The 57,671-nt window shown below is 36.8% G+C and carries 47 protein-coding genes, 5 tRNA genes and 1 pseudogene (1 of these 53 running past the window's edge); 12 read left to right on the plus strand and 41 right to left on the minus strand.

Translation table 11 applies throughout. The features are described from left to right. Window positions 1-1,287: pseudogene (locus tag IEV69_RS05300) on the minus strand (hypothetical protein); the annotation flags it as partial. 309 nt (window positions 1,288-1,596) lie between these two features. Here IEV69_RS05300 and IEV69_RS05305 point away from each other — a divergent pair. Continuing rightward, a complete protein-coding gene (locus tag IEV69_RS05305; protein WP_188440247.1) occupies window positions 1,597-3,186 on the plus strand; it encodes a peptide chain release factor 3 in 1,590 nt (529 codons plus the stop codon). Window positions 3,187-3,234: 48 nt separating this feature from the next. Here IEV69_RS05305 and IEV69_RS05310 read toward each other — a convergent pair whose 3' ends face one another. The 22 genes from IEV69_RS05310 to IEV69_RS13870 form a co-directional block, all read right to left on the minus strand. Beyond that, window positions 3,235-3,552, minus strand: a complete 318-nt coding sequence (locus tag IEV69_RS05310) for a DUF3467 domain-containing protein (protein ID WP_188440250.1) — start codon at window positions 3,550-3,552, stop codon at window positions 3,235-3,237. A 53-nt stretch (window positions 3,553-3,605) separates the two neighbouring features. Beyond that, window positions 3,606-7,907 (minus strand): DNA-directed RNA polymerase subunit beta', encoded by a 4,302-nt coding sequence (gene rpoC, locus IEV69_RS05315; protein ID WP_188440252.1) that lies wholly within the window; start codon window positions 7,905-7,907, stop codon window positions 3,606-3,608. Window positions 7,908-7,997: 90 nt separating this feature from the next. Beyond that, window positions 7,998-11,810, minus strand: a complete 3,813-nt coding sequence (gene rpoB, locus IEV69_RS05320; RefSeq protein ID WP_188440254.1) for a DNA-directed RNA polymerase subunit beta — start codon at window positions 11,808-11,810, stop codon at window positions 7,998-8,000. Between the two features lie 147 nt (window positions 11,811-11,957). Continuing rightward, window positions 11,958-12,332, minus strand: a complete 375-nt coding sequence (gene rplL / locus IEV69_RS05325) for a 50S ribosomal protein L7/L12 (protein ID WP_188440256.1) — start codon at window positions 12,330-12,332, stop codon at window positions 11,958-11,960. A 63-nt stretch (window positions 12,333-12,395) separates the two neighbouring features. After that, window positions 12,396-12,917 carry a 50S ribosomal protein L10 gene (gene rplJ / locus IEV69_RS05330; RefSeq protein ID WP_188440258.1) on the minus strand — a complete coding sequence of 174 codons (522 nt, stop codon included), beginning with the start codon at window positions 12,915-12,917 and terminating at the stop codon, window positions 12,396-12,398. Window positions 12,918-12,933: 16 nt separating this feature from the next. Continuing rightward, a complete protein-coding gene (gene rplA / locus IEV69_RS05335) occupies window positions 12,934-13,629 on the minus strand; it encodes a 50S ribosomal protein L1 (RefSeq protein WP_188440260.1) in 696 nt (231 codons plus the stop codon). A gap of 20 nt (window positions 13,630-13,649) precedes the next feature. After that, window positions 13,650-14,087, minus strand: coding sequence for a 50S ribosomal protein L11 (gene rplK / locus IEV69_RS05340; RefSeq protein ID WP_188440262.1), 438 nt, complete (start codon window positions 14,085-14,087; stop codon window positions 13,650-13,652). A gap of 76 nt (window positions 14,088-14,163) precedes the next feature. Continuing rightward, a complete protein-coding gene (nusG, locus tag IEV69_RS05345) occupies window positions 14,164-14,718 on the minus strand; it encodes a transcription termination/antitermination protein NusG (RefSeq protein ID WP_188440264.1) in 555 nt (184 codons plus the stop codon). 10 nt (window positions 14,719-14,728) lie between these two features. Then, the gene (gene secE / locus IEV69_RS05350; protein ID WP_188440266.1) at window positions 14,729-14,917 is read right to left on the minus strand and encodes a preprotein translocase subunit SecE; all 189 of its coding nucleotides are present in this window, start codon (window positions 14,915-14,917) and stop codon (window positions 14,729-14,731) included. 28 nt (window positions 14,918-14,945) lie between these two features. Further along, window positions 14,946-15,018: transfer RNA gene (locus IEV69_RS05355), tRNA-Trp, on the minus strand. A gap of 114 nt (window positions 15,019-15,132) precedes the next feature. After that, on the minus strand, window positions 15,133-16,320 hold the full coding sequence (gene tuf / locus IEV69_RS05360) for an elongation factor Tu (protein WP_188440268.1): 1,188 nt from the start codon (window positions 16,318-16,320) through the stop codon (window positions 15,133-15,135). Between the two features lie 56 nt (window positions 16,321-16,376). Next, window positions 16,377-16,448, minus strand: a tRNA-Thr gene (locus IEV69_RS05365). Between the two features lie 82 nt (window positions 16,449-16,530). Further along, a tRNA-Gly gene (locus IEV69_RS05370) sits at window positions 16,531-16,603 on the minus strand. An 85-nt stretch (window positions 16,604-16,688) separates the two neighbouring features. Further along, a tRNA-Tyr gene (locus IEV69_RS05375) sits at window positions 16,689-16,770 on the minus strand. 58 nt (window positions 16,771-16,828) lie between these two features. Continuing rightward, window positions 16,829-16,902: transfer RNA gene (locus IEV69_RS05380), tRNA-Thr, on the minus strand. 102 nt (window positions 16,903-17,004) lie between these two features. After that, window positions 17,005-17,307 carry a ribosome hibernation-promoting factor, HPF/YfiA family gene (gene hpf, locus IEV69_RS05385; protein WP_188440270.1) on the minus strand — a complete coding sequence of 101 codons (303 nt, stop codon included), beginning with the start codon at window positions 17,305-17,307 and terminating at the stop codon, window positions 17,005-17,007. A 67-nt stretch (window positions 17,308-17,374) separates the two neighbouring features. Continuing rightward, window positions 17,375-18,268 (minus strand): tyrosine-type recombinase/integrase, encoded by an 894-nt coding sequence (locus IEV69_RS05390; RefSeq protein WP_188440272.1) that lies wholly within the window; start codon window positions 18,266-18,268, stop codon window positions 17,375-17,377. Window positions 18,269-18,379: 111 nt separating this feature from the next. After that, window positions 18,380-18,574 carry a 30S ribosomal protein S21 gene (gene rpsU / locus IEV69_RS05395; protein ID WP_188440274.1) on the minus strand — a complete coding sequence of 65 codons (195 nt, stop codon included), beginning with the start codon at window positions 18,572-18,574 and terminating at the stop codon, window positions 18,380-18,382. A 192-nt stretch (window positions 18,575-18,766) separates the two neighbouring features. After that, on the minus strand, window positions 18,767-19,936 hold the full coding sequence (locus IEV69_RS05400) for an acyl-CoA dehydrogenase family protein (RefSeq protein ID WP_188440276.1): 1,170 nt from the start codon (window positions 19,934-19,936) through the stop codon (window positions 18,767-18,769). A 43-nt stretch (window positions 19,937-19,979) separates the two neighbouring features. Continuing rightward, window positions 19,980-20,852 carry a ComEA family DNA-binding protein gene (locus IEV69_RS05405; protein ID WP_188440278.1) on the minus strand — a complete coding sequence of 291 codons (873 nt, stop codon included), beginning with the start codon at window positions 20,850-20,852 and terminating at the stop codon, window positions 19,980-19,982. 13 nt (window positions 20,853-20,865) lie between these two features. Beyond that, window positions 20,866-22,929, minus strand: coding sequence for an amino acid carrier protein (locus IEV69_RS05410; RefSeq protein ID WP_188440280.1), 2,064 nt, complete (start codon window positions 22,927-22,929; stop codon window positions 20,866-20,868). A gap of 120 nt (window positions 22,930-23,049) precedes the next feature. After that, the gene (locus IEV69_RS13870) at window positions 23,050-23,280 is read right to left on the minus strand and encodes a PspC domain-containing protein (RefSeq protein WP_229741343.1); all 231 of its coding nucleotides are present in this window, start codon (window positions 23,278-23,280) and stop codon (window positions 23,050-23,052) included. 92 nt (window positions 23,281-23,372) lie between these two features. On the opposite strand from IEV69_RS13870, the gene IEV69_RS05415 reads away from it, so the two are divergent. Further along, window positions 23,373-24,644 (plus strand): leucine-rich repeat domain-containing protein, encoded by a 1,272-nt coding sequence (locus IEV69_RS05415; RefSeq protein ID WP_188440282.1) that lies wholly within the window; start codon window positions 23,373-23,375, stop codon window positions 24,642-24,644. Between the two features lie 7 nt (window positions 24,645-24,651). Here the strand turns inward: IEV69_RS05415 and IEV69_RS05420 are convergent, their stop codons facing one another. Continuing rightward, the gene (locus IEV69_RS05420; protein WP_188440284.1) at window positions 24,652-25,923 is read right to left on the minus strand and encodes a DUF2851 family protein; all 1,272 of its coding nucleotides are present in this window, start codon (window positions 25,921-25,923) and stop codon (window positions 24,652-24,654) included. A 65-nt stretch (window positions 25,924-25,988) separates the two neighbouring features. Next, window positions 25,989-26,969 (minus strand): PLP-dependent cysteine synthase family protein, encoded by a 981-nt coding sequence (locus IEV69_RS05425; RefSeq protein WP_188440286.1) that lies wholly within the window; start codon window positions 26,967-26,969, stop codon window positions 25,989-25,991. A 125-nt stretch (window positions 26,970-27,094) separates the two neighbouring features. Between IEV69_RS05425 and IEV69_RS05430 the strand changes: the two genes are divergently transcribed. The 3 genes from IEV69_RS05430 to IEV69_RS05440 all read left to right on the plus strand — a co-directional run bounded on the left by IEV69_RS05430 (window position 27,095) and on the right by IEV69_RS05440 (window position 28,381). Next, window positions 27,095-27,448, plus strand: a complete 354-nt coding sequence (locus IEV69_RS05430) for a DoxX family protein (RefSeq protein WP_188440288.1) — start codon at window positions 27,095-27,097, stop codon at window positions 27,446-27,448. Between the two features lie 107 nt (window positions 27,449-27,555). Next, on the plus strand, window positions 27,556-27,996 hold the full coding sequence (locus IEV69_RS05435) for an alpha-ketoglutarate-dependent dioxygenase AlkB family protein (protein ID WP_308420133.1): 441 nt from the start codon (window positions 27,556-27,558) through the stop codon (window positions 27,994-27,996). A 106-nt stretch (window positions 27,997-28,102) separates the two neighbouring features. Then, window positions 28,103-28,381: a TIGR03643 family protein gene (locus tag IEV69_RS05440; protein WP_373283657.1), complete on the plus strand. Its 279-nt coding sequence runs from the start codon at window positions 28,103-28,105 to the stop codon at window positions 28,379-28,381. On the opposite strand, the gene IEV69_RS05445 is transcribed toward IEV69_RS05440, so the two are convergent. From IEV69_RS05445 to IEV69_RS05465, 5 genes are all read right to left on the minus strand, one after another. Further along, window positions 28,378-29,157, minus strand: a complete 780-nt coding sequence (locus IEV69_RS05445) for a S1/P1 nuclease (RefSeq protein WP_188440290.1) — start codon at window positions 29,155-29,157, stop codon at window positions 28,378-28,380. The two genes, IEV69_RS05440 and IEV69_RS05445, sit on opposite strands and share 4 nt — an antisense overlap. 50 nt (window positions 29,158-29,207) lie before the next feature. Continuing rightward, window positions 29,208-29,603: a rhodanese-like domain-containing protein gene (locus tag IEV69_RS05450; RefSeq protein ID WP_188440292.1), complete on the minus strand. Its 396-nt coding sequence runs from the start codon at window positions 29,601-29,603 to the stop codon at window positions 29,208-29,210. Window positions 29,604-29,614: 11 nt separating this feature from the next. After that, on the minus strand, window positions 29,615-29,923 hold the full coding sequence (locus IEV69_RS05455) for a rhodanese-like domain-containing protein (protein ID WP_188440294.1): 309 nt from the start codon (window positions 29,921-29,923) through the stop codon (window positions 29,615-29,617). A 106-nt stretch (window positions 29,924-30,029) separates the two neighbouring features. Then, complete coding sequence (locus IEV69_RS05460) at window positions 30,030-30,638, minus strand: thioredoxin family protein (RefSeq protein ID WP_188440296.1); 609 nt, start codon at window positions 30,636-30,638, stop codon at window positions 30,030-30,032. Window positions 30,639-30,640: 2 nt separating this feature from the next. After that, window positions 30,641-31,162, minus strand: coding sequence for a TlpA disulfide reductase family protein (locus IEV69_RS05465; protein WP_188440298.1), 522 nt, complete (start codon window positions 31,160-31,162; stop codon window positions 30,641-30,643). A 149-nt stretch (window positions 31,163-31,311) separates the two neighbouring features. On the opposite strand from IEV69_RS05465, the gene IEV69_RS05470 reads away from it, so the two are divergent. From IEV69_RS05470 to IEV69_RS05480, 3 genes are all read left to right on the plus strand, one after another. After that, complete coding sequence (locus IEV69_RS05470) at window positions 31,312-31,761, plus strand: MarR family winged helix-turn-helix transcriptional regulator (RefSeq protein ID WP_188440300.1); 450 nt, start codon at window positions 31,312-31,314, stop codon at window positions 31,759-31,761. A 47-nt stretch (window positions 31,762-31,808) separates the two neighbouring features. Then, complete coding sequence (locus tag IEV69_RS05475; protein ID WP_188440302.1) at window positions 31,809-32,378, plus strand: YceI family protein; 570 nt, start codon at window positions 31,809-31,811, stop codon at window positions 32,376-32,378. A 116-nt stretch (window positions 32,379-32,494) separates the two neighbouring features. Further along, window positions 32,495-32,623, plus strand: coding sequence for a 30S ribosomal protein THX (locus IEV69_RS05480; protein ID WP_188440304.1), 129 nt, complete (start codon window positions 32,495-32,497; stop codon window positions 32,621-32,623). 54 nt (window positions 32,624-32,677) lie between these two features. Here IEV69_RS05480 and trxB read toward each other — a convergent pair whose 3' ends face one another. The 6 genes from trxB to yaaA form a co-directional block, all read right to left on the minus strand. Then, window positions 32,678-33,640 (minus strand): thioredoxin-disulfide reductase, encoded by a 963-nt coding sequence (gene trxB / locus IEV69_RS05485; RefSeq protein ID WP_188440306.1) that lies wholly within the window; start codon window positions 33,638-33,640, stop codon window positions 32,678-32,680. A gap of 164 nt (window positions 33,641-33,804) precedes the next feature. Further along, the gene (locus IEV69_RS05490) at window positions 33,805-38,097 is read right to left on the minus strand and encodes an HYR domain-containing protein (protein ID WP_188440308.1); all 4,293 of its coding nucleotides are present in this window, start codon (window positions 38,095-38,097) and stop codon (window positions 33,805-33,807) included. A 178-nt stretch (window positions 38,098-38,275) separates the two neighbouring features. Continuing rightward, window positions 38,276-40,894, minus strand: coding sequence for an HYR domain-containing protein (locus IEV69_RS05495; protein WP_188440310.1), 2,619 nt, complete (start codon window positions 40,892-40,894; stop codon window positions 38,276-38,278). 246 nt (window positions 40,895-41,140) lie between these two features. Then, window positions 41,141-44,029, minus strand: a complete 2,889-nt coding sequence (locus tag IEV69_RS05505) for a proprotein convertase P-domain-containing protein (RefSeq protein ID WP_188440314.1) — start codon at window positions 44,027-44,029, stop codon at window positions 41,141-41,143. Window positions 44,030-44,224: 195 nt separating this feature from the next. Further along, window positions 44,225-45,952, minus strand: coding sequence for a T9SS type A sorting domain-containing protein (locus IEV69_RS05510; protein WP_188440316.1), 1,728 nt, complete (start codon window positions 45,950-45,952; stop codon window positions 44,225-44,227). Window positions 45,953-46,122: 170 nt separating this feature from the next. Next, window positions 46,123-46,884: a peroxide stress protein YaaA gene (gene yaaA, locus IEV69_RS05515; RefSeq protein ID WP_188440318.1), complete on the minus strand. Its 762-nt coding sequence runs from the start codon at window positions 46,882-46,884 to the stop codon at window positions 46,123-46,125. Between the two features lie 184 nt (window positions 46,885-47,068). On the opposite strand from yaaA, the gene IEV69_RS05520 reads away from it, so the two are divergent. Further along, entirely contained in the window at window positions 47,069-48,841 is a 1,773-nt protein-coding gene (locus tag IEV69_RS05520) for a T9SS type A sorting domain-containing protein (protein WP_188440320.1), read from the plus strand. A gap of 56 nt (window positions 48,842-48,897) precedes the next feature. Here the strand turns inward: IEV69_RS05520 and IEV69_RS05525 are convergent, their stop codons facing one another. Together IEV69_RS05525 and IEV69_RS05530 are read right to left on the minus strand one after the other, a co-directional pair. Continuing rightward, window positions 48,898-49,935 carry an RluA family pseudouridine synthase gene (locus tag IEV69_RS05525; RefSeq protein WP_188440322.1) on the minus strand — a complete coding sequence of 346 codons (1,038 nt, stop codon included), beginning with the start codon at window positions 49,933-49,935 and terminating at the stop codon, window positions 48,898-48,900. Beyond that, window positions 49,925-50,545 carry a PASTA domain-containing protein gene (locus tag IEV69_RS05530; protein WP_188440324.1) on the minus strand — a complete coding sequence of 207 codons (621 nt, stop codon included), beginning with the start codon at window positions 50,543-50,545 and terminating at the stop codon, window positions 49,925-49,927. The genes IEV69_RS05525 and IEV69_RS05530 overlap by 11 nt, the downstream gene beginning before the upstream one ends. Before the next feature lie 146 nt (window positions 50,546-50,691). Between IEV69_RS05530 and IEV69_RS05535 the strand changes: the two genes are divergently transcribed. From IEV69_RS05535 to IEV69_RS05545, 3 genes are read left to right on the plus strand one after another with little or no spacing between them, the layout of a single operon-like run. Continuing rightward, window positions 50,692-51,675 carry a D-alanine--D-alanine ligase gene (locus IEV69_RS05535; RefSeq protein WP_188440326.1) on the plus strand — a complete coding sequence of 328 codons (984 nt, stop codon included), beginning with the start codon at window positions 50,692-50,694 and terminating at the stop codon, window positions 51,673-51,675. Window positions 51,676-51,707: 32 nt separating this feature from the next. Then, window positions 51,708-52,160, plus strand: a complete 453-nt coding sequence (gene coaD / locus IEV69_RS05540) for a pantetheine-phosphate adenylyltransferase (protein ID WP_188440329.1) — start codon at window positions 51,708-51,710, stop codon at window positions 52,158-52,160. Between the two features lie 21 nt (window positions 52,161-52,181). Continuing rightward, the gene (locus tag IEV69_RS05545) at window positions 52,182-53,132 is read left to right on the plus strand and encodes a calcium/sodium antiporter (protein WP_229741345.1); all 951 of its coding nucleotides are present in this window, start codon (window positions 52,182-52,184) and stop codon (window positions 53,130-53,132) included. A gap of 1 nt (window position 53,133) precedes the next feature. Here IEV69_RS05545 and IEV69_RS05550 read toward each other — a convergent pair whose 3' ends face one another. The 3 genes from IEV69_RS05550 to IEV69_RS05560 form a co-directional block, all read right to left on the minus strand. Next, window positions 53,134-55,305: a tetratricopeptide repeat-containing sensor histidine kinase gene (locus IEV69_RS05550; protein ID WP_188440333.1), complete on the minus strand. Its 2,172-nt coding sequence runs from the start codon at window positions 55,303-55,305 to the stop codon at window positions 53,134-53,136. A 79-nt stretch (window positions 55,306-55,384) separates the two neighbouring features. After that, the gene (locus IEV69_RS05555) at window positions 55,385-57,448 is read right to left on the minus strand and encodes a TonB-dependent receptor (protein ID WP_229741347.1); all 2,064 of its coding nucleotides are present in this window, start codon (window positions 57,446-57,448) and stop codon (window positions 55,385-55,387) included. 125 nt (window positions 57,449-57,573) lie between these two features. After that, on the minus strand, window positions 57,574-57,671 hold the 3' portion of the coding sequence (locus IEV69_RS05560) for a T9SS type A sorting domain-containing protein (RefSeq protein WP_188440337.1). It continues 754 nt past the right edge of the window; the window shows 98 of its 852 coding nt (coding positions 755-852); the start codon falls outside the window, past its right edge — the gene reads right to left on this strand; its stop codon occupies window positions 57,574-57,576.

Raw genomic sequence — 57,671 nt, forward strand, 5'->3', positions numbered from 1 at the left:
CTCTACTCCAGGCTGATAGTCTGTTCCATTGATGCTGTATTCATAACCTGATCCCAGTGGAGAGGTGATGGTAATCGTTCCCGTGGGTATTGCACACGTGGGTTGGGTAACATCAACAGTTGGTTCATCAGGGATTGCAATAATGGTGAAAGTAGTTGTCACTTCATTTTCACAATCCAAAAACTCATAAGTATAAGTAATGGTATATGTCCCGGGAGCACTATTTTGTACATTAATAGTACCTGTTGTTGGGTCAATATCTAAACCGGCAGGTGAAGCAGAATATACACCATTTATCAATCCTGTTTGAGTAACTTCAACCGGTAATGAATCTTCACAAACAGAACTGGGGTCATAACTTATAGAAGCCGCTCCAAAATCTGATTGAATTTGAATCGGTTCTACAAAATCATTTAAGGCTGCTGTTAATGAATTTGAATTTTTAGTTTTAACTAATAGTGTTTGAAAACTGGCTCCTAAGCAAGGGTTTGGGAGACTCTCAAGAATTGAAGTTATATTAACAGCCCCTTCAACAAATTGTAATGAATTATAAGAGTTTGTACCAAAAGAACCAAATTGAACAGGAGTTTGGTTTTCATTGGTTCTTGCAAAAATATTATTTATATCTGTTGGTTGAAGCACATAATCATAATTTCCTCCACCTACATCCTGCCATAAATAAAAATAAACAGTAGCTGTAGAACCACCATTTCCATATTCAACTGTCAATAAAATATCATTTTCTGTTCTGCCACCATCTGGACCGTTTGAATCAAAACCAAAATTATTGTTTGTTGTTAATGTATTTTGATAAAACTCAAAATCTATATAACTGGTTCCATTTGTAGTTCTTCTATCACTCCCAACAAAAACCCATTCATTATTATTTGCATCCAACCCAATATGATACATAGCATTATGAATATCTCCTTTACTTGTTGCAGGGGAGTTTGACCAAGTCCAATCCTGAGGAGCATCATTTGCCTTTGAACCTCCGGTAAATACATTATCAGTATTGGTATTATACAAATCCCTTATAAGACCTGTGGTTAAAGGGTTAACTGGACTTCCGTTTGAATTAATAACTGCACCGCCGGTTCCATTTAAACCCACAACCCAGTCACCTGTTCCTAATGGTTGATTTGATTGTAAATCACCATCAATACTAAATCCTCCATTTGGTTCTAATACTGGAACATTTTGTGCACTTATAAAATTAAGAGAAAATATAAATAAAGCACAAATCGAATAAAGTTTAAAATTGTTGAAAAAAGTTAAGTTTTTCATGATATATCTAATGTGGTTTTGCTTTTGGTCAAATAATTGAAATCAAATATAAGTAGGAAAATACTTATTCATTATGAGAATTTTAACTATTAGATAAAATGATATAATGTATCGGTGAATAACATAAAATCGAAAAGTTTGACGTGTTATTTTGTAGGAATAATTACTTTAATTATACGTACATACACTTATATCAATGACTTTTAATCTTAAAAAAATGTGAGAATTTTGATTCTGATATTTTTAAAATTAAATGATTTGAAAACCCTAAAAACTAAACCTATCTTTGCAAAAACTTATTAAGAATAAATGACTTTAATAAAAGAGATTGGCAGGCGAAGAACTTTTGGAATCATTTCACACCCTGATGCGGGTAAAACAACATTGACCGAAAAACTACTTCTATTTGGAGGTGCAATTCAGGAAGCCGGAGCTGTAAAATCAAACAAAATAAAAAAAGGTGCCACAAGTGATTTTATGGAAATTGAACGTCAACGTGGGATTTCTGTAGCAACTTCTGTGTTGGCCTTTGAATACCAAAACATAAAAATCAACATTCTCGACACCCCCGGCCATAAAGATTTTGCTGAAGACACCTTCAGAACACTTACAGCGGTTGATAGTGTAATAGTAGTCATTGACGTTGCAAAAGGTGTGGAAGAGCAAACTGAAAAGCTTGTAGAGGTTTGCCGTATGCGAAAGATCCCCATGATTGTCTTTATCAATAAACTAGACAGAGAAGGAAAAGACGCCTTTGAATTAATGGATGAAATTGAACAAAAATTAGGACTCACCGTTACACCACTAAGCTTCCCCATTGGAATGGGTTACGATTTTAAAGGCATCTATAATATCTGGGAAAAAAATGTAAACCTCTTTACAGGTGACCCAAAAAAAGATATTGAAGATACTATTGAAATCTCTAACCTGAACAGTTCTGAGCTTGACCAATTAATAGGCGAAAAGTCCGCAAATATTTTGAGAGAAGAACTAGAACTCATACAAGGTGTCTACCCTGAATTTGATAAGGAATCATACCTTGAAGGAAATCTGCAGCCGGTATTTTTTGGATCAGCCTTAAATAATTTCGGTGTAAGAGAGCTGCTGGACTGTTTTATTGAGATTGCTCCCACTCCAAGACCTAAAGAAAGTGACACCAGATTAGTCAAACCCAATGAAAAAGAGTTTAGTGGTTTTGTGTTCAAAATTCATGCTAATATGGATCCCAAACACAGAGACAGATTGGCTTTCATTAAAATAGTTTCAGGAGTATTTGAACGAAATAAGCCTTACCTCCACGTGAGGAATAATAAAAAAATGAAGTTTTCAAGTCCCAATGCTTTTTTCGCTGAAAGGAAAGAAATTATTGACACCTCCTATCCCGGGGATATTGTAGGTTTACACGATACGGGGAACTTTAAAATTGGCGACACCCTAACTGAAGGCGAGCTAATGAATTACAAAGGAGTTCCTAGTTTCTCACCTGAGTACTTCAGATATATAAATAATGCAGACCCTATGAAGTCTAAACAACTAGAAAAAGGCATCGATCAATTGATGGATGAAGGGGTTGCACAGTTGTTTACTTTAGAAATGAACGGAAGAAAAGTGATTGGGACAGTTGGTGCACTACAATTTGAAGTAATTCAATACAGACTTGAACACGAATATGGAGCAAAATGTAGCTATGAAAACCTAAATGTCTATAAAGCTTGCTGGGTTGAATCTGAAGACAATAAAAGTGAGGAATTTAAAGAATTCTTACGGGTTAAAAATAAATTTTTGGCAAAAGATAAAAGAGGACAGTTGGTGTTTTTTGCAGACTCACAATTTACTCTTCAAATGACACAACAAAAATTTCCTAAAGTAAAACTCCATTTTGTCAGTGAGTTTAATTAATGGACTTAAAAACAAAAGCCCTCACAATTTTGCAAGGGCTTTATTTTTTTAGGCTTCACCAGTAGGTCCAAAATTCAATGGAATTTGTGGCTGTTCAAAGTCCTTTATCTCACCGTGAGTCTTTTCAAAGCGTTTGATATTATCATTTAAAGCCTTTAAAAATCTTTTAGCATGCTGTGGAGTCAAAATAATTCTCGACTTCACTTTGCTCTTTGGAGCTCCGGGCATAATCGTTACAAAATCAACTACAAATTCAGATTGTGAGTGATTTATAATTGCCAGGTTACTGTAAATTCCCTGAGCTATACTTTCGTCAAGTTCAATGTTTATTTGATTTTGTTTCTTTTTATCTTGATTATCTGCCATAATTGTAATTGGTATTAATGTGAAAAAAGATTCCCGCTTTCGCGGGAATTCTTTTAATTAAAATTTACTTCTTGTTTTTCTTCAGTCATTTCTCTGAGCTCTTCTTTAGAACCTACCAAGATATGATCGTAATTTCTAAGTCCTGTACCTGCAGGTATTTTATGACCTACAATTACGTTCTCTTTCAAACCTTCAAGCTCATCAATTTTACCGCTAACAGCTGCTTCGTTCAACACTTTAGTAGTTTCCTGGAAGGATGCTGCAGAAATAAATGATTTTGTTTGAAGTGAAGCTCTTGTAATACCTTGTAAAATTGGTGTCGCGGTAGCAGCTACTGCATCACGAGCTACAACAAGGTTTTTGTCTGAGCGCTTCAAGTTTGAGTTTTCATCTCTTAAATCTCTTGCAGAAATAATTTGACCAGCTTTCATAGATTCACTATCACCCGGTTCTTCAACTACTTTCATGCCAAATATTTTATCATTTTCAAAGATGAAATCGTTTTTGTGTGCCAATTGATCTTCTAAGAAAATCGTGTCGCCCGGATCATTAATTCTTACTTTTCTCATCATTTGTCTTACAACAACTTCAAAGTGTTTATCATTAATCTTTACACCTTGTAAACGATACACTTCCTGGACTTCATTTACCAAATACTGTTGTACAGCAGAAGGTCCTTTGATTCGTAAAATATCTTCTGGTGTCACAGAACCATCTGAAAGAGGCATCCCTGCTTTTACATAATCATTTTCTTGAACAAGAATCTGATTTGTTAACTTAACAAGATACTTTTTAACTTCACCAAGTTTAGACTCGATAATGATTTCTCTGTTACCTCTTTTAATTTTACCAAATGATACTACACCGTCAATTTCACTAACAACAGCAGGATTTGAAGGGTTACGAGCTTCAAACAACTCAGTTAGTCTTGGAAGACCCCCTGTAATATCACCTGCTTTTGCAGATCGGCGTGGTATTTTTACTAAAACCTTACCGGTTTTAATTTTTTCTCCATCGTCAACCATAATGTGAGCTCCAACCGGAAGATTATATGATCGAATGGTATTGCCTTTGTTATCCTGAATCAATAGCGTTGGAATCAGTTTTTTATTTCTGGATTCAGAAATAACTTTTTCCTGGAATCCTGTTTGCTCATCAATTTCTACTTGATAAGAAACTCCTTGCTCGATATCTTCGTATGCAATTTTTCCTTTAAATTCAGAAATAATCACTCCGTTGTATGGATCCCATTTACAAATCACATCACCTTTAGATACTTTATCTCCACTCTTGATAGAAATATGTGAACCGTAAGGTATGTTGTTTGTGCTTAAAGTGATTCCAGTTTTTTCATCAACAAGCTTCAATTCTGAAGTTCTTGAAATTACAATATCAACAGCTTCTCCTTCTGAGTTCTCACCTTTTACGGTAATTAATTCATCAATTTCGGCGATTCCGTTGAATTTGGCTATCAATTTATTTTCTTCAGAAACACCACCGGCAACACCCCCAACGTGGAATGTTCTCAAGGTAAGCTGTGTACCGGGTTCACCAATTGATTGTGCTGCAATTACACCAACAGCTTCCCCTTTTTGAACCATTTTACCGGTTGCAAGGTTCCTACCGTAACATAATGTACAAATTCCTTTGTCTGCTTCACAAGTAAGAGGTGATCTTACTTCAACTGCTTCAATTGGAGATTCGTTGATTTTATCGGCAATCTGTTCTCCAATATGATCTCCAGATTTAACATAAACTTCTCTAGAAATTGGATCAATGATATCATTTAGTGCAATACGACCTACGATTCGTTCAGCAAGGGATTCCACAACTTCATCATTTTTCTTAAGTGGAGAAACCTCAACACCTCTCAGTGTTCCACAATCATGATTTTGAATAATCACATCCTGTGATACGTCTACCAATCTTCTGGTTAAGTATCCAGCATCAGCAGTTTTTAATGCGGTATCTGCAAGTCCTTTACGTGCACCGTGTGTAGAAATAAAGTATTCTAAAATTGAAAGTCCTTCTTTAAAGTTTGAAAGAATTGGGTTTTCAATGATTTCACCTCCACCAGCGGTTGATTTTTTAGGTTTTGCCATCAAACCTCTCATACCGGTTAACTGACGAATTTGTTCTTTAGAGCCACGTGCACCAGAGTCAAGCATCATATATACAGAGTTAAACCCTTGCTTGTCTTCTCTAATTCGTTTCATCGACAGTTCAGTTAAAGCAGCGTTGGTGGATGTCCAAATATCAATAACCTGGTTATAACGCTCATTGTTTGTAATAAGACCCATGTTATAGTTTGCCATAATTCCATCAACCTGATCATTGGCATCTTGAATCATTTGATACTTTTCAGGTGGTATAATAATATCTCCTAAACTGAAAGAAAGTCCTCCTCTAAACGCATAATCAAAGCCCATATCTTTTATGCTGTCAAGAAACGCTGAAGTTGTAGGCACATCAGTAATTTTTAAAATTTTACCAATAATGTCTCTTAGTGATTTCTTTGTAAGTACCTCATTAAAGAATCCAGCTTTTTCGGGCACTGCTTTGTTAAACAACACTCTACCAACTGTAGTTTCAATGATTTGGTTGACTAATTCTCCCTTTTCATTAAAGTCTTTGGTTCTAATTTTAATTCCTGCATTGAGTTCCACTATCTTTTCATTGTAAGCAATAATTACTTCTTCATCTGAATAGAAAGTCAATCCTTCACCTTTCACTTTGTAATCATCAGTAGATTTTCTGTGTTTGGTCATATAGTATAGACCTAAAACCATATCTTGTGATGGAACTGTAATAGGTGAACCATTTGCAGGGTTCAAAATATTGTGTGAAGCAAGCATTAACAATTGAGCTTCCAAAATTGCTTCTGGACCCAATGGTAAATGTACCGCCATCTGGTCACCATCAAAATCGGCATTGAATGCTGTACACGCTAATGGGTGTAGCTGAATTGCTTTCCCTTCAATAAGTTTTGGCTGGAATGCTTGAATACCCAAACGGTGAAGTGTGGGAGCACGGTTGAGAAGAACCGGGTGTCCTTTTAATACATTTTCAAGGATGTCCCAAACTACAGGCTCTTTTTTGTCAATTATTTTCTTAGCAGATTTAACTGTTTTTACAATTCCTCTTTCAATTAGTTTTCTTATTACAAAAGGTTTGTAAAGCTCAGCTGCCATATTTTTTGGCAATCCACATTCATACATTTTTAATTCAGGTCCAACAACAATTACTGAACGGGCTGAATAGTCAACACGTTTACCCAGTAAGTTTTGACGGAAACGACCTTGTTTTCCTTTCAGAGAGTCTGAAAGCGATTTCAATGGTCTGTTTGCATCAGTTTTTACTGCAGATGACTTTCTTGTGTTGTCAAATAGTGAATCAACAGATTCCTGAAGCATACGTTTTTCATTACGCAAAATTACTTCCGGAGCTTTGATTTCTACCAATCTTTTCAGACGGTTATTTCTAATAATAACTCTTCTGTAAAGGTCGTTTAGATCTGATGTCGCAAAACGGCCACCGTCAAGCGGCACCAATGGTCTTAATTCAGGTGGAATAACCGGGATTACTTTCATAATCATCCACTCTGCTTTATTCTCGCGGTTGATATTTGATTCTCTTAGAGCTTCAACTACCTGTAGACGCTTTAGGGCCTCGGTTTTTCTTTGTTTGGAAGTTTCATGATTTGCTTTGTGTCTTAATTCATATGACAAGGCATTCAAATCTATGCGCTTTAATAGTTCAATAAGACATTCAGCTCCCATTTTAGCGATAAACTTGTTTGGGTCTGAATCTTCAAGGTAAAGGTTTTCCTGTGGAAGGGTATCTAAAATATTTAAATATTCTTCTTCTGTAAGGAAGTCCATTTTTTGAAGTGGTTCTCCTTCTTCATTTTTTGCAATACCTGCTTGGATTACTACATAGCGTTCATAGTAAATAATCATGTCTAACTTCTTGGAAGGTAATCCAAGGAGGTATCCAATTTTATTTGGTAATGAACGAAAATACCAAATATGCGCAACCGGAACAACTAAATTGATATGCCCCACTCTGTCGCGACGCACTTTCTTTTCAGTTACTTCAACACCACAACGGTCACATACAATACCTTTGTAGCGGATTCTTTTGTATTTTCCACAAGCACATTCATAATCTTTTACAGGACCAAAGATACGCTCACAAAACAAACCGTCACGTTCTGGTTTGTGTGTACGATAGTTAATGGTTTCCGGTTTTAAAACCTCACCCCTTGATTCTGCCAAGATAGCCTCAGGAGAAGCCAGTCCAATAGAAATTTTATTAAACTTCTGTGCTGTGTTATTATCTTTATTTCTTGCCATAATGCTGAAAAAAATATTCTTTAATTTTTATAATGTAGCTCTAAGAGCTTTTCAACCAAACATAAACTCCCCAAAAAATGGGGATTTATGTTATTCTTCCAATCTAATGTCTAATCCAAGTCCTTTAAGTTCGTGCATCAATACATTAAATGATTCCGGCAAACCGGGTTCTGGCATAGTCTCTCCTTTAACAATGGCCTCATAGGTTTTAGCTCTACCAACAACATCATCAGACTTTACGGTTAGTATTTCTCTCAATGTTGCTGAAGCGCCATAAGCTTCAAGAGCCCAAACCTCCATCTCACCAAAACGTTGACCACCAAACTGTGCTTTACCACCCAATGGTTGTTGTGTTATTAATGAGTATGGACCTATAGAACGAGCGTGCATTTTATCGTCAATCAAGTGACCCAGTTTAAGCATATAAATAACACCTACGGTTGCAGGTTGATCAAATCGATCTCCGGTTCCACCGTCATATAAATGTGTATGACCAAATCTTGGTATTCCTGCTTCGTCGGTTAGTTCATTAATTTGATCTAGTGTTGCACCGTCAAAAATTGGTGTAGCAAATTTTCTGCCTAGTTTTTGACCGGCCCAGCCTAATACTGTTTCATATATCTGACCAATGTTCATACGTGAAGGTACACCCAGAGGGTTCAATACAATATCAACCGGTGTTCCATCTTCAAGGAAAGGCATATCTTCTTCTCTTACGATTCTGGCAACAATACCTTTGTTACCATGACGTCCGGCCATTTTATCACCAACTTTAAGTTTACGCTTTTTAGCGATGTAAACTTTTGCCAGTTTTAAAATTCCTGCAGGAAGTTCATCACCTACTGAAATTGTAAATTTCTCACGTCTCAAGTTTCCTTGAAGGTCGTTTTCTTTAATTTTATAATTGTGTAGTAGATCTGCAACCAAACGATTTGTATCATCATCTGTGGTCCAGGTACCTTGTGTTAAATGTGTATAATCATAAACAGCATTTAACATTTTTAGAGTGAATTTCTTTCCTTTTGGGAAAATTTCTTCACCCAAATCATTCATTACCCCCTGTGCAGTTTTACCTCCCACAATTGCAAAAAGCTTTTCAACAAGCACATCTTTCAATTCATCAAATTTTACTTCATATTGAATTTCAAGTTCTGCTATGTCTTCTTTATCTTTTGCTCGTTTGCGTTTGTCTTTTATCGCTCTGGCGAAAAGTTTTTTGTCAATAACAACTCCGTTAAGAGAAGGTGATGCTTTTAAAGAAGCATCTTTTACGTCACCTGCTTTATCACCAAAGATTGCACGAAGTAATTTTTCTTCAGGAGTTGGATCACTTTCACCTTTAGGAGTGATTTTACCTATAAGAATATCTCCGGGCTTTACTTCTGCTCCTATGCGAATCATTCCGTTTTCATCAAGGTCTTTTGTAGCCTCTTCTGAAACGTTAGGAATGTCATTTGTCAATTCTTCATTACCCAATTTGGTATCTCTCACTTCCAGTGAGTATTCATCGATGTGAATAGATGTAAACACATCATTTCTTACTACTTTTTCTGAAATTACAATCGCATCCTCAAAATTATACCCTTTCCAAGGCATAAAGGCTACTTTCATATTTCTACCTAAAGCTAATTCACCATTTTCGGTGGCATAACCTTGACAAAGAACCTGACCTTTTACAACGCGATCACCTTTTTTAACAATAGGCTTCAGGTTGATATTGGTCCCTTGGTTTGTCTTTCTGAATTTTACCAGATTATATGAGGTAATATCACTGTCAAAACGAACCAAGTTTTCTTCTTCTGTTCGGTCGTATTTGATTCTAATTTCATTAGCATCAACATATTCTACTGATCCATCTCCTTCTGCGTTGATTAAAACTCTTGAGTCACTGGCAACTTGTCTTTCAAGTCCGGTTCCAACAATTGGAGCTTCCGGAGTTAATAGTGGCACTGCCTGGCGCATCATGTTTGATCCCATTAATGCACGGTTAGCATCATCGTGCTCAAGGAAAGGAATAAGTGATGCAGAAATAGAAGAAATCTGATTGGGTGCTACGTCAATGTAGTTTACCACATTAGGGTCTACTACAGGGAAGTCACCTTCCATTCTTGCAATAACTTTATCTTTAGTGATATTTCCATCATCATCAATAGGAATGTTTGCCTGAGCAATCAACTGGCCTTCCTCTTCTTCTGCCGAAAGGTAAATGGGTTTAGATTTAAAATCAATTTTACCGTTGTCTACTTTTCTATATGGAGTTTCAAGAAATCCTAAGTTATTTACTTTAGAGAACACACTCATGGAAGATATCAAACCAATGTTTGGACCTTCAGGTGTTTCAATAGGACAGAGTCTTCCATAGTGCGTATAGTGAACGTCACGCACCTCAAACCCGGCTCTTTCTCTGGATAATCCACCAGGTCCTAATGCTGAGAATCTACGTTTGTGAGTGATTTCAGCAATGGGGTTGGTTTGGTCCATAAACTGAGACAACTGGTTTGTTCCAAAAAAAGAATTAATTACAGAAGACAAGGTCTTAGCATTAATCAAGTCTATTGGAGTAAACACTTCGTTATCTCTAACGTTCATACGCTCTCTGATTGTTCTGGCCATACGAGCCAGCCCAACACCAAACTGTTGTGAAAGTTGTTCGCCAACTGTTCTCACCCGTCTGTTAGACAAGTGATCAATATCATCAATTTCCGCTTTTGAATTAATCAATTCAATAAGATATTTGATGATGGTAATGATATCTTCTTTAGTTAAAACTTGTTTATCCATCGCAATGTCTAAACCAAGTTTTTTGTTCATTCGGTAACGACCAACTTCCCCTAAATTGTAACGCTGATCACTAAAAAACAATTTATGGATAATTCCACGTGCTGTTTCTTCATCGGGTGGCTCAGCATTACGAAGTTGACGGTATATATGTTCAACAGCCTCTTTTTCAGAGTTTGTTGGATCTTTTTGTAATGTATTGTGGATAATAGCATAGTCAGCAGACTGATTATCCTCTTTATGAAGTAAAATAGTTTTACTTCCTGAATCTAATATTTCTTCAATATGATCTTTTTCAAGAACAGTATCACGGTCAATTACGATTTCATTTCTTTCAATTGAAACAACTTCACCGGTATCTTCGTCCACAAAATCCTCGTGCCATGTTTTTAAAACACGTGCGGCAAGTTTTCTTCCTAAGTATTTCTTCAGTCCGGTTTTTGAAGCTTTGACTTCTTCTGCAAGGTCAAATATTTCAAGTATATCTTTATCTCTTTCAAAACCAATGGCTCTGAAGAGCGTTGTGACAGGTAATTTTTTCTTTCTATCGATATAAGCATACATTACGCTATTGATATCGGTAGCAAATTCAATCCAGGATCCTTTGAAAGGAATCACTCTGGCTGAATATAATTTTGTTCCATTTGCATGAAAAGATTGCCCAAAAAATACACCGGGAGATCTATGCAATTGTGAAACTACTACACGTTCTGCTCCATTGATACAAAATGTACCACTGGGAGTCATGTATGGGATGGTACCCAAATACACATCTTGAACAATCGTTTCGAAGTCTTCATGTTCAGGATCTGTACAATATAATTTGAGTCTCGCTTTTAGAGGTACACTGTATGTAAGGCCTCTTTCAATACATTCCTGGATTGAGTATCGCGGCGGATCTACAAAGTAGTCTAAAAATTCTAATACAAATTGGTTTCGGGTATCAGTGATTGGAAAGTTTTCCATGAAGGTTTTGTATAGTCCTTCATTTCCTCTTTCGTCTGATTTAGTTTCCAACTGGAAAAAATCCTGGAAGGATTTTATTTGAATGTCCAGAAAATCGGGATAATCTGGCTTATTCTTCACAGAGGAAAAATTCAATCTTTCAGTTTGCGTTGCTGACATTAATGGAATGAATTTTAATTAAAATAAAATGAAACTGGCGTAAAATTTAAAAACGAAACTATTTTTTACGCAAAATGGTTTAGGTCTTTTAGCTTATCGCTAAAGACCTAAACCTTAGGTAATTACCCCGAGGTTTCGGGGGAGTATTTATTTAAGCTCAACTTCAGCTCCAGCTTCTTCTAATGAAGCTTTCAAGCTGTCTGCTTCGTCTTTAGAAACTGCTTCTTTGATTGTGTTTGGTGCACCATCAACCATTTCTTTTGCTTCTTTAAGACCAAGACCTGTAAGTTCTTTAACAAGTTTTACAACTGCTAATTTTGAAGCACCGGCTGCCTTAAGGACTACATCAAATTCAGTCTTTTCTTCAGCGGCTTCTGCATCAGCACCTCCACCAGCAGCAACAGCTACAGCTGCAGCAGCAGGCTCAATGCCATACTCGTCTTTTAAAATAGTAGCTAACTCATTAACTTCTTTTACAGTTAAGTTAACTAATTGTTCTGCGAAATCTTTTAAATCTGCCATTTTCTATCGTTTTAATAATTTAATTTTAATATTTAATAAATTGAATATTCTTTGTTTGATTTACTATCCTTCTCTTTCAGATAGTGTTTTAATAATTCCTGCAAGTTTTCCACCACCTGATTTAAGTGCTGAAACAACATTTTTAGCCGGAGATTGAAGTAGCCCGATAACTTCACCAATCATCTCATCACGAGACTTGATATTTACTAAGTCATCCAATAAATTGTCACCAATGTAAACAGCTTCTTCTATAAAAGCACCTTTTAAAACGGGCTTTTCAGATTTTTTACGAAACTCTTTTATTACTTTGGCTGGAGCATTTCCGGTTTCAGAAAACATTAAAGAGGTGTTCCCTTTTAAAATGGTTTTCAAATCACCAAATTCTCTTTCTGAACTCTCCATTGCTTTTGCAAGCAGGGTGTTTTTAACAACCGTTAGTTTAATTCCGGCTTTAAAGCATGCACGTCTTAAGTTTGTTGTTGAAAGTGCATCAAGGCCTGAAATATCAGTTAAATAGATATTTGAATTATCTGCTAACTGGGTAGTTAAAACTTCTATCGCTTTTGCTTTTTCTTCTCTTGTCATAATTTAAAGTGTTTTACTACTCAGTAAATCGTTTAGCATCGATTTGAACTCCGGGACTCATGGTGCTTGACATAAAAATGCTTTTTATGTAAATACCTTTAGTCACAGAGGGCTTTAACTTTACTAATGTTGTTAATAATTCTTTTGCGTTTCCAGAAATTTTTTCTACATCAAATGAAGATTTTCCAATTGAAGCGTGAACAATACCGTATTTATCAACTTTAAAGTCAATTTTACCGGATTTGATATCTGAAACAGCTTTAGCGATATCCATAGTAACGGTACCTGTTTTAGGGTTTGGCATCAAGCCACGAGGACCTAACACACGTCCTAAAGGACCTAATTTACCCATAACACTGGGCATGGTTACTATTACATCAACATCTGTCCATCCTCCTTTAATTTTATCGAGGTACTCATCCAAGCCAACAAAATCAGCACCAGCTTCTTTTGCTTCAGCTTCTTTATCTGGTGTTACCAATGCAAGTACTTTCACATCTTTACCGGTTCCGTGAGGAAGGGTAACTACCCCTCTAACCATTTGATTTGCTTTTCGTGGGTCTACATTTAAACGCACAGCTAAATCTACAGAGGCATCAAAGTTTACATTCGTAATCTCTTTTACTAAAGCAGATGCTTCAGCAAGAGTGTATGACTTTGATGCATCTACTTTTGCTTGAGCGTCTTTTTGCTTTTTTGTTATTTTTGCCATTATTTTAAATACTTATCAGGTTAAAAAGGTGCGTTTCCTTTTACTTTAACACCCATTGATCTTGCCGTTCCGGCAACCATTTTCATAGCTGATTCAATGGTAAAAGCATTAAGGTCTTGCATTTTGTCTTCTGCAATTGTTTTAATTTGATCCCAAGATATGGTTGCTACTTTTCTGATATGTGGTTCACCAGATCCTTTTTTGATCTTGGCGGCCTCCATAACCTGAACAGCAGCTGGTGGGGTTTTTACAACAAAGTCAAAAGACTTGTCTTTATAAACAGTAATTGCCACCGGCAATACTTTTCCCTGCTTATCTTGTGTTCGAGCATTAAATTGTTTGCAGAACTCCATAATGTTTACACCGGCAGCACCCAATGCGGGTCCAACAGGTGGAGAAGGGTTTGCAGCACCTCCTCTAACTTGAAGTTTTACAACTTTACTGATTTCTTTTGCCATTTCTTAAATTTTAATTGTGGTAATCACTTTAGTGGAAGCATAAGTTCATACCTAATATATATAGCGTAACAGTTTTTTAAACTTTTTCTACTTGCATATAACTTAACTCAAGCGGTGTTTTTCTTCCAAATATTTTCACCATCACCTCAAGTTTTCTTTTTTCTTCATTTACTTTTTCAACAGTTCCGTTAAAACCGTTAAATGGTCCATCAATTACTTTTACAGTTTCACCAATTGTAAATGGAATGTTGATATTTTCATCATTCACTGTAAGTTCGTCGACTTTTCCAAGCATTCTATTAACTTCAGATTGTCTTAAAGGAACAGGGTCTCCTCCTTTTGTTTCTCCTAAAAACCCAATAACTCCATTAACAGATTTTATAATATGGGCGATTTCACCGGCAAGATTTGCCTGTACCATAATATATCCCGGAAAATAAACTCTTTCTTTACTAACTTTTTTTCCGTTTCTAATCTGAATAACCTTTTCAGTAGGCACTAATATTTGATCAATAGAATCTTCCAGATTAAGTCTTGTGACTTCACTTTCAATATAAGATTTTATCTTGTTTTCTTGCCCGCTTACAGCACGAACAACATACCATTTTTTAGTGCTCTTTGTCTCTGTCATAATAGCTTGTTTAGGATTTAATCCAAATAAAATATTGAGCAATTATTTCGCTGAAAATCGTATCCACACCCCAAATTGCAAGTGATAGGATAATTGAAAATACAGCAACTAAAACTGTCAATCTTTGAGCTTCAGACCAAGACGTCCAAGTGACGTGGTTTTTTAGTTCGTTGAACGATTCCTGAATATAATTTAGCATTCTTTCTCGTTATTATTAATTTTTATTGCACGGGTTGAGAGACTCGAACTCCCGACACCTGGTTTTGGAGACCAGTGCTCTACCAACTGAGCTAAACCCGTTTAAAAAGTTTGCTCTTCCTAAAACACATTTGGGATTAGCTAAACCCGTTGATAAATACTTAAAGGCACCCGCCGTTAGCGGATACCTTTAAGACTATCATTTTAAACCTTTAATTAGTCTAATATCTCAGTCACCTGACCAGCTCCAACAGTTCTACCACCTTCACGAATTGCGAAACGTAAACCTACGTTCATCGCAATAGGTTGAATCAAATCAACAGTAATAGTAAGGTTGTCTCCGGGCATAACCATCTCCACTCCATCAGGAAGAGAAATATTTCCGGTTACGTCAGTTGTACGAACATAAAACTGTGGACGGTAGTTATTGTGGAAAGGAGTGTGACGACCACCTTCTTCTTTCTTAAGTACATAAACCTCAGCTTTGAATTTTTTGTGTGGAGTTACAGAACCAGGTTTAGTAATAACCATTCCTCTTGAAATTTGAGTTTTCTCAACACCTCTAAGTAGAATACCTACGTTATCACCCGCTTCTCCTCTGTCCAATATCTTACGGAACATCTCAACTCCAGTGATAGTAGAGTTCAGTTTTTGAGCACCCATACCAATAATCTCTACCGGATCACCAGTATTAGCAACTCCTGTTTCTATACGACCAGTTGCAACAGTACCACGACCAGTGATCGAAAATACGTCTTCAATTGGCATCAAAAATGGCTTATCAATATCACGCTCTGGAAGTTCAATCCAGCTATCAACAGCTTCCATCAATTCCAGTACAGTATCCACCCATTTTTGCTCACCGTTAAGTGCTCCCAAAGCAGAACCTTGAATCACAGGTCCATTGTCACCATCATATTCGTAAAATGATAATAAGTCTCTAATCTCCATTTCTACAAGCTCAAGAAGCTCGGCATCATCAACCATATCAACTTTGTTCATGAATACTACAATTCTTGGAATACCCACCTGACGTCCTAAAAGGATGTGCTCACGTGTTTGTGGCATAGGACCATCTGTTGCAGCAACAACCAAAATAGCACCATCCATTTGTGCAGCACCGGTAACCATGTTCTTAACATAATCTGCGTGACCAGGACAGTCAACGTGTGCATAGTGACGGTTAAGAGTTGCATATTCTACGTGTGAGGTATTAATTGTGATACCTCTTTCTTTTTCTTCGGGAGCATTATCGATCTGGTCGAAAGATTTTGCTTCAGAATAACCAGCGTCAGCCAACACCTTAGTGATAGCTGCTGTTAAAGTTGTTTTACCGTGATCAACGTGTCCAATTGTACCTATATTTAAGTGCGGTTTGGAACGATCAAAAGTTTCCTTTGCCATGTTTAATAATTTTTAATCTTAGTTATATATTAGTGTTCAATGTATTTACAACTTTGAGCCAACGACGGGAATTGAACCCGTGACCTCTTCCTTACCAAGGAAACGCTCTACCCCTGAGCTACGTCGGCAGGAATGAGTTCCAAGTTTAAACCTATTTTTCAGATTGCATTTAATAAAATTTGGTTGCAACCTAAAACTTGCGTTTATTTGAGCGGGAGACCGGGTTCGAACCGGCGACATTCAGCTTGGAAGGCTGACGCTCTACCAACTGAGCTACTCCCGCATTTTTGATTCATTTTCAGAATCTATTTTTCATTATATTAAAGAACCAAATGTGCTAATCAAACACAAAGAATTTTGTTCTTTTGTGGGGAGAGCAGGATTCGAACCTGCGAAGACATAGTCAGCAGATTTACAGTCTGCCCTCGTTGGCCGCTTGAGTATCTCCCCTGTGTTTTTAACACTTAAAAATTATTTCTAATTTTTAATTAAATTTCAGAACTTTAAGAGCCGATGGAGGGACTCGAACCCACGACCTGCTGATTACAAATCAGCTGCTCTAGCCAGCTGAGCTACATCGGCTTTTACACCACTTTTTTAGTCATAAAAAAGTCCGCTATTTCTAACGGACTGCAAATGTATATAAATTTTGTTTTTAAAAAAATTATTTTTAGAAAATTTCTGCTAAATATGTGCTCTTTGTTTTTCTTTTCTTTTTTTCAATTGACGTTGTAGTGTTTGAACACATTCATCCACACCTACTTCAAACTTAACACAATCTTTTTTTACCATTAAATCTCCCTTTGGAATGCTTAGTAAAATTTCTACTGTTTTTTTTGCAGGCTCACTATTGTTTTCGATTTTTAAAAATACATCTGCAAAAATTATTTTATCATAAAACTGTTCTAATTTATTTAATTTTTTCTCTATAAAGTTTACTAATTTGATGTCTGCATCAAAACCGGGGGTCTGAACATTTACTTTCATCTGGATTAAATTTTATTTGTTAGTAACTAGGTGCTTTGTAATACCTCTATTATGTAGCATTTTATTTTTACTTATTATTTGTACGGGGATGTGAATTTGCATATACTTTTTTTAATTCCGCTATACTATTATTTGTGTATACCTGAGTTGAAGCCAGACTGGCATGACCCAATAATTCTTTGATTGAATTTAAATCGGCTCCCTCATTGAGTAAATGTGTAGCGAATGAATGTCTTAAAATATGTGGGCTTTTTTTCTCTTTTGTTGATACAGTACTAAAGTAATTATTTATTATTCTGTAAACAAGAGATTGATTTACTTTAACTCCATTTTTGGATATAAATAAAAAAGGTGATTGGTTTGCTTTTTCAGCTTTACTCCTGATATCTATATAGTCTCTTAATGACATTACAGTTGAATTGAGAAGTGGCACAATGCGCTCTTTGTTTCTCTTTCCAATAATCTTAACTGTTTGTTTTGTTAAATCTAAATCTGAAATTTTCAACTCTATCAACTCTGATTTCCGCATACCTGTAGCATAAAACAATTCTACAATGGTTTTATTTCGAATACTTTCAAAATTTTTATCTTGGTCAAGGGCATCCAGCACTTTGCTGATTTCATTTTTAGAAAAAGGAACTTGAATAGTTTTGGCCGTTTTTAATGATGTATGCTTTGCCAAAGGATTTTCAGATATTTGCTTGGTCTTAATAAGAAACTTATAGTATGCTTTTAAAGAAGCTATTTTTCGGTTGATACTTCTGGTGTTTAAACCCTGATCAACCAAAGTTACAATCCAGGAACGTATCATCGCATAATTTACTTCCTTACTATTTCCACATTCCAATTGTTTCTCAATGAATTGTAAAAAAGACTCAAGGTCTTTATGATATGCCAAAACGGTGTGGGGGGAATATTTTTTTTCTAAAGAAAGGTAATCTATAAAAGCTGATACAGACATACTTGTAACATTGAATTGTAAATTTACAAAACTTAAAAGGATTTCAAATGATAAATATCAGCAAAAAAAAATCCCGAGACTTCGGGATTTTTATAGTTTATTCAATATAGTTTAAATTTCTTCTTGATCTCTTAAACTTTGAATGTACTGAGCTTTCTGAATTTGTGCTCTACGTGAAACAGATGGCTTAGTAAACGCTTGTCTGCTTCTTAGCTGACGCATAGTCTGTGTTCTGTCAAACTTTCTCTTGAAACGTTTGAGTGCTCTATCGATATTTTCTCCGTCTTTTATCGGGATTATTAACATAAGTAATTCACCTCCTCTCTTTTAGCTCGGCAAAAATAAATAAAAATATAATATCATTTTAAAAAGATTTAAAAAAAATCTGGCAGTTGTTTTTATTTATTAATTTAAGTAGCTAGCTGGCTTATACTCTTTCTTATCTATTATCATTTTAGCGATAAATAGGGAATTTTCGCTAAAATGATAATTAAAAATTTATTCTGCGGCTGGCTTATACTCTTTCTTATCTATTATCATTTTAGCGATAATTTCCCTTAAAATTTCAGAAGTACCTCCGCCAATTGGCCCCAATCTACTGTCTCTTAACAATCTTGCTAACGGGTATTCTTCCATATAGCCATAGCCTCCTAAAAACTGAAGACATTCGTAAATTACCTCATCAGCAATTTTTGTTGAGAGTAGTTTAGACATGGTTGCTTCTTTCACAACATACTCACCATTGTCTAAACGGGCAGCAACATTATAATTGAAAACTTTACTCATTTCAACCTGGCTGGCAAGATCTGCCACTTTATGTCTTAAAGCCTGAAACTTATCAATCGTTTGTCCAAAAGCCATTCTTTCTGACATATAATCCAATGCATATTCAATTGCAAACTCAGCTCTGGCATGAGCATTGATTCCCATAATGAGACGCTCCAGTGCAAAGTGCTGCATAATGTATCCAAATCCTTTATTTTCTTCACCCATTAAATTTGAAGCGGGAATCTCAACATTATCAAAAGCAATCTCACCTGTATCAGAAGCTCTCCATCCCAGTTTATCAAGCTTAGTTGCGGATATTCCCGCGGTATCTCTGTCGATGATAAAAATGCTCATTCCTTTATTGCCTAGTTCGGGCCTTGTTTTTGCAGCTACTACTAAATAATCTGAAAACACTCCATTAGTGATAAATGTTTTTGAGCCATTGACTATGTATTTATCACCTTTTTTTATCGCTGTTGTTTTCATCCCTGCTACATCGCTTCCGCCGAAAGGCTCTGTGATACACAAACAACCTATTTTTTGACCGCTAATGCTGGGGGCTAAATACTTTTGTTTAATTTCTTCACTTCCCTCTTTGTTCACGTGTGTCATTGCCAAATAAGCATGTGCCCACATAGCGGCAGCAAAACCACCTGAGTTTATGCATTGCATTTCTTCAAGGAAAATCACAGTATAAAATAAATCTAAATCCATCCCGCCATATTTCTCTGGATAGGCTAAACCAAAATATCCCATCTCACCAAATTTCTCCCAAATAAAGCGGTCTATGGTTCCTGTTTGTTCCCATTTTTCAATATGAGGGACTACTTCTTTTTGCAAAAACTCCCTAAAGCTTTTTCTAAATAATTCGTGTTCTTCTGTAAAGTAAGTAATGTTCATGATTCTCTTTTTATTGAACAGCCAATATGGCTTTAGCAATTTTTTATTTTACTGTCAAATATAAGGCAAATCTCTCAAATTTATGTGCCGGGAATGCTTCGATATTTTTTAACTCCTCCAGTTCTTTGATTCCTTCATGAAGATATCGGTAGTCAACAATTTCTTTTGCTAACTGAAAATTAATGAACGGAAGGGTGGCTATATCAGAAGCAGAAGCCTTATTAATATTTATTTTCTTAATCTTTGGTTTCTCCTTTACGGTAAATTCTTCCATAATCCTTTTTACCACAGCATTTTCAAGCCCATAAATATCATAAAGTTGCTCATCTGCCAAAAAACCATTCAATCGAGCCCTGTAGTCTATGATTCGCTTAGACAAAACTTCTCCCACGCCATATATTTTCTTGAGCTGTGCAGTATCGGCTTTGTTTAAATCTATCTTTTGATCAAAGCTTTTTTCCTCTCTTGAGTAGTTGTAATTATTTTTAGGTTTGGGATTGGTCACCCATTCCGGAAATTGAAAATAAGGACTTATAATGTTTAATACCGAATCTGAAACCTGAGTCACCTTTTTAAAATCTGCAACAGAATTGATCCATTTGTCTTCCTCCCTGAATTTATGTAACCGATCTATTTCTTCAGGCGACAATCCCAACGTGTATCCAAAATATTCTGAAATAAAGTTTGGATTAAAATTCCTAATGGGGTAAGTTTTTGGATTGGATTTAATTTCTCTGAGTGAATCAATCTTTTTTTGAATGGCCAACACTTCTTTTGTGTCTGTTTGAAAAACTGCTTCATTTGAAAAATCTAAATTGAAATAAATCAATTGGACAATAATAATTAATGCTATTAAAAACAAAATCTCATTTCGTTGTTTTTTAGAAAACCTGAAATGAGATTTTATTTTTTCCATTGTTAAAAGATTATTACTTGTCAGGAGTTTTAAACAACTCGCCGGCTTTCAATTGTTTCATATAGTCGCGAAGGTCTTGACGCACCTCACCAGACATTAAGTAAAGCCCAATTATATTTGGAAATGCCATAGCTAAAATCATCATATCTGAGAAATCGAGGACAGCACCCAAACTCACTGAAGCTCCAATGACTATAAAAATAAGAAATAATACTTTATAAGCCATTTCTGTTTTTTTACTTTTTCCAAACAAATAGGTCCAAGCTCTCATTCCGTAATAAGACCAGGAAATCATTGTTGAAAAAGCAAACAGAAATATTGCTGCTGTCAACACATACGGAAACCAGGAAATTACAGTTGCAAAAGCATCTGAGGTAAGTTGAGCTCCTGCCATATCAGCAACTTCATGCTTTCCGGTAAATATGAGCACTAAAGCCGTCAATGTACACACCAATACAGTATCAATAAATGGTTCCAACAAAGACACGAAACCTTCAGAAGGCGGGTGATTTGTTTTTGCTGCACTGTGAGCAATTGCTGCTGAACCAATACCGGCTTCGTTTGAAAAAGCGGCTCTTTGAAATCCTAATACTAAAACACCAATAACCCCACCCTTCAATGCTGAAGGACTAAAAGCTCCATCGATGATGGCTGAAAAAGCAGGAATAATATTTTCAATATTAACACCGATTACAACTATACAAGCTATTATATAAATTGATGCCATAAATGGGACAACCTTTGAAGTTACTTTTGCAATACTTCTTATTCCGCCAATAATTACAGCTGCGACTAACACCATTATGAACAAACCAAATACAGCTCCATATTCAGCTAAAAACGGGAATTGACCACTCACAGCTTCAAAAGATTGGTTAGCCTGGAACATATTTCCTCCACCAAATGAAGCTCCCACACATAATACAGCAAAAACTCCTGCAAGGATTTTACCTAAAGTATTTTTGTTTTGTTTTTCCAAACCTTTTCTCAGGTAACTCATCGGTCCCCCAAAAACACGGCCGTCTGCAGCTATGTCACGATATTTAACACCAAGCGTACACTCTACAAATTTTGATGACATACCTAGGAGTCCGGCAAGAATCATCCAAAAAGTAGCTCCAGCACCTCCTAAAGAAATTGCTACCGCAACCCCGGCTATATTTCCTAAACCAACGGTTCCGGAAACAGCAGTCGTCAACGCCTGAAAATGCGTTACCTGTCCTGGTGCATTGGGGTCGTCATATTTTCCCCTGGCTAAATTGATGGCGTGTTTAAATCCTCTGATGTTTATAAAGCCCATTCTTATGGTAAAGAAAATTGCTCCCACCACAAGCCATATAACTATAAAGGGGATGTTTTTTTGTTGTTCATCTCCATTGGGATGAAGAATTGGAACTTTCTCATCATAATAAATCGATGCAAAATTATGAGCTCCAGCTTCAATAACATCAAGTCCTTTACTTGAATCATAAATGGATTTTCCTTCTTCAGTCAAATGTTTCAAGGTTCCGTTTGCTGAGGCAATTACTTCAAGGTCTTCACCATCTTTTTCAATAATTGCAATGGGCTCACCTTCTTTTACTTTTGCTCCATCTTCTTTCAGCCAATCTTTTAGGATAAAAACACCTTCTATTCCCGGCACCCATCTGGGTGCTGGCACCATTTTTTGATCTGCATAAACTACAGGGTCATAAATGCCGGTTGCAGTAAATGGATCCCAGAATAATACACTTCCAATACTTGCTACAATGGGTGCAAAAGTACCATTGAATTTTTCTGTTATTGCCTCAGCGGGAACACTGAATTCTTTACTCACTGAATTTCCGTCTGCATCTGTAACTGTAACAGAATATGAAACTCCTTCAACCAAACCTTCCGCTTTGCTTGAAGTTAAAGGTGTTGATTGATTACTCCATTTGTAACTATAAGGAGGCTGACCTCCCTCGGCAAAAACTTCAACAATACCATCATTAATAAGACTGGATGGGTTTGTAACTTTTTCATTTACAGTTAATTCCTGAGAAAAAACCAGGGATGTAGAAAAAAGCAATATTGCTGCAAAGAGTCTTGAAATCATAAAAAAAGTAGTTGGTTTATAAATCAGTGTGTGAAAACAGCAGGCAAGATGCTAAAAAAAAAACCTATTTCAAATTTTTTTTAGAATTAATACAATCTTAACAAAGTATAAAATATCGTACTACAGATCAAACACCGAAGTACGTTTGGTATAAACTAAGTCTTTTAGTTTGATCCAAAATGCCAGGGTTAGATACAATATAAAACCAAACCCAAGTGTAGCAAAAGAGGAGTATATAAAAAATATTCTTACATTTTTTGCACGCATACCCAATTTATCAGCCACCCTTGAGGAAACAGCAAAACCATACTTCTCAAAAAAGTGACGTATGTTATATATAAATTTAAGCATTTACTAAAATAAAAAATTGAATGCAAATATACTAACTGAATAAATTGATTTAAAAAAAATTACAGTATATTGTCTTATAAAACTTAAAGAAAATGAAGTTTTCATTTACACTTATATTACTTTTATTTTCTATACTAAATTATTCTCAGAACGTATCAATTCCTGATGCTGTTTTTTTAGAAAAATTGATCGCCCAGGGGGTTGACACAAATGAAGATGGAGTTATTCAATTAAATGAAGCCCTTGCTGTCACTCACTTGAATGTGAATTCAATAGGCTCAGAAGTTAAAATTGAAAACATGGAAGGGATACAGCACTTTACAAACCTCGTTGAGTTAAGGTGTGCAAACAATTTAATTACTTCACTTGATGTAACAGCATTGACAAATCTAGAGTTTCTGCATTGCAATAATAATCAAATCACTTCCCTAAATATAACCGGGTTAAGCCAATTAACAATGCTTTGGGCACGATCGAACACCTTAGCTGAAATCGACTTAAGTGGTCTGGATAATATATGGTGGATATGGGTTAGCAACAATAATTTAAATCAAATAGATTTAACCGGCTTAAATTCTCTTGAAGCGTTTGAAATCGCAAATAATCTGCTTTCTATTATTGATTTCAACCCTACCCCAAACTTAAATTATATTAATGTTTCAGGTAATTCTTTAACTGCAATTGATTTCACTCCAACCTTAAACCTAAATTATATTAATGTTTCAAGTAATTTTTTATCTGAAATTGAAGTTAACCATTTAACTGAACTTGAGTCTCTTGATTGTCATAACAATCAAATAGAAGAAATATCAATTTCAAATCTTATAAATCTCCATTCTCTTTACATAGGTGACAATTTAATCGAGGAAATCGATGGAAGTCAAAACCCAGATTTTATTGAAATTCACTGTCAATCTAATCCAAACCTGACCTATATAAACATGAAGAATGGTGCTATTTCAAGCGCAGATCCTGATATGTTGTATTTTGGCTTTTCTTTCTACGATACACCTGAGTTGACCTTTATTTGTATGGATGCCGGAGAGGAATATGCACTCTCAGAAAGTGGTTATAATCCAAATAATGTAACTATTTCAACAACTGATTGCACCATGGCTATCTCAGATGTTAATTTGAACAGTTTAACTATTTATCCTAACCCGGTTGAAAATGATTTTCATATCACTAAACCAGAAGATGTTTCACACTTTGTAGTTCTTGATATTTCAGGGAAAATACTTTTTGAAACCTCTCTATATGAAACAGCTCAAAAGAAAATAAAGAACCTGAAAACAGGAGTTTATTTTTTACTTTTAAATGATGTATCAAACAATTTGAACCATTTTAGATTTATTAAAAAATAAAACTAATTTATCTTTTCAATAAATTATTTCCCACTGCACATTCCACACACTTCTTCTTGTCACAGTAATTAGTCTTTAACTCAATCAACGCTTGTGAATGCATAGCATTCCTGGACACCACTTTTAAATTATTAAATTTTGTAATCATTGAATTTTGTTCGCTTTCGATACTGCTGATTAATTCAAGTAAATAATCAGGAATAGCTTTGCCTTGATATTTAAAATAGCAAAACAGAACCGGCAAAATTGTGTTTATGATGATCAAATCCACAAATGATTTGGTAAGTGCTTTTTTTCGCTTGGGCGAAACGGATTTAAAATGATAATGGGTATCCCAAAACCTGGAAGCACTAACTTTAAAAAGCGCATAAATTGATTTTTTCTTTTTCGCTTCACTAATTTCTGAAAACAACTGGTTGTTTTCATTATAAACTGCTGCCAATTGTGCCAACCGAATTGTTGGAAAATTAACAGGACGCAGCCTAAAAAACTGAACAGGCAGTACATTTTGATTGTTCAGGATATATTTATGCTTTAAAAAGTCGTATTCTTTTTTCAATGACTGCAAATACTTATCATCGCTGATAATTTCAAGTATTCCGGCCTGACCTAAAAAAAGCGCTTCTAATTGTAGTAAGCTTTGTTGACTCTTTTTCAAAACAGAAAAATCAAAAGACTGAGCTATAGAAAGAAATGCTTCACCGTTTTTCTTTAAACCAAAATTTTTGGCTAGCATCAAAAACAAGACAGCTTCCCAGTTATTTTTTGTTTTTTCAAGTAGTTTAAAAATAAATTTTGATTTGTTTTCCAGGCGCTCAAAGTAAAGTCGTTCCAACCAATTTTGAAGTAAAAAATCATCCGTCTCTGCAAAGGAACCTTCACATGCAATCCATGTATTCTTTCCGGAAAACAATTTGTGATAATTCGATAATGTAGCAGTATCAATTTTGCCCTTTAGTTCCAGAGTGGGAATTACTGTTCTGTTATTCCTAAAAACATCCACATCGTGTTGCCAGACTACGTGAAGAATTACATTGTCATAGGCAGCATCCGTTTCGTGGTGATGTGCATACCAATCTGAAGATTTTAAATGAATTTCTACATTACCTACCCAAAGTTGATTGTCAATCCTGATGTGGGCATTAAAAAAATCAGGCCCTGCATCCTGGTTGTGATTGCCTTGTTGAACAATATGAATTTGCTCATCGTTTTGACTCTTCAGCTGGGATTTAGAAAATTTTTGGAACTTCCAGAGGTAATGTAAAAAGTCTTCTTGCATGTTCTGAAAAAAAAAATCCCTTAAATTTAAGGGATTTTTTAGAGATTTGTATTTTTGAATAAAGCTTATTCAATATAACCCATTTTTTTCATCCATTCGTCATTGTACATTTTGCCTACATAACGACTTCCGTGGTCGTGAAAAAGAACAACAACAACATCGTCTTTGGTAAAATGTTCTTTGAGTTGCAGCAAGCCTTTCATAGCTGCTCCGGCACTATTCCCTAAAAAGAAACCTTCTTTTTTAGCCAATAGCTGTGTATAAACAGCGGCATCTTTATCGGTCACTTTCGTAAATCCGTCAATGATACTGAAGTCTACATTTTTTGGCAAAATATCTTCACCTATACCTTCGGTTACGTATGGATAAATTTCTTTCTCGTCAAAAATTCCGGTTTCATGGTATTTTTTGAATACACTTCCATAAGTATCTATTCCCCAAACTTTGATGTTGGGATTTTGTTCTTTTAAGTATTTCCCAACTCCTGAAATGGTTCCCCCGGTTCCTACTCCCACCACAAAATGAGTCACTTTGCCATCTGTCTGGCGCCATATTTCAGGTCCGGTGGTTTCGTAGTGTGCCTGGGTATTACTTGGATTGTCATATTGATTGACATACCAACTGTTAGGTGTTTCTTCAGACAGACGCTTTGAAGTGGAATAATATGAACGCGGGTCTTCCGGAGCGACATCTGTTGGACACACTACTACTTCAGCTCCAACAGCGCGAAGTATATCCATTTTTTCCTTGCTTTGTTTGTCGCTGATCACGCACACCATTTTATAACCTTTTACAATAGCAGCAAGCGCCAGGCCCATACCGGTATTGCCTGAAGTTCCTTCAATGATAGTGCCGCCAGGTTTTAAACGGCCATCAGCTTCAGCATCCTGAATCATTTTAACCGCCATGCGGTCTTTTACTGAATTTCCGGGGTTGAAAGTTTCGTATTTAGCCAAAACCAAGGCCGGTATTTCTTCCGCTAATTTATTGATTTTTACTAAAGGGGTATTGCCAATAGTACCTAAGATATTTTCTGCGTATTCCATATTTATTTTTTGCGTGGACAAAGGTAGGAAATCAGATTTAATTTAAAATTAAATTCACAAAGATGTGCCAATTCCTGTGCTTTCTTTTATCAAAAATAACCTACATTTGGCTGCAAAAAACCACTATGCTTCTACCTTGGGACCAATATTTAATGGCTGTGATCTATATTTTAGCGGGTATCAATCACTTTAGAAACCCTAAACTATATGAACGCATCATGCCGCCTTACATTCCTGCTCACAAAAGCATGGTCGTACTAAGTGGTGTTGCCGAAATGGTTTTAGGGCTTATGTTACTTATTCCCGAAAATCAACATCTGGCAGCCTGGGGGATTATTACTATGTTGTTAGTTTTTTTCACTGTTCACATCCATATGCTTACCAATGAAAAAGCTTCTTTAAAACTTCCTAAATGGGTGTTGATTTCACGTATTCCATTACAGTTTTTGTTGATTTGGTGGGCTTATCAATACACTTGATTTTAAAACAAAAATTGATTCCTTTCGTGAAAATAATTGTATTTGATTTACCAGATGCAGACATTATTTATTACCCTGAATTGTATGCCGCGGATTAAGCAACTGAAATCTTCAATCAGCTTTTGATAGAAACACATTGGCAACAGGACGAGGTAACTGTTTTTAGCAAAACACATCCACAACTTCGGCTAACAGCTTTTTATGCAGAGAATGAAAAGCCGTATTCTTATTCAAACATCACGATGCTCCCTAAACCATTTTCGCTCCTTTTAAAAGAACTAAAAACTGATGTAGAAAAGTACTGCAATTATTCATTTTCTACAGTTTTACTAAACTTATACCGTCACGGAAAAGATTCCAATGGATGGCACAGCGATGACGAAAAAGAACTGGTGAACAATCCGGTGATTACTTTACTAAGCTTTGGAGCGGAACGGATGTTTCATCTAAAGCACAAATACAAACCTGAACTGAAAACCAAGATCACTTTACAACACGGCAGTCTGTTAATAATTCACGAAACAACACAGCATTTCAGGAAACATTAAATCTCAAAAACACCAAAGAAGGTAGCACCCCATATCAACCTTACATTTAGGTTAATAAAATAATAAAAGTTTGAATCGACAAACTCAATGATTTAATTTCGTGAATATGATTAAAGAACTCTCCCTTTTAGATATTGACAGAATTATTGAAATGGCCTGGGAAGACAGAACCCCTTTTGAAGCCATTGAATTTCAATTTGGTTTGAAAGAACAGGCTGTGATTTCGCTTATGCGAAACGAGATGAAGCCATCAAGTTTTAAAATGTGGAGAAGTCGCGTTCATGGAAGGAAAACAAAACATGCTCTTTTAAGAACAACTAAAAATGCGCGTTTTAAATGTAGCAGACAAAAAGCGATTTCAGGAAATAAAATATCTAAACGTTAAGCAAAGAGTTCATTTAAAATTTTTGCCAGTCGTAACCCTCCTTTTTGAAGTTGTATTTTAACCGTTTTAAAATGGTCATACATATATCTATAACCTAACTTTTCACCTACTTCAGCACTCTGATATATTTTTTTGGTCAACTCCCGCTCTTCAAGCACCCAATCCAGCAAATGGCCTTTTTGGATATCAAGCACTTGTTTTTTGCTTAAAGGTGGAAGGTTTCCGGCAAGTTCTGAATAAGTCATCTGGTAACTATCAATCATATTAGAATCCCAAACCCTGTGTAGATTTGTGCCTTCATTGAACCATCTTACCTGAAAATCATTGCCCCCTTTATCTTCTTCAAGACCCAAATGCATGGGTTGATGTAAATCACCCATGAAATGAACTAATAGTTTTAAATGGAATGCTTTATTGTCTCGCGAAGCTGTATCATCTTTTAGAACAGCAATACATTTTTCAATTGCCTGAATGATATCACCTTCTTCCTTTGGGTTAATATCTGAGTAGTTTTTATCAAATGGTATGTTCACATAATGCCAGGGCCGGTATTCATTAAATTTTCGGTCGCTCTTAATTTCGTCAGCATAGGTAGAGACCACTGCAAGAGAAAGTCCATTCAACAATTGGTCAATTTCTTTTTTAGCTTTTTTAGTGAGATGGTTTGATGCCACTTCGCCTACTACCCGATGCCCTGTTTGACCCCACTCTTCAGAAATGGGAAAAGCAACAATTTGGATACACAAGAAAAATAAGAGAGAGAATGTGAATTTCATAGGTATTAATATTAATAGAAATTAATTTTTTTAAGTAAGTAAAACAGTCATCAAGATTTTTTATTTTTCAATTGTTTTTCACTCCATTCATCATATCCTCCAGTCATATCATAAATTTCTTTAAAACCCATTTCTTTAAGAATTTCAGCAGCGTTCGCACTCCTTTTTCCTGATTTACAATATAAGTAAACAGGCTTTTCTTTATCGAGATTTTTTACTTTCTCTTTAAAGCCATTTGTTGTTACACAAATATTTTGAGCTCTCTGAATGCTTCCATCATTAAATTCTCCTTCAGTTCTTACATCAATTAATTGAACATCGTCTGAGTTGATAGCTTCAAGCAATTGTTCAACCGAGATTTTTTGAATGTGAGCACTTTCATTTTCCTGACAAGCGGTAAAAATTGAAAAAAATAAAATTATTGAAAAGTATAAGTATTTTTTCATCTGCTTATTAATTATTCAACCGGTCCATCCCAATCTATGATTCCTCCTAAAAGATTATATGTGTTTTCAAACCCTATAGACTCTAATACAGCACAGGCCTGAGCGCTTCTTCCTCCTGACCTGCAATAAATATAATAGCTCTTTGATTTATCAAGCTGATTTGCTTTATCCATAAAAGTTGCAGGATCAGAAATATTGAGTTGTTTAGCTCCGGGAATCATTCCTTCTTCTACCTCTTCATCTGTCCTGACGTCAAGAATAACAGCATCCCTATCTGATGCAGTTTTTTGTTGCCATTCCTGTGAATTGATTTCTTGCATGATTATATTTTTTTTACAAAATTAATGGAAATGAACATACAGTTGAAAAAAAACCGAAAATGTTTTAGAACATTTTCGGTGATATTTCTTTAACAACTTGGGGGTTTTATACTTTAATAGTACACCCAATAGCTCTTGTGGTCGTTACCGGAACTTCCTTTTTGTTCATCAAGGCATCGATAGCATTCTCTAAAAAAGTTTCTTTTACCGCCGAGGCATCCTTGAAGTTATCGTCTATAGCTCCTATGTAGCGCACAACATTTCCTTTAGCCGTTTTTTCCAATAAAAACACATGAGGAGTTCGGGTTGCCCCATATTGTGGAAATATCTCTTGCTTTTCATCAAATACATAAGCAAACGGGAAATTTTTGTCTTTTGAACGCTCCTTCATTTTTTCAAAACTGTCACCAGGAGACAGCTCCGGATTGTTAGGATTTATTGCAATTACTGGATAACCTTTATTATTGTATTTATTGTGTAATTCGATCATTCTGTCTTCATATGCCACAACATAAGGGCAGGTGTTGCAACTAAAAATCACGATGTATCCCTTGGCATCTGTATAATCTGCCAATGAAACCATCTTGCCGTCAACATTTTTAAGCGAAAAATCTGTAGCTACATCCCCTATCTCATAGCCGGTGGAATTTTGAGAGTAGGTGGTAATGGTTAAAAAAACACAAAAGAGTGCCAGTACTGGGAGTCTAAATTTCATTTTCATTGTAAAAAGGTTTTAAGTTCAGTTAATAATTCATTATAAGTGAAAGAGCCTTCATAAAATTTTCTATCATTTTTACTATAAATAATTGTTGCTGGAATTGCTCCACTCCAGCTTTCTGCTACTTTTGGAATCCATGTATTACTGTCCACATCATCCAATAGAATTACCTGAGATTTTAATTGGTGCTTCTCAATAAATGGAATTACATGACTCTTCAGCTTTTCAGGAAAATCAAGGCTTACTAAAAGCACTTTCACTTTTTGATCGGCAAATTCTTCACCTATTGACTCAAAATAAGGTAATTCTTTAATACAAGGTTTACACCACGTGGCCCAGAAATTAACAATATAAATGGTATCGTTTTCTTTATGTAACAAGGGTTCAAATTCATCAAAGTCAAAAACCGGAAGAGATTCTTCCTGTTCAACAATAGCAACTTTATGCTCTTCTTGATTTTCATTTTTTCCTTTACAGGAAACCAAAATTAACGACAACATAAAGTAAAGAAAGACTTTCATTCTTAAGTGATTAAAAGAAGTCTAAATTAGAAAAACTTAAATTACCTGAGAAATACTTTAACAATTCGTAAAGATTAAATAACTAAAGTTTTGTTAATTAATTTTTGGAAGAATAAAAACATCATACATTTGTACTAACAATATTTGTTATGACAATTGAAGAAGCCATAAAATCATCTATTCCTCTCAAGCCTCACACGCGTACAACTTTGAATATAATGTACAGCAGCAGGCTTGTTGAAGAAAAAATAGCTGAGTTACTCAAACCTTACAAGGTTTCTATGCAACAATACAATGTTTTAAGAATTTTGAGAGGTCAAAAAGGAATTCCTGCTAACCTTTCAACCATTCAGGAAAGGATGATCAATAAAATGAGTAACACTACCCGTCTGGTTGACAAACTAATCGAAAAAAAATTAGCAGATAGAACAATTTGTGAGTCAAACAGAAGAAAAGTAGAAATCATTATCACTCCTAAAGGACTAGAATTATTATTAGAAATAGACCCTTTGATGGCAAAATGCAATGAAGACATTTTAAAATTATTTTCATTACAGGAACTTAATACACTCAACAATTTATTAGACAAACTAAAATAGTATTTTTTTAACTTAACATTTGTATATACAATTTTTAAACACTCATTATGAAAACAAACATTTTAAAAGGCCTTGGAGCCACAGCAATTATTTTAACTACAGTAGCATTTACAAAACCTATGGAAAAAGAAATGAAAGTAAAAGAGAGTACTATTACCTGGACTGGTAAGAAAGTTTTAGGATCACACCACGGTACCATCAACTTAGCTGATGGATCAATGGTATTTGACGGAGATCAAATTACTACCGGAAAATTTGTGATTGATATGACCTCAATTAATGTTGTAGACCTAACGGGTGAAAACAAAGAAAAGCTTGAGGGTCACTTAAAATCTGATGATTTTTTTGGCGTAGCAAACCACCCCACATCTACCCTCATTATTAATAGTGGAAATAAAACCAGTGATGGTTACTACATTAATGGTGATATTACCATTAAAGGTGTAACAGAACCTATTTCATTCAATCTTATAATGGATGGAAATAAAGCAACAACCAAGCTAAAAATAAATCGTACAAAATTTAACGTTCGCTATGGTTCTGGTAGCTTTTTTGATAACTTAGGAGACAATACAATCTATGACGATTTTGAATTAGATGTTACTTTACAATTCTAAGTGATTTATATTTAAATAATTTTTAAGAAGCTCATTTTTTTAATGAGCTTTTTTTTTATTACTTTATTACCATTATAAGAAACTAAAAGTTTAATTATTAATTTAAATTTTGAAAAATGGGAAAAGGAGACAAAAAAACTAAAAGAGGAAAAATCATTTTAGGTTCTTTTGGAAAACTAAGACCTAGAAGAAAAAAGTTTAATATTCGTCCAAAAACAATTAAGGATAATAAACCGAAAGAATAAAAAAAAGGCCAAATATAATTTGGCCTTTTTTTATTGAAATATGTATAGAAGTATTTAAACAGTTACTTCAGTTTCAATACTTGATAAATAACGCTCAGCATCCAGAGCAGCCATACAGCCTGTCCCAGCGGCTGTAACAGCTTGTCGATATTCTTTATCTTGAACATCTCCAGATGCAAACACTCCTGGTTTATTTGTTTTGGTCGACTTTCCTTTAGTGATAATATAACCCATATCGTCCATATCAATTTGTCCTTTGAAAATATCAGTATTAGGTTTGTGGCCAATAGCAATGAATAAACCGGTTATCTTAATTTCTTCCTTTTCTCCGGTTTTATTATTTATCATTCTAAGACCTTCCACTACTTGATCCCCCAGCACTTCATCGACTTCTGTGTTGTAACGTAAATCAATGTTAGGTGTTGATGTAACACGGTGCTGCATCGCTTTTGATGCTCTCATTTCATCTCCTCTTACTAGCATTGTTACTTTTTTACAAATGTTTGCAAGATACGTAGCTTCTTCAGCAGCGGTATCTCCACCACCCACGATTGCTACTTCCTGGTTTTTGTAGAAAAATCCATCGCAAACAGCGCAGGCTGAAACACCGCCTCCTCTGAGTTTTTGCTCACTAGGAAGCCCTAAATATTTTGCCGTAGCGCCTGTAGATATAATAATTGTTTCTGCTTCAATTTCTTTTGAATTATCTACAACCACTTTATGAATACCACCTTCAGAATCGTTTAACTCCACTGCAGTTACCATTCCAATTCTAACTTCAGTTCCAAATCGTTCCGCTTGTTGTTGTAGCTGAACCATCATCGTAGGTCCATCTACTCCTTCTGGATATCCCGGAAAATTATCGACTTCAGTTGTCGTGGTTAATTGCCCACCGGGTTCCATACCGGTATACATTACCGGTTTCATATCTGCTCTGGCAGCATATATTGCAGCAGTATAACCTGCGGGTCCGGAACCAATTATTAAGCATTTTATTCTTTCAGTTGTTTCAGACATAAACTCATCTTTAATTATTTTCACCACAAAAATAAACACTTTTAGTCAGGTAAAATAGTAAAAGTTATTAAGAATCTTGAAGACACTATTATATTCACTTTTTATAAAACAAAAAACCCTGAAGCTTTCACTTCAGGGTTTTTATAGTTATGATTTTCTAAGAATTACTTCTTGATCAATCTCTTTACAGTTGTAGCATCAGCACTGCTGATGTTTACCATATACACTCCGGAAGCTAATCCTGAAATATCTATGCGTTGCTCTACACCCATTTGAGTCAAGTCAACTTTGTTTACCAACTTACCGCTGATGTCAAAGATCGTTGCCTCAGTTAAGGAAACTTGTGAATTGTTTCTCAAGTTCACAAACGTTCCTGCTGGGTTTGGATACATCACTACAGAAGCTGAAAGTAAATTGTCTTCAGTTCCAGAAACTGGACTTACTATTAATTCAAACTCACAAGTACCTACATTACCAAACTCATCCTCTGCTGTGATGGTGATGGTGTAAGTTCCTACGCCCAATTGTGTTCCAGCTGCAGGAGTTTGAGTCAATGTAACATCTTCTGAACAGTTATCTACTGCTGATGCCTCACCTGAAGCAATGAAGTCTTCTAAGGTATACAATCCAGTTGAATCAGGATCTACTGTTAAGTCATCAGGACACGTTACAACCGGAGCAACGGTGTCTACAATCGTAACCATTGCAGAACAAGAAGCGATGTTGCCACTTGCGTCTTCTGCAAACACAGTAACTTCAATTGTAGAACCAATATCTGAACAATCAAATTCAGTGATATCAGCTGTTACAATATCCAATCCACACGCTTCAACGGTGTTGTCCATATCTAATAAATCCATTGGATCAAGAGTTACTGTACCATCTTCTCCAATTGATAAATCAATATTCTGACATACTAAAACTGGAGCGATGTTGTCGATAATCTCAACTTGAGTTACACAAGTGGTTGTGTTTCCAGATGGATCGGTTGCAGTAACAGTGATGTCAACTATACCTAAATCCTCACAAGTGAAAACAAGTCCGCTTGCTGCACCTGGATCTCCACAAGTACCTGAAATTTCAAATACTCCATCAAATGGATCTGAAACAAATACAGTTGAAATTGGTTGGAAACCAAGCCCATCATCTAAGTCAATATATCCTTGGTTATCAGTGTTTAGAATTGAGGTACCTTCCCAGTAGGAAGCTGCACCGTTATAATCTATTTGAACACCTACCCAGTAAACAGCTCCATCAGTTCCTCCATCAAATTCAAAATCAGGAACAGTCATTGTTACTTCACTAAAAATAAATCCAAAATTAGTTCCTAGTTCTTCAACATTTGACGGTACAACAGCAGCTTCAGAATATATTTCAGCTCCTGGTCCAGAACCTGAATCTTCATAGAATGTTAAATCAACACTGTTTGGTAAAATTCCTGGTTCATGAATCAAATTAAATTTAAATTCATTTACTGTAAACAATGAATTAGCTTCAACTGAAAAATCATTTGCTAAAGTTAATATATGAACATTTCCATGACCATTTTCAAAATCATTGCTTGGAGTTGAAGAAGAGCAAGATTGAACCCCACCTACACTTACCTCTACTGAACAGTTGTCAGTAGCACTAGTGTAAAGGTCTGTGATTGGTATTTCAACTTCACCGTTAGCATCTAAGAAATACTGTGGAATAACTCCCGCAGCCAATTCATATTCTAACATAAAGTTATCAAAACCAGCTCCCCAAGCCCAAGCATCACCATCATCATAGGTGAATCGTACCTGGAAGTCTGCATTTGAATAGGCCAATACATCAAAACTCTCAGTAGTGGTCTCTGTATTTTCAGTATACAAAGCTACACTTTGCCAGTCGGTTCCGTCAAATACTTCTACTTCAAATGATGAGTCTCCTAAATGTCTGTAGGCTACATCATAACCTAAGTTTAAACTCAAAGCTCCTGATGTGTCATAAACATCTGAGAATACAGTCACATTACTTGCAGGTTGTCCTGGTCCACAATCATCGTCGTCAAAGAACATTCCGTCTGATCCAAATCCATAACCGGCATAAGGCAATTCACCTACTTCCCAGTCACATGGTCCTGCATTGGTAACTGCTGACCAACCTGCTGGAACTCCTCCTTCGAAGTCTTCCATTACTGTGATTACAGGTGGTGCACTTGCACATACAATCTCAGGTGCTATATCGTCAATGACTGTAACAATCGCAATCGCTGTGTCTGTGTTTCCTGATGCATCGGTTACAGTCAATGTAACTTCGTTGTCAATACCTACGTTACCACAATCAAAGGTGGTGGTATCGATTGATAATGTAATGTCTGGACAGTTATCTGTTGAACCACCGTCTAAATCTTCTGCAGTGATAACCGCAGTTCCTGTCTCATCCAGTGAAACAGTGATATCTTGTGCCATTGCTACCGGGTCCTGAGTGTCTTCTACTTCAAAAGTAAAATCACAAGTCACGGTGTTTCCGTCACTGTCAGTAGCTTCAAATACTACTGTGTAAACGCCCACTTCTACCAAATCACCTGATTCAGGTCCTGATACTTGTGTAACATCTAATGGACCGTCTTCTAAGTCAATCGCTGCTGCTGGACTGAAGTTTACAATCGCTCCACAGGTTTCTTCGTCTGCTATTATTTCAACCTCAGCAGGACAAGAAATCGATGGTATATTACCTACCAATCCATTGTTGGTGATGTCTAAACAGAATCCATAAAGAACTCCTTCGTCGCCTTCACCTCCACCATCTGAAATAGATAGTGTCCATTCTCCGTTTACATCTTCTCCGGCAAATACATCGTTCAACATACCGCCTTCTGCCATATAAGAGGCTGCAGGGGCTCCACCTGACCAAGATGTCACGTTTGAACCGGCCATATCATCAAATACCAATTCTACTTGTGCATCCAATCCGTCTACACCTCCATTGTTCTCTGTCAATACGACTGAAGTTCCTGAAGGAGAGGTTAACGATACAACTAAATCTGATGCTCGGTCGTGTTGTAAATCAATGTTGATTTCATTGAACGTATATTCAAATGAATTCGCTCCTATAACACCAACATTGGTTTCATCTGCAACTTCTGCTACAGACTCAAAATCCAAAATATCAACTGGGTTTTCCAATTCACTACACGCTAATTCACAGTATAAAGAAGGATCTACTACTTCAACTGAAGCCATACAAGTTGAACTGTTTCCTGAAGCATCAGTTACCACAATTTCAAACTGGTGTTCACCAATATCTGAACATGTGAAGTTGATAAAGTCTTCACCATCAACTGTTACTGTATAACCACAAGCCTCATCAATAGAATCTAAAAAGTCAGCTGCTTGAATAGTCACAGTTCCTTCTACCAAGACTACCTCTAGTGGATCTGACTGTCCTTCACAAACAATTACCGGTGCCAAATCGTCAACAACAGTTACGGTAACTATTACTGAATCAGTGTTACCTTCTTCATCTTCTACAGTCAAGGTTACTTCGATATCACCAACATTTGAACAGTCAAAATCAGTCTGTGTCAATGTCATTAAGTCAATTCCACAATTGTCTGTAGAACCACCGTCAACATCAGCTGGAGTGATTGCTCCTAGGCCATCCTCATCCAATGTTACTGTAATATCTTGTCCTACTGCTACAGGCAATTCCTCATCTGTTACAGTAATCGTAAATGTACAAGACACTGTGTTTCCATCAGTATCAGTAGCTTCATAGGTTACATCATAAGTACCTACGGCTAAAAAGTCACCGGAATCAGGACCTTCTGTCTGTGTCACTGTCAATGTACCATCTTCTGCATCAATTGCTGAAGCCGGGCCAAAGGTAACCTCTGCACCACATAAACCAGCGTCTGTATCAGTATCAATATTATCAGGACAAGAAATCTCTGGTACGGTACCAATTAATCCATTGTCAGTAATGTCTAAACAAAATCCTGAAAGAACTCCTTCATCACCCTGTCCACCTCCGTCAAAAACAGAAAGAGTCCAGTCGCCGTTTACTTCTTCTCCGGCAAATACGGTGTTCAATAAACCACCTAAAGCTGAATAAGATGCAGCAGGGGCTCCACCTGTCCAAGTACCTACACTCGCAACAGCGTTGTCGTCAAATACTAAATTGGCTTGGATGTCCAAACCGTCTGTACCTCCATTGTTCTCGAATAAAGTAAGTTCCGTTCCTTCAGGTGAAGTCAAGGTCATTACCATATCTGAGGCACGATCGTGCTGAAGATCAAGGTCAATGTTATTAAAAGTAAATTCAAAAGAATTTTCTCCTATAATACCTGAGTCAGCAATGCTAACAACAGATGTTATCGTGGAAAAATCTTCAATGTTCTGGGGAGTGTCGGTTGAACACTCTTGGGCATGTGATTGCCACGCAAAAATCGTGACAAAGAGCGAAAAAAATAATAAAGTAGTTTTCCTCATAATTAAAATTAAAAAAATTTAGTTAAAAAATATTTGTTGTTTTGGGGATATAAAGGGGGCAAATATAAAACAATAATAAGGATTACCTAAAATTATATGAATTAAAATTATTATCATTAGAAAACAAAAAACCCTGAAGCTTTCACCTCAGGGTTTTATATTTATGATTTTCAAAGAATTACTTCTTGATCAATCGTTTTACTGTTGTTGCATCAGCACTGCTGATGTTTACCATATACACTCCGGAAGCTAATCCTGAAATGTCTATGCGTTGTTCTACACCCATTAGAGTCAAGTCAACTTTGTTAACCAGCTTACCGCTGATGTCAAAAATCGTTGCCTCAGTTAAGGAAACTTGTGAATTGTTTCTCAAGTTCACAAACGTTCCTGCTGGGTTTGGATACATCACTACTGCTCCTGAAAGCACATTGTCTTCAGTTCCAGACACGATGTCTACTTCCAACTCAAACTCACAAGTACCTACATTTCCAAACTCATCCTCTGCTGTGATGGTGATGGTGTAAGTTCCTACACCAAGTTGTGTTCCCGGTGCTGGGGTTTGTGTCAATGTAACATCTTCTGAACAGTTATCCACTGCTGATGCCTCACCTGAAGCAATAAAGTCTTCAAGCGTATATAATCCGTTTGGCTCTGGATCTACTAATAAGTCATCAGGACAGGTAACAACTGGTGCTACGGTGTCTACGATCGTAACCATTGCAGTACAAGAAGCGATGTTGCCACTTGTGTCTTGTGCAAACACAGTCACTTCAACTGTAGAACCAATGTCCATACAATCAAATTCAGTGATATCAGCTGTTACGATATCCAATCCACACGCTTCAACGGTGTTGTCCATATCTAATAAATCCATTGGGTCAAGGGTTACTGTACCATCTTCTCCAATTGATAAATCAATATTCTGACAAACCAATTCAGGTGCGATATTATCTATAATCTCAACTTGAGTTACACAAGAAGTTGTGTTTCCTGATGGGTCAGTAGCTGTTACTGTGATGTCAACAATTCCGATATCCTCACAAGTGAAGATAAGGTCTGATCCACCTCCGCCAATTGGCTCACAAATTCCACTAAACTCATAGATACCGTCTCCGCCATCTGCAACTATTGTCCAAGCAACACCGTCGTTTGTCGCTGAAGCATTACCATTCAAATCATCGGTGGTAGTTGCCCAAAATACTGATGTTAATCCGGCTCCTAGAGCTGTATCTACTGATACTGAAATCCAGTAAGTAGTTTCTGCTCCTTCTTGACCAGCAAAAGTAAATGGAGTTAGATCCAAAGTTACTTCATTGATATCAGCAACAGGAAGTGGCGCACCAGTCTGTCCTACTACTACATCACTTGTGGGTACAACACCGTTTTCACTTCCTATAATTGTTCCGGGTATTCCTCCGTTGTCTTCATAATAAGTGACATCAGCTAATGTGATATCTGTAGATGCTCCTAAAGGAAGTACTTGAAGTACAATTTGGTCTAATGTGAAGTCCTGATCTGCAGGAACTGTCAAGTCATTTGCATTTGTAAATATCGAATGCACTGAGTTGTTAGAACCGTTTGTTATAGTTCCTCCATTTGACTGTGAACAAACTCCTGATGAAGCACCTCCTACACTTACTACAACTGAACAGTTGTCAGTAGCACTAGTATAAAGGTCAGTAATTGGAACAGTAACTTCACCGTTAGCATCTAAGAAATACTGTGGAATAACTCCCGCAGCCAATTCATACTCTAACATAAAGTTGTCAAAACCAGCTCCCCAAGCCCAAGCATCACCATCATCATAGGTGAATCGTACCTGGAAGTCTGCATTTGAATAGGCCAATACATCAAAACTCTCAGTAGTGGTCTCTGTATTTTCAGTATACAAAGCTACACTTTGCCAGTCGGTTCCGTCAAATACCTCTACTTCAAATGATGAGTCTCCTAAATGTCTGTAGGCTACATCAAAGCCTAAGTTTAAACTCAAAGCTCCTGATGTGTCATACACATCTGAGAATACAGTCGCGTTACTTGCATCTGCAAATAACCCACAATCATCGTCGTCAAAGAACATTCCGTCTGATCCAAAACCGTAACCGGTATAAGGCAATTCACCTACTTCCCAGTCACATGGACCTGCATTGGTAACTGCTGACCAACCTGCTGGAACTCCTCCTTCGAAGTCTTCCATTACTGTGATTACAGGTGGTGCACTTGCACATACAATCTCTGGTGCTATATCGTCAATTACTGTAACAATCGCAATCGCTGTGTCTGTGTTTCCTGATGCATCGGTTACAGTCAATGTAACTTCGTTGTCAATACCTACGTTACCACAATCAAAGGTGGTGGTATCGATTGATAATGTAATGTCTGCACAGTTATCTGTTGAACCACCGTCTACATCTTCTGCAGTAATTACTGCTTCGCCGTTTGCATCCAATGATACTGTGATATCTTGCGCCATTGCTACCGGATCCTGAGTGTCTTCTACTTCAAATGTGAAGTCACAAGTCACGGTGTTTCCGTCGCTGTCAGTAGCTTCAAATACTACTGTGTAAACGCCCACTTCTACCAAATCACCTGATTCAGGTCCTGATACTTGAGTTACTGCTAATGGACCATCTTCTAAGTCAATCGCTGCTGCTGGACTGAAGTTTACAATCGCTCCACAAGTGTTTGCGTCTGCTACTATGTCTACTTCTCCAGGACAAGAAATTGCAGGTACACTACCTACCAATCCATTGTTGGTGATGTCTAAACAGAAACCATAAAGAACTCCTTCNTGTAACATCCAATGGACCGTCTTCTAAGTCAATCGCTGCTGCTGGACTGAAGTTTACAATCGCTCCACAAGTGTTTGCGTCTGCTACTATGTCTACTTCTCCGGGACAAGAAATTGCAGGTACACTACCTACCAATCCATTGTTGGTGATGTCTAAACAGAAACCATAAAGAACTCCTTCGTCGCCTTCACCACCTCCATCTAAGATAGAAAGGGTCCAGTCGCCGTTTATTTCTTCTCCGGCAAATACATCATTCAACATACCGCCTTCTGCCATATAAGAGGCTGCAGGGGCTCCGCCTGNCTACCTACCAATCCATTGTTGGTGATGTCTAAACAGAAACCATAAAGAACTCCTTCGTCGCCTTCACCTCCACCATCTAAGATAGAAAGGGTCCAGTCGCCGTTTATTTCTTCTCCGGCAAATACATCATTCAACATACCGCCTTCTGCCATATAAGAGGCTGCAGGGGCTCCGCCTGACCAAGTGGTCACGTTTGCACCGGCCATATCATCAAATACCAATACGGCTTGTGCATCTAATCCGTCTACACCTCCATTGTTCTCTGTCAATACGACTGATGTTCCTGAAGGAGAAGTTAATGATACCACTAAATCTGATGCTCGGTCGTGTTGTAAATCAATGCTAATCTCATTGAACGTATATTCAAATGAATTTGCTCNGTTCAACATACCGCCTTCTGCCATATAAGAGGCTGCAGGGGCTCCGCCTGACCAAGTGGTCACGTTTGCACCGGCCATATCATCAAATATCAATACGGCTTGTGCATCCAATCCGTCTACACCTCCATTGTTCTCTGTCAATACAACTGATGTTCCTGAAGGAGAAGTTAATGATACCACTAAATCTGATGCTCGGTCGTGTTGTAAATCAATGCTAATCTCATTGAACGTATATTCAAATGAATTTGCTCCTATGATACCTTCATTGACCTCCTCTGCAACTTCGTCTACAGGTTCGAAATCCAATATATCAACTGGGTTTTCCAATTCACTACACGCTAACTCACAGTAAGCTGAAGGGTCTACAACTTCTACTGAAGCCATACAGGTTGAAATGTTTCCTGAAGCATCAGTTACTATAATTTCAAACTGGTGTTCTCCAATGTCTGCACACGTAAAGTTGATAAAGTCTTCACCGTCAACAGTTACTGTATAACCACAAGGTTCGTCAAGTACATTTAAAAAGTCTGCTGCCTGAACAGTCGCTGTTCCTTCAACCAATTCTACCTCTAGTGGTGGAACTGTGTTAGAGAAATAAGAATATTCTAATGACCAGCTGTTTAGCACACCATTGTCTCCTCCAAAATTATCAGTAATAGATATGGTCCAGTCTCCTAAAGAACTTTCACCATTAAAGGCTGATAAAGGGTTTGAAGGCATATAATCCGGCAATGCAAATGCTAAAGGAGTAGTACAATCTAAAGCATTTACTGAATCATCATCCAAATCTAACACCATATCATCACCTGAACAACCATCAGCACCACCATCGAAGATAAGTACTGTAGTTCCCTCAGGAGAGGTAAGTGTAATATCTAAATCTCCTACCCAAGTATGTTCGATATCTAATCCAACATTTACATCTGTCAAATCAAAATCGTCTGTTACAGTGATTGTACTTACTGCGGGTGGTTGCGTATTATTAATTACAGCTCCCGGAGATGCGGTCTCTGTTAATGTAACATTACCTCCTTCACCTTGACAAGCAATTACCGGTGCCATATCATCCACAACAGTTACTGTAACAATGACTGAATCTGTGTTACCTTCTTCATCTTCTACAGTCAAGGTTACTTGATTATCTCCAACATCTGAACAATCAAAATTTGATTGTGATATAGTCATTAAGTCTATTCCACAGTTGTCTGTAGATCCTCCGTCAACATCAGCTGCAGTGATAGAGCCTAAGCCGTCTGCATCCAAGGTTACAGTAATGTCTTCGCCAACTGCTACAGGTGCTTCCTCATCTGTTATCGTGATAGTGAATGTACACTCTACAGTGTTACCATCGCTGTCTGTAGCTTCATAAGTTACATCATAAGTACCTACGGCTAAAAAGTCACCTGAAGTAGGACCTGCCGTTTGGGTTACTGCTAAAGCACCGTCTTCTGCGTCAATCGCTGAAGCCGGACCAAAGGTAACCTCTGCACCACAAAGACCTTCATCTGTGTCGGTATCTATTTCACCGGGACAAGAAATTTGAGGTGGAGTACCAATCAATCCATTGTCTGTCATGTCTAAACATAATCCGAAAAGAGTTCCTTCGTCTGTCTGACCACCTCCGTCAAAAACAGAAAGCGTCCAGTCACCGTTTACTTCTTCTCCGGCAAATACCGTATTCAATAAACCACCCAACGCTGAATAAGATGCAGCTGGGGCTCCACCAACCCAGGTGCCAACACTTGCGCCAGAGTCGTCAAACACTAAATTGGCTTGTAAGTCTAAACCGTCTGTACCTCCATTGTTCTCAAATAAGGTAAGCATTGTACCTTCTGGTGAAGTCAAGGTCATTACCATATCTGATGCACGATCGTGCTGGATATCCAGATCTACATTATTAAAGGTAAATTCAAATGAGTTTGTTCCTATGATACCTGTGTAAGGAATGCTAACAACCGAGGTTGTCGTAGAAAAATCCTCAATAGCTTGTGGGTTATCTGTTGCACATTGAGAGGTCGGTAGTCCAGAAACCGTCATACCAAAGTCTCCTGTTTGTGCACTAAAGCCATGAACCATCACATAATAAGTTGATGCCCCGTCGGTCATAAAGTTAACTTGACTCGATAGCCCACACGAATCGTCGTCACCAGTCACACAGACCAATGCCCCACAAGACCCAGTGTAAACAGAGAGCTTAGAGTCATAAGTAGTACCGGTACAAAGATCAATTGTAACCATTGAACCTACACCTGAGTTGTCAGTAAAGGTATACCAAACATTAGGCGCGGTGTTACTAGTTCCACAAAAAACTGTGCCACTTCCAGTCGCGGCAGTGGTTGTGCCAGAAATAGTTGCATCAAAATAAATCGGGATTGCATCTACACAATCATCATTTGAAGGCTGGGAAAACCCAAAACTCCAAACCAAGAGCGATAAAATTAATAAAGTAGTTCTTTTCATAATAAATATAATAATTAGGTGAATATACAATGTTGTTTTGGGGAGAAACAATCACAAATATAGAATAATTTTTATATAAAACTTAATTTTGTGTTAATTTTTAAGGGATTGCAACAATATTGCTATTTCCTATTAAAAAAAAAGCCCTCGAAATTGTGCATTTCGAGGGCTTTTAAAGTTATGATTTTTTAAGAATTACTTCTTGATCAATCGTTTTACTGTTGTAGCATCAGCACTGCTGATGTTTACCATATACACTCCGGAAGCTAATCCTGAAATGTCTATGCGTTGTTCTACACCCATTTGAGTCAAATCAACTTTGTTTACCAACTTACCGCTGATGTCAAAGATCGTTGCCTCAGTTAAGGAAACTTGTGAATTGTTTCTCAAGTTCACAAACGTTCCTGCAGGGTTTGGATACATCACTACTGCTCCTGAAAGCACATTGTCTTCAGTTCCAGACACGATGTCTACTTCCAACTCAAACTCACAAGTACCTACATTCCCAAACTCATCCTCTGCTGTGATGGTGATGGTGTAAGTTCCTACACCAAGTTGTGTTCCCGGTGCTGGGGTTTGTGTCAATGTAACATCCTCTGAACAGTTATCCACTGCTGATGCCTCGCCTGAAGCAATAAAGTCTTCAAGAGTATATAATCCGTTTGGCTCTGGATCTACTAATAAGTCATCAGGACAGGTAACAACCGGTGCTACGGTGTCTACGATCGTAACCATTGCAGTACAAGAGGCAATATTGCCTGAAGGATCTTGTGCAAAAACAGTCACTTCAACTGTAGAACCAATGTCCATACAATCAAATTCTGTGATGTCAGCTGTTACGATATCCAATCCACACGCTTCAACGGTGTTGTCCATATCTAATAAATCCATTGGGTCAAGGGTTACTGTACCATCTTCTCCAATTGATAAATCAATATTCTGACAAACCAATTCAGGTGCGATATTATCTATAATCTCAACTTGAGTTACACAAGAAGTTGTGTTTCCTGATGGGTCAGTAGCTGTTACAGTGATGTCAACAATTCCAAGATCCTCACAAGTGAAGATAAGGTCTGATCCACCTCCGCCAATTGGCTCACAAATTCCACTAAACTCATAGATACCATCTCCGCCATCTGCAACTAGTGTCCAAGCAACACCGTCGTTTGTCGCTGAAGCATTACCATTCAAATCATCGGTAGTAGTTGCCCAGAATACTGATGTTAATCCGGCTCCTAGAGCTGTATCTACTGATACTGAAATCCAGTAAGTAGTTTCTGCTCCTTCTTGACCAGCAAAAGTAAATGGAGTTAGATCCANAGAATTTGTACCTATAATACCTGTGTAAGGAATGCTAACAACCGAGGTTGTCGTAGAAAAATCCTCAATAGCTTGCGGATTATCAGTAGCACAAGGTACAATTGGAGAAATAGTGATTTCAAAGTTGTTCAATGTACCATCGTCTCCTCCAGTATCATCAGCAACTATCAGTGTCCAGTTACCGTTCACATCTTCTCCTCCAAAAGTGGCAGCGAATGTACCCCCTTCAGGTTCAAAAATTCCTGTAAATGGAGCTGAAGCGGCAGTAATATCAGAACCGCCATCTTGAAAGACAGTGTTTGTGTAATTGTCACTTGAACCCCCATTGTCATCAGACAAATTAAGAACTGTTCCGTTAGGTGATACCAAACTAATGTCTAGATCTCCTGTCCAGGTGTGAGAAATGTCAATCGAAACATTGTCAATTTGAAAATCTGAACCAATGATCCCTGCATCGGTTACATTCGCTACCGACTCAGTTGGTGGTAATGCGTTGCTTACAGGGCTTCCCAGATTATCACCTGTATAGGTGGTCTGCGCCTGTACTTGCCACGTAAAAACGGCGACAAAGAGCGATAAAATTAATAAAGTAGTTTTTTTCATAATAAATTTTTAAATATTAACAAGTCCAAAAGTAAGAAAATTTTAGTATGAAACACAAAGTTTTCTTAAATAAAAATTGAATGGCACCCAATATTAACAATAAAATCAGTATAAAAAATATGTAAGAAAATAATTTATTTATGTAATTATTTTATTTTCAGCACCTTAAACTATCTGATAAATACCGGCTTTTTTTCATCACTAGTTTCAGCACTACTGAATTTATAACCATCAACATCAAATTTTAACAAGTCATTGTATGAATTTACATCATTTTCTATGATAAAACGTGCCATTGCTCCTCTTGCTTTTTTTGCAAAAAAGGAGATTATTTTCAGTTTTCCATTTTTAAAATCCTTAAAAACAGGGCTAATTAATTTGCCTTTTAGTTTTTTGGTATTAATTACTTTAAAGTATTCATTACTGGCTAGATTCAATACTATTTCCTCCTCTTTTATTTCTTTATTGAGAAACTCTGTAACTTGATCCCCCCAAAACTCATATAAGTTCTTTTTTTGGTTCACTTTCAATTCGGTTCCCATTTCAAGTCTGTATGGTTGCATTAAATCCAATGGCTTTAAAACACCATACAATCCTGATAATATCCTGAGACGCTCCTGCATACTATCAATGTTGGCTTCATTGATAGTGTAAGCATCAAGCCCTATATAAACATCCCCTGAAAACGTGTAAACTGCTGGTCGTGCATTTTTTTTCGAAAAGGGTGTTTGAAAATCTTTGTATCGTTGAAAATTCAATTCGGCTAAATTTTCACTGATACCCATTAATTCTCTCAGTTGTTTTTTAGATTTTTTTTCCAAAACAGCATTCAGCTTTTCGGCTTCATTTAAAAAATGGGGTTGTGTTGCTTTTGAAATTGGTAGCTTTGATTCTAAATCCAAAGATTTTGCAGGCGATAATAAAATTTTCATAGTGCTTAGTTTTGATTCAAATTTACAACTTTGTATCAAACTTTAACTTAGTGGATTTTAACATCTTCTAATAAATGTATAATGAATACTTATAGGTGTGAAATTTTACTTTAACATTAAATTAAGAAACACTGCTAAAAATAAAATATAGCTTTAGCCAACTAATTCTAAAAATCTAAGCCAAATGAAATTACAAATTACAAATCTATTCATTGCTTTTTCTTTGCTTTCATCCCCTTTATTTTATGCACAAGAACAAGGTCAAAAAGCTATTTTATTGGAAAATGGTGCGGTTTCAGCCGAGCCAATTACACTTCCGCAGGAACTCATGCAAAAAAGCGGCAACAATTTTGAACAATTGGACAACTTCCCCTTTGGAAGGCCCACGCATCCCAATTTTAAAAATTTTAGAGGAGCAACCATTGCAGACATTGATCAGGACGGTACTGAGGATATCTTGTTTGCTACTTTTAGCAAACTCTATGCGATTAACGGTGATGGAACACTGAAATGGGAAAAAACACTCACCGGTACTGCAACCCACCCTCCAGCAGTTGCAGATATTACCGGGGACGGCAATCTTGAAATTGTTCAAAACACCGGAGGCATTCCTGCCAACGGCCGTGTCTATTTATTAAATGCAGCTACAGGTGATGACCTCGCCGGTTGGCCTCTCAATTTCGACAATAACTGGATGATTAATGCTCCGGCGGTGTCCGATTTAAATGAGGATGGTGTGATGGAAATAATTTTTTGTGAACGTATTACCTCCGGCCCTAGCCGAGTCCACGTTGTTGACCCTGATGGCAATCCTTACAATGCCAACTGGCCAATCGATCTGCCCGGAACGCCGGCATTTACTCCTTCCATAGGCGATGTAAATAATGACGGAGTTATGAATGTAGTTATTTCTACCTCCTCAGGTGAAATGCATGTTATCGATACAGAAACGGGACAACCTATCGCTGGATTTCCTTCCACAGCAACAGGTGTAAGTTATTCCTATCAATCTCCCATTTTGGTAGATTTAGACGGTGATGAAACATTGGAAATTGTGGGAAGCAACCACGGTGATAATCCGGCATTTTTTGTTATGAAATCTGATGGAAGTTATGCTACAGGATGGCCTTATGCCATTAACGAGTGGACCTACTCACCTCCCACTGTAGCTGATGTTAACGATGATGGTGTCTATGAACTTTTTTACGGAAACAGAAACACCAGTGGAGATGGCACGACGCCTTTGGATGTGATTTACGGATTTAATTATGAAGGCGACTTGATTCCTGATTTCTCAGTAAACAAATATGGAGGTACAGAAGGAGTTATGACCATTGCAGACGTCAACAACGATGGTGTACAGGAAATAATTTTTCCGAGTGTGGTATTGGATAACGACGGCAATGGATTCATTCATGCATATTCCCTTGACGGAAGCGGAGAAGTGGATGGATTCCCTTTAAAACCAAGAGGCTTTACCTTTATAAACGGAGCCGTTTTAGGAGATGTTGATGGTGATGGTCTTCTTGACTTAACAGCCAATTCATACACTCAAACTTTTGGTGCGGGCGTTGATTCTGCCTTTGTAAATGTGTATAATTTGAATGTTCCATATGATCCCAATACTATTTTGAGTAATGGCTACAAAGGGTCTAACACAAGAGATGGATTGGTAATTCCAGAAGAACCCATGAGCATTTCAGATTTTGAAAATCAAACAATCACTATACAGCCCAACCCATCAAATGGGAAAGTAACACTGGCAGTGTCCTCACAAATGCAAAACGCAACAGTGCAGCTTTTTAGCCTTGACGGAAAACAGCTCTTTATTGAAAAAAATATTTCATTAAATCAATCCGGGCGCTTATTTAATTTTGAAAATTTCAGCAGAGGTTTATACTTGGTAGTTATCAGCAATCAAAAACAAACCTATACCGGAAAGTGGATTAAGAAGTAATAATCAATAAATGATTGACATAAAGAAGCCGAATCAAATTTGATTCGGCTTTTTTATTAATTATCAAACTCTTTTTGGTGTTTTATATAGTTGCGCCATTTTTCAATGCATTGCATCATATCTTCGGGCAAAGGTGCTTCAAACTTCATAAATTCTCCGCTCACCGGATGTTTGAAACCAAGTGTTTTAGCATGCAAAGCTTGTCGCGGAAGGACCTTAAAACAATTATCAACAAACTGCTTGTATTTAGAAAAGGTGGTTCCTTTTAAAATTTTATCTCCTCCATAGCGTTCGTCATTGAATAATGTATGACCAATATGTTTCATGTGCACTCTAATTTGATGTGTTCTTCCTGTTTCCAGTTTGCACGCAATTAAAGTTACATACCCAAAGCGTTCCAATACCTTGTAATGTGTCACGGCGTCTTTGCCTTGACTTTCATCTTCATAAACGGTATTTTGAAGTCTGTTTTTGGGATGTCTTCCAATATTTCCCTCTACGGTTCCGCTTTCCTCTTCTACATCTCCCCAAACCAACGCTTCATATTCCCGTTCTGATGTTTTATTAAAAAACTGTTTGGCGAGTTTATGCATGGCTTCTTCGGTTTTTGCAACCACCAGTAATCCACTGGTATCTTTGTCAATGCGATGTACCAAACCAGGGCGTTCATTGCTGTTTACAGGCAGGTTTTCAATATGATATACCAATGCATTGATCAATGTACCTGAATAATTTCCATGACCGGGATGAACAACCATTCCTGCAGGTTTATTAACAACAAGCAGTGCCTCGTCCTCATAAACGATGTCAAGCGGAATGTTTTCGGGAACCAATAAAAATTCATAAGGCGGATGCGCAAATAACACCCGAATCACATCGCCGGGCCTTACTTTGTAGTTTGATTTTACAGAAATGTCATTTACATAAATATTACCATCTTTTGCAGCCGTTTGAATTTTATTTCTGGTAGCTCCTTCAATATAATTCATCAGGTATTTATCTATCCTGAGTGGTTTTTGGCCTTTATCTGCGACAAACCGGTGATGCTCATAGAGATCATCGTTTTCTTCAACTTCGTTCTCGTTATTCTGCATCGTTTTCTGTAGTTTCTTCTTCTGGTTCTTCAGATTCTTCACTGCTTGAATTTTGATAGCGCTCCTTGCCGTCGCCCAGTACCAAATCAATCACCGATGTGATAGGTAATTCTTCACCGGCTTCTATTTTTCTACCCTCGTTGCGCATTTCCAGTACTTCATCGGGGGCAATATAAGGCTCGTATGTGATTTCACCAATTTCAAATCCAAGTGCTCTTAAGGTAGGTTCAGCTTGACGTCGTGTTCTTCCCACCAGTGGAGGAATTTCAACTTTTCGGTAACCTGAAGGATTGAGTGTAATGTAAATTTTTCGGTTTTCCTTTACTTTGCTTCCGGCTACAGGAACCTGATCAATGACTGAAAACTTGGGGTATTCAGGGTTGTAATTGGCAGAATCTAATATTTCAAGCCTTAAGTCTAGTTCTTCCAGGGAAAGTTGTGCTTCATCAAAAGTCAACTTTGCCAAATCGGGCACTTCAATTTGTTCGTTATGATTGGTAGAAATTTTCAACCATGATAAAATTAAAAAAGCAAGTATTGCAAGAACCACGACTGCAAAAAAAAGTTGCTTGACAAATGCTTTTGAAAATATAAATTTTAGTAAGCTCATAAGCTTTTGGGTTTTGGCTTATTTAAAAATGGAGTGACAATTTAAAAAATAAGAGGCAAATGTACATCTTAAATTCTTAAGATTTTATTTTTAAGAATCGGTTTATTAACCCTACTTTTGTTTAACGCATTATATCTATTAATCTTATGCAGAAAAAAATTATAGCTGTGGCAATGGGAGGATACTCCAGTGAATATGAAATTTCTATTCAAAGCGGGCAGTTAGTTTATGACTCTTTATCAAAAACGCAATATGATGTATTTCGTGTGTATGTCACCAAAGACAAATGGTATTATAAAGCAGGTGATGGAAGTGAGTTTGAGGTAAACAAAGCAGATTTTAGCTTTTCTGACGGAAATAATACCATTCATCCAGATGTTATTTTTAATGCCATTCACGGAACTCCCGGTGAAGACGGATTGTTACAGGCCTATTTTGAGCTCATCGACATTCCACACACCTCTTGCAATTATTACCAGGCAGCACTCACTTTCAATAAAAGAGATTGTCTGTCTGTATTGAAAAGCTATGGCGTACATTGCGCAAATGCCTACTACCTCAACAAAGGCGATGAAATAAAACCCGAAGAAATCATAAAAAAAGTGGGACTTCCCTGTTTTGTGAAACCCAGTAGATCAGGCTCCAGTTTTGGCATTAGCAAAGTAAAAACTATTGAAGAACTTCCAAAGGCTATAGAGTTTGCATACAAAGAAGATGCTGAAATATTAATTGAAAGTTGCCTGGTGGGAACTGAAGTATCTGTAGGTGTTATTGAATACAAGGGTGAAATATTGGTCTTACCCGCCACAGAAATTGTTTCTGAAAATGAGTTTTTTGACTATGAAGCAAAATACCTTGGAAAATCACAGGAAATCACTCCTGCCCGCATTCCTGATACTGAAAGAGAACGTGTCAAAGCCGAAGCCAAACGCATCTATGAACTATTAAATATGACAGGTCTTTCTCGCAGTGAATATATCATTCAGGAAGGTATTCCTCATTTTATTGAAATGAATACCAACCCGGGGCTTTCACCTGAGAGTATAATCCCTAAGCAAGCCCTTGCTGCCGGAATCTCATTGGAAGAATTGTTTGGGAACCTGGTTGAACAGGCATTTGAAAAAAAATAGTTAATTTAGTTGACTCAAAACTTCATACCCTAATGAAAAGAGCGCTTTTTCCGGGTTCATTTGACCCCATAACCTTAGGCCATTATGACATCATCAACAGAGGTGTGAACCTTTTTGATGAAATTGTTGTAGCTATTGGGGTGAATGCTCAAAAAGACTATATGTTTTCATTGGATCAGCGAAAAAAATTCATTGAAGAAGCGTTTGCCAATCAACCCAAAGTAAAAGTGATTACCTATGAAGGGCTCACCATAGATGTCTGTAAAAAAATTGATGCAGGATTTATACTGAGAGGTCTCCGCAATCCCGCCGATTTTGAATTTGAAAAAGCTATTGCACACACCAATCGAAAATTATCCAAGATCGAAACTGTATTTTTATTGACCGCTTCCAGAACTTCTTATATCAGCTCGAGTATCGTGAGAGATGTGATTAGAAACGGAGGCGACTTCACCGTTCTTGTACCTGATAGTGTTAAAGTTTAACCACATAATCTATAAACCTTGTTGAACATTTTATTATTACTCGTAGGTTTTGTAGCGCTCATTTTTGGGGCTTCAAAACTGGTGGATGCAGCTTCCGGATTGGCTGCAAAATTTGGAATCCCCAATATTGTAATCGGTTTAACCATTGTTGCTTTTGGAACTTCTGCTCCCGAACTGGTGGTCAATATCATAGCTGCCGTCAACGAAAACACACAGATGGTTTTAGGAAATGTTTTGGGGAGTAATATTTTCAACATTTTGGGAATACTTGGGATCTCGGCAATTATTTACCCCCTAGCTGTAAAAACCAATACCACCTGGTATGAAATCCCTTTAAATCTTTTGGCAGCAATTGTAGTTTTGGTTGTTTCAGCCGATATTTTTTTAATTGGAGATGGTCAAAACATCATTTCACGCAGTGATGCAATACTACTATTGCTGTTTTTCACGGTATTTTTAGTGTATACTATTGCTGTTTCAAAATCTGAAAAGACTGCTGAAAAAACGGAAGTAAAACAATACAAAACTGTTACAGCAGTGTTTTTTATTATCATTGGCCTGGCAGGATTGATTGTGGGTGGTCAATTGATTGTTAGTAGCGCCACGTCTATTGCCCAGCAGATCGGCTTGTCAGAAAGAGTCATTGGTCTTACCATTGTCTCCATTGGAACCTCATTGCCTGAGCTGGCCACTTCAATTGTTGCCGTAAAAAAGAAAAACGTTGATATTGCCATTGGAAACGTGGTAGGCTCTAATATATTTAATGTGTTTTTTGTATTAGGTGTTTCAGCATTTATCAACCCGGTGAGTATTGCTCAAAATGCTTTTTTAGATATAGTGCTCAATATCGTTGCCGGCTTTATCTTATTTGTCTTTGTTTTCACAGGAAAATACAGGCAAATTGATCGCTGGGAAGGCATAGTCTTTTTGATGTTATATATAGCTTACCTTGTCTGGCTTATTGGGTTTTAAATCAATCGCGCTTAGAAACTGAAGCTGTTTTTTGTACTTTTGGAAAGCTAACTGTTACAATGGTTCCTTGAGGTTCATTTTTGGAGAACTCAAGTTTGCCTTCGTGAAGGTTGATAAAGTCCTTCACGATTCTCAAACCAATCCCGGTACCTTTTTCACCTTCGGTTCCATAGGTGCTTAACAATTCATCTTGGGTTTCCAGGTTTTCAATAATAGAAGGCTTTATACCCTCTCCCTGATCACTAACTGTAAAAATGAAATAATCATCATTTTCTTTAAAGTTAATTTCGATTTTCCCATCAATGGGACTGAATTTAATAGCATTTGCGATCAGGTTATTTGCAATACTCCTGAATTGGTTTTCATCTGCTTTTAAAAGTGATGTAGAAGTATTTAAGTACTTCACTTCTATGTTTTTGGCCTCCGTATGAGACTCTAAGTTGGTAATGATTTCAATGATGATGCCATCTTCATCCAGTTGTTCAATCTTGGTAGAATTTTCATTCATTTGAAGCCGGGCCCATTGTAAAATATTTTCCAAGGTTTTTAAACTCGCCGTAGTTTCCCCTTTAAGGTGTTTTAATAAGAACTCCATTTCTTCAGGGTTTAACTCTATTTGTGACATACTGTCAATGAGATTTGAAACATTGGCCAACGGAGTTCTTAAATCATGCCCTAAAACTGAAAAGATTTTATCCTTTAAGGCCAGAGATCTATTCAATTCATGCTCGCGTTGTTTGACTACGGCATATTGTTTTTCAAGCTCTTTGGTTTTTGAATGTACTTCCTTGTAAGCTGTTTTTTTGAGCTTGTTTGACCTGTAAAGAACAATGATTAAAATTGCAAAACCAACCAAGGCAATTCCTGAAACAATCAGAAATACATTCTGCATGTCTATTTTTTGTTTTTGTGCCCTTTCGCGTTCTTTTAAGACTTGATTTTCAGTTTCAGCCAAACTGGATTCATACTGAACCCTTAGCTCATCCAATCTATCATTACTCTTTATTGAAGAAATACTATCCTGGATTTCTTGAAGTTTTTCACTGTACAAAAATGCATTTTCATAATCTTGTTCGGTTTTATAAAACTCAAGCAGGTTTTTGGCAATCCCAGCTTTCATCTCATAAGAATCAACTAGTTTGGATACTTCCTCAACTTTTTTATAATAGTTCAACGCCTCAGCTTTGTTCCCTTTTGCCAAATAGGCATCGGCAATCCCCATATTTGAATGATACAACCCGGGAGTGATTTTATATTCTTCACTAATTTCAACCGACCTTTGAAAGGAAGTAATTGCTTTGTCAAATTCGCTATTTTCAAGTTCTATGCTTCCCAGCGCATAATAACTGCTGGCTAACCCGCCTACATCACCACTTTCAGTTTTTATTTCCAGGGCTTTTTGTATGTAAAAATAAGCACTATCTTGCTGCTTTAAATTATTAAATGTCAATGACATATTGTGATAATTCTGAGCCAATTGCCTGTCATCATTTATTGCTTTGTTTAATTTTATTGCACGGTGATAGTGTTCTAAGGCAGTTTCATAATCTTGAAAGTTTTCCCGATACAATTCTCCAAGATTATTCTCAACAATTGCAATCGATTTTTTATCGTCTTGTTTTATGAAGTAGTCTCTAACTTCAAGAAGAGCGTCCAGCGAGTTATCAAAATCCTGCGCTTGTTTAAAAGCAATTGACATATTAGACAATAAGCCATAGTATACTTTTGACTTTTCAGATTTTAAAAGGTCCAGAGCCTCTTGCTGATAAACCAAAGCTTTTTTAAATTTATTGTTAATCAATAAGGTGTTTGCTTTTCCGGAATAAGCAGTAACAAGTCCTGAAGTATCTTTGTTTTTGCGCGCCATTTCAATGGCTTTCAAATAGGCATTTTGAGCTTCTTCAATTTGATGTGTACTAAACGAAAGGCTTCCTAAAGTAACATAATATTTATACAATAAACCGGTTGAAGAGGAAGAGTCAATTGATGCCTTTGCAAGGCTTAATAAATTTTTGCTTTTTTTATAATCGCCCTCATCTGTCGCAGCATTGGCAGAGTCAATTAGTTGAAGTGTTTTTTGTTCAGTGTGGTTTGAGGCTTCTTGTGAAGATAAATTAAAAACACACAAAAAAGCGCAAATAGAAAGGCATAGGTAGGTTTTCTTTAAAATCATTTGGGGATGAATTTTTTACAAATGTAATTGTTCTAATTTAATTATTTTTAAAAAAAATTAACCTCCTGAAGGTAAGAATTTAAAACAGATAATTCAAACTGATTCCACCAAAATAATTTCGAGGGTTTCCCGGGTAGTAATATCGGGGTGCAGCGTTACCAAAACTTACTGCATTGGGCAAAATACTTGCAGCATACTGTTCGTCAAAAAGATTGTTGACACCGGCACTCAATTGTATTTCAAAATCTTTTTTAATCTGAAACGTATAGGTGGATTTCAAATTCATTAACTCATAGGACTCACTATACAAGTCATTGGCATCATTCAAAGGAATTTCTCCCACAGCATTATAAAGTACATTCACAGCAAAACCCGTTGGAGTCAAAATATTCAAACCGGCAGTCCACTTGTATTTTGGAGTTCCAGTGAGTTGGTTTCCCGAAAAATCCTGTTCCTCATCTATAAATTCTTCAAACTTAAAATGATTGATATTTCCCGAAACAAAAGGGTTGATTTGAATTCCTGATGAAGTGTAATAGTTGTAATGAACCAAAAATTCAACTCCGGAATGCGAACTTTCTCCTGCATTGATACCTACATATTGATCTTCTGCCACTCGTCTGGCGACCAATAAATTTTTAATTTGTGTTGAGAATACATTCACTTCAGTGTAAAGTGCATTTGCAAACCAATTCAACTTTATACCTGCTTCATAATTGGTTCCTTTTTCGGGTAATAGACTGGTGTTTATTTGTCCTTCTGGCGTCAATGTTTCTGCTACAGTGGGAACAGAGTAGCCGTTGCTCACCGATGCATATATATTTTTTCCACGGGCTAGTTTATAGGAAACTCCAACTCTGGGTGTCCAGATATTACCAAAGGTGTAGGTTTGTTTTTCAGGATTTTGGGGTTGTTGAAAAACATCCTGTAAAGTATATCTGGTTTCATTGAATGAAACCCCTTTTTCCAATAAAAGTCGCTCTGAAAGTCGGGTTTCCATTTGTAAAAATAAAGTAGTATTGGAGCGCTTTTGTTTTATACTGCTAAACTCATCTCCTTCTACACTTTCGTTTTCCGGAATAGATTGGTATAAATTTTCAAAGAGTGAAAATGAGTAATTTTCAGTTAAATATTCACTTCCTAAACTCGCTTCAAATGGAAACGAAAACAATTGGTTTTTATAATTAATTTTCACTCTAAAACCCATCCCTGATGATGTGTCATCCAGTATATCAAAGGGTCGGGGCTCATAAGCATCTTTGTAATTTAAAAATACGCTCGATTTAATGTTCCAGCTTTCTGAAACCCGAAAGGTATGTGCCACCCCCAACAACAATTTATCATAAGACTCATAGCCTTGTGCTTCGGCCCAGTTTGTTGCCGCATTTTCAGGCTGATTGGTAAAGTCTTCAAAGTTCAACGAACTTGCTATAAAAGCTTTTAAGCGTGTAAAAACTCCCAAATAAGTCAAACTGTGTTTCGACCCAAAGTTATAGTTTGCCTGAATGTGAAATGATTTTCGATTGTACCCACTATTTTCTCTAAACCCGTCTGTTTTAAGATTGCTGTAATTGGTAAAAATGCTCCCATCGCTCAACCCAATTCCGGCTGAGTAGCTTTGTTTGATCAATTCGAAACTACCCGCAGTTAATCTTGCCTTTGCAGAGGAAGTTGTATCAGAAACTGATTTTCCAAACAGTGTAATCACTCCTCCCAGACCTGAACCATAGGTGGTAGCATTAGGACCTTTAATTATTTCAACTTTTCCAAGGGTTTCCAGATCAATGTCTTCAATGACTGTTTCGCCTTCAGCATTGCTCAGGGGTATTTCTTCAAAATAGGCTTTTACTCTGTTAGTGCTGTACTGTGAGCGTGATCCTATTCCTCTAATGGTAATGCGGTTGGTATTTAAAGCCCCTTGCTCCATCAAAACCCCGGGAGTTTTATTGAGTAGTGAAGTTAATAGGACTCCATCGGTTTGTTGAAGCTCTTTTTCAGTGAGCACAGAAACTGCCATCGTCGTTTCCTGAAGCTCCTTTTTGATGAGGGTACTCAATACAATTACTTCAGAAAGTGAAGTGGTGTCTTGTGGAGTTTGAGAAATGCACACAATTGGAAAACAGAGCAAAAGAAGTGTTTTCACTTTTAAATAAAGTTTATAAAAATATTGAGTCATTTGTGATTTTTAGTGCGCCAAATATATCAGGATTGAAAGTATAAAAAAACCCCGATATAACTATCGGGGTTTTTTAGAAAGAAAGGTTAAAATTATTTTTTAACAACTTTTTGAGTCAAGGTACCTTCGTTGGTTTCTACAGTCAATAGATAAACACCTCTGCTTAAATTTGAAACATCTATAGAACCAT

This window comes from Planktosalinus lacus, assembly GCF_014640155.1.
In the GTDB taxonomy this organism is placed as follows: domain Bacteria; phylum Bacteroidota; class Bacteroidia; order Flavobacteriales; family Flavobacteriaceae; genus Planktosalinus; species Planktosalinus lacus.

Excerpts from the sequence above, each read along its gene's own strand:
- IEV69_RS05535 (WP_188440326.1), top strand. The coding sequence starts at position 50,692 with ATGCAGAAAAAAATTATAGCTGTGGCAATGGGAGGATACTCCAGTGAA.
- IEV69_RS05445 (WP_188440290.1), bottom strand. The coding sequence starts at position 29,157 with ATGAAATTCACATTCTCTCTCTTATTTTTCTTGTGTATCCAAATTGTT.
- rplJ (WP_188440258.1), bottom strand. The coding sequence starts at position 12,917 with ATGACAAGAGAAGAAAAAGCAAAAGCGATAGAAGTTTTAACTACCCAG.
- IEV69_RS05415 (WP_188440282.1), top strand. The coding sequence starts at position 23,373 with ATGAAGTTTTCATTTACACTTATATTACTTTTATTTTCTATACTAAAT.
- IEV69_RS05470 (WP_188440300.1), top strand. The coding sequence starts at position 31,312 with ATGACAATTGAAGAAGCCATAAAATCATCTATTCCTCTCAAGCCTCAC.
- IEV69_RS05405 (WP_188440278.1), bottom strand. The coding sequence starts at position 20,852 with ATGGAAAAAATAAAATCTCATTTCAGGTTTTCTAAAAAACAACGAAAT.
- IEV69_RS05400 (WP_188440276.1), bottom strand. The coding sequence starts at position 19,936 with ATGAACATTACTTACTTTACAGAAGAACACGAATTATTTAGAAAAAGC.
- rpoC (WP_188440252.1), bottom strand. The coding sequence starts at position 7,907 with ATGGCAAGAAATAAAGATAATAACACAGCACAGAAGTTTAATAAAATT.
- tuf (WP_188440268.1), bottom strand. The coding sequence starts at position 16,320 with ATGGCAAAGGAAACTTTTGATCGTTCCAAACCGCACTTAAATATAGGT.
- IEV69_RS05490 (WP_188440308.1), bottom strand. The coding sequence starts at position 38,097 with ATGAGGAAAACTACTTTATTATTTTTTTCGCTCTTTGTCACGATTTTT.
- IEV69_RS05455 (WP_188440294.1), bottom strand. The coding sequence starts at position 29,923 with ATGCAAGAAATCAATTCACAGGAATGGCAACAAAAAACTGCATCAGAT.
- IEV69_RS05550 (WP_188440333.1), bottom strand. The coding sequence starts at position 55,305 with ATGATTTTAAAGAAAACCTACCTATGCCTTTCTATTTGCGCTTTTTTG.
- nusG (WP_188440264.1), bottom strand. The coding sequence starts at position 14,718 with ATGACAGAGACAAAGAGCACTAAAAAATGGTATGTTGTTCGTGCTGTA.
- IEV69_RS05520 (WP_188440320.1), top strand. The coding sequence starts at position 47,069 with ATGAAATTACAAATTACAAATCTATTCATTGCTTTTTCTTTGCTTTCA.
- IEV69_RS05525 (WP_188440322.1), bottom strand. The coding sequence starts at position 49,935 with ATGCAGAATAACGAGAACGAAGTTGAAGAAAACGATGATCTCTATGAG.
- IEV69_RS05480 (WP_188440304.1), top strand. The coding sequence starts at position 32,495 with ATGGGAAAAGGAGACAAAAAAACTAAAAGAGGAAAAATCATTTTAGGT.
- IEV69_RS13870 (WP_229741343.1), bottom strand. The coding sequence starts at position 23,280 with ATGCTTAAATTTATATATAACATACGTCACTTTTTTGAGAAGTATGGT.
- IEV69_RS05310 (WP_188440250.1), bottom strand. The coding sequence starts at position 3,552 with ATGGCAGATAATCAAGATAAAAAGAAACAAAATCAAATAAACATTGAA.
- IEV69_RS05465 (WP_188440298.1), bottom strand. The coding sequence starts at position 31,162 with ATGAAAGTCTTTCTTTACTTTATGTTGTCGTTAATTTTGGTTTCCTGT.
- IEV69_RS05430 (WP_188440288.1), top strand. The coding sequence starts at position 27,095 with ATGCTTCTACCTTGGGACCAATATTTAATGGCTGTGATCTATATTTTA.
- secE (WP_188440266.1), bottom strand. The coding sequence starts at position 14,917 with ATGCTAAATTATATTCAGGAATCGTTCAACGAACTAAAAAACCACGTC.
- rplA (WP_188440260.1), bottom strand. The coding sequence starts at position 13,629 with ATGGCAAAAATAACAAAAAAGCAAAAAGACGCTCAAGCAAAAGTAGAT.
- IEV69_RS05450 (WP_188440292.1), bottom strand. The coding sequence starts at position 29,603 with ATGAAAAAATACTTATACTTTTCAATAATTTTATTTTTTTCAATTTTT.
- IEV69_RS05305 (WP_188440247.1), top strand. The coding sequence starts at position 1,597 with ATGACTTTAATAAAAGAGATTGGCAGGCGAAGAACTTTTGGAATCATT.
- rpsU (WP_188440274.1), bottom strand. The coding sequence starts at position 18,574 with ATGTTAATAATCCCGATAAAAGACGGAGAAAATATCGATAGAGCACTC.
- IEV69_RS05420 (WP_188440284.1), bottom strand. The coding sequence starts at position 25,923 with ATGCAAGAAGACTTTTTACATTACCTCTGGAAGTTCCAAAAATTTTCT.
- trxB (WP_188440306.1), bottom strand. The coding sequence starts at position 33,640 with ATGTCTGAAACAACTGAAAGAATAAAATGCTTAATAATTGGTTCCGGA.
- coaD (WP_188440329.1), top strand. The coding sequence starts at position 51,708 with ATGAAAAGAGCGCTTTTTCCGGGTTCATTTGACCCCATAACCTTAGGC.
- IEV69_RS05390 (WP_188440272.1), bottom strand. The coding sequence starts at position 18,268 with ATGTCTGTATCAGCTTTTATAGATTACCTTTCTTTAGAAAAAAAATAT.
- IEV69_RS05410 (WP_188440280.1), bottom strand. The coding sequence starts at position 22,929 with ATGATTTCAAGACTCTTTGCAGCAATATTGCTTTTTTCTACATCCCTG.
- yaaA (WP_188440318.1), bottom strand. The coding sequence starts at position 46,884 with ATGAAAATTTTATTATCGCCTGCAAAATCTTTGGATTTAGAATCAAAG.
- rpoB (WP_188440254.1), bottom strand. The coding sequence starts at position 11,810 with ATGTCAGCAACGCAAACTGAAAGATTGAATTTTTCCTCTGTGAAGAAT.
- rplL (WP_188440256.1), bottom strand. The coding sequence starts at position 12,332 with ATGGCAGATTTAAAAGATTTCGCAGAACAATTAGTTAACTTAACTGTA.
- IEV69_RS05425 (WP_188440286.1), bottom strand. The coding sequence starts at position 26,969 with ATGGAATACGCAGAAAATATCTTAGGTACTATTGGCAATACCCCTTTA.
- IEV69_RS05530 (WP_188440324.1), bottom strand. The coding sequence starts at position 50,545 with ATGAGCTTACTAAAATTTATATTTTCAAAAGCATTTGTCAAGCAACTT.
- hpf (WP_188440270.1), bottom strand. The coding sequence starts at position 17,307 with ATGAAAGTAAATGTTCAGACCCCCGGTTTTGATGCAGACATCAAATTA.
- IEV69_RS05440 (WP_373283657.1), top strand. The coding sequence starts at position 28,103 with ATGATTAAAGAACTCTCCCTTTTAGATATTGACAGAATTATTGAAATG.
- IEV69_RS05475 (WP_188440302.1), top strand. The coding sequence starts at position 31,809 with ATGAAAACAAACATTTTAAAAGGCCTTGGAGCCACAGCAATTATTTTA.
- rplK (WP_188440262.1), bottom strand. The coding sequence starts at position 14,087 with ATGGCAAAAGAAATCAGTAAAGTTGTAAAACTTCAAGTTAGAGGAGGT.
- IEV69_RS05460 (WP_188440296.1), bottom strand. The coding sequence starts at position 30,638 with ATGAAATTTAGACTCCCAGTACTGGCACTCTTTTGTGTTTTTTTAACC.